At 45.1% G+C, this 47639-nt stretch carries 37 protein-coding genes and 1 tRNA gene (1 of these 38 only partly in view); 23 read left to right on the forward strand and 15 right to left on the reverse strand.

Annotated features, from left to right (window positions below; all coding sequences use genetic code 11):
- The 3 genes from QUB44_RS10900 to QUB44_RS10910 all read left to right on the forward strand — a co-directional run.
- A protein-coding gene (locus QUB44_RS10900; RefSeq protein WP_333366615.1) for a restriction endonuclease-related protein crosses the window boundary here: on the forward strand, nt 1-261 show its 3' end. It extends 894 nt beyond the left edge of the window; the window shows 261 of its 1155 coding nt (coding positions 895-1155); its start codon lies beyond the left edge, outside the window; it ends in the stop codon at nt 259-261.
- Entirely contained in the window at nt 262-3819 is a 3558-nt protein-coding gene (locus tag QUB44_RS10905; RefSeq protein WP_333366618.1) for a pPIWI_RE_Z domain-containing protein, read from the forward strand. It abuts the gene before it with no gap.
- 62 nt (nt 3820-3881) lie between these two features.
- On the forward strand, nt 3882-6875 hold the full coding sequence (locus QUB44_RS10910; protein ID WP_333366619.1) for an RNaseH domain-containing protein: 2994 nt from the start codon (nt 3882-3884) through the stop codon (nt 6873-6875).
- 107 nt (nt 6876-6982) lie between these two features.
- Here QUB44_RS10910 and QUB44_RS10915 read toward each other — a convergent pair whose 3' ends face one another.
- Complete coding sequence (locus QUB44_RS10915; protein WP_333366621.1) at nt 6983-7447, reverse strand: adenylate kinase; 465 nt, start codon at nt 7445-7447, stop codon at nt 6983-6985.
- A 346-nt stretch (nt 7448-7793) separates the two neighbouring features.
- Nucleotides 7794-8696, reverse strand: coding sequence for an undecaprenyl-diphosphate phosphatase (locus tag QUB44_RS10920; RefSeq protein WP_333366622.1), 903 nt, complete (start codon nt 8694-8696; stop codon nt 7794-7796).
- Nucleotides 8697-9018: 322 nt separating this feature from the next.
- Here QUB44_RS10920 and QUB44_RS10925 point away from each other — a divergent pair, with 322 nt between their 5' ends.
- The 7 genes from QUB44_RS10925 to QUB44_RS10955 all read left to right on the forward strand — a co-directional run bounded on the left by QUB44_RS10925 (nt 9019) and on the right by QUB44_RS10955 (nt 15950).
- Entirely contained in the window at nt 9019-9630 is a 612-nt protein-coding gene (locus QUB44_RS10925; RefSeq protein WP_333366623.1) for a thylakoid membrane photosystem I accumulation factor, read from the forward strand.
- Between the two features lie 219 nt (nt 9631-9849).
- Entirely contained in the window at nt 9850-10911 is a 1062-nt protein-coding gene (locus QUB44_RS10930) for a mannose-1-phosphate guanylyltransferase (protein WP_333366632.1), read from the forward strand.
- Nucleotides 10912-11146: 235 nt separating this feature from the next.
- Complete coding sequence (locus QUB44_RS10935) at nt 11147-12799, forward strand: AarF/ABC1/UbiB kinase family protein (protein ID WP_333366634.1); 1653 nt, start codon at nt 11147-11149, stop codon at nt 12797-12799.
- Between the two features lie 260 nt (nt 12800-13059).
- Entirely contained in the window at nt 13060-13266 is a 207-nt protein-coding gene (locus QUB44_RS10940; protein WP_333164016.1) for a hypothetical protein, read from the forward strand.
- Nucleotides 13267-13606: 340 nt separating this feature from the next.
- Nucleotides 13607-14548 carry a UV DNA damage repair endonuclease UvsE gene (uvsE, locus tag QUB44_RS10945; RefSeq protein ID WP_333164013.1) on the forward strand — a complete coding sequence of 314 codons (942 nt, stop codon included), beginning with the start codon at nt 13607-13609 and terminating at the stop codon, nt 14546-14548.
- 194 nt (nt 14549-14742) lie between these two features.
- Nucleotides 14743-15414 (forward strand): SOS response-associated peptidase, encoded by a 672-nt coding sequence (locus QUB44_RS10950; RefSeq protein ID WP_333366637.1) that lies wholly within the window; start codon nt 14743-14745, stop codon nt 15412-15414.
- Nucleotides 15415-15563: 149 nt separating this feature from the next.
- The gene (locus QUB44_RS10955) at nt 15564-15950 is read left to right on the forward strand and encodes a VOC family protein (protein WP_333114010.1); all 387 of its coding nucleotides are present in this window, start codon (nt 15564-15566) and stop codon (nt 15948-15950) included.
- Between the two features lie 120 nt (nt 15951-16070).
- Here the strand turns inward: QUB44_RS10955 and QUB44_RS10960 are convergent, their stop codons facing one another.
- Nucleotides 16071-16688, reverse strand: coding sequence for a CP12 domain-containing protein (locus QUB44_RS10960; RefSeq protein ID WP_333366638.1), 618 nt, complete (start codon nt 16686-16688; stop codon nt 16071-16073).
- 491 nt (nt 16689-17179) lie between these two features.
- Here QUB44_RS10960 and glpX point away from each other — a divergent pair, with 491 nt between their 5' ends.
- The 3 genes from glpX (at nt 17180) to QUB44_RS10975 (ending at nt 22877) form a co-directional block, all read left to right on the forward strand.
- A complete protein-coding gene (gene glpX / locus QUB44_RS10965) occupies nt 17180-18217 on the forward strand; it encodes a class II fructose-bisphosphatase (RefSeq protein ID WP_333163996.1) in 1038 nt (345 codons plus the stop codon).
- 145 nt (nt 18218-18362) lie between these two features.
- On the forward strand, nt 18363-19655 hold the full coding sequence (locus QUB44_RS10970) for a glutamyl-tRNA reductase (protein WP_333366639.1): 1293 nt from the start codon (nt 18363-18365) through the stop codon (nt 19653-19655).
- A gap of 216 nt (nt 19656-19871) precedes the next feature.
- On the forward strand, nt 19872-22877 hold the full coding sequence (locus QUB44_RS10975) for a UPF0182 family protein (RefSeq protein WP_333366641.1): 3006 nt from the start codon (nt 19872-19874) through the stop codon (nt 22875-22877).
- A 279-nt stretch (nt 22878-23156) separates the two neighbouring features.
- Here QUB44_RS10975 and QUB44_RS10980 read toward each other — a convergent pair whose 3' ends face one another.
- From QUB44_RS10980 to QUB44_RS10995, 4 genes are all read right to left on the reverse strand, one after another.
- On the reverse strand, nt 23157-23825 hold the full coding sequence (locus tag QUB44_RS10980) for a hypothetical protein (RefSeq protein WP_333366644.1): 669 nt from the start codon (nt 23823-23825) through the stop codon (nt 23157-23159).
- Between the two features lie 228 nt (nt 23826-24053).
- Nucleotides 24054-25004: a PIN domain-containing protein gene (locus QUB44_RS10985; protein WP_333366647.1), complete on the reverse strand. Its 951-nt coding sequence runs from the start codon at nt 25002-25004 to the stop codon at nt 24054-24056.
- Between the two features lie 240 nt (nt 25005-25244).
- Nucleotides 25245-26771 carry a site-2 protease family protein gene (locus QUB44_RS10990; protein WP_445299887.1) on the reverse strand — a complete coding sequence of 509 codons (1527 nt, stop codon included), beginning with the start codon at nt 26769-26771 and terminating at the stop codon, nt 25245-25247.
- 447 nt (nt 26772-27218) lie between these two features.
- Nucleotides 27219-27292, reverse strand: a tRNA-Arg gene (locus QUB44_RS10995).
- A gap of 956 nt (nt 27293-28248) precedes the next feature.
- Between QUB44_RS10995 and QUB44_RS11000 the strand changes: the two genes are divergently transcribed.
- From QUB44_RS11000 to QUB44_RS11010, 3 genes are all read left to right on the forward strand, one after another.
- Nucleotides 28249-28923 carry an Npun_F0813 family protein gene (locus tag QUB44_RS11000; protein WP_333055855.1) on the forward strand — a complete coding sequence of 225 codons (675 nt, stop codon included), beginning with the start codon at nt 28249-28251 and terminating at the stop codon, nt 28921-28923.
- A gap of 548 nt (nt 28924-29471) precedes the next feature.
- Nucleotides 29472-30533 (forward strand): hypothetical protein, encoded by a 1062-nt coding sequence (locus tag QUB44_RS11005; protein ID WP_333366654.1) that lies wholly within the window; start codon nt 29472-29474, stop codon nt 30531-30533.
- 154 nt (nt 30534-30687) lie between these two features.
- A complete protein-coding gene (locus QUB44_RS11010) occupies nt 30688-31701 on the forward strand; it encodes a hypothetical protein (RefSeq protein ID WP_333366657.1) in 1014 nt (337 codons plus the stop codon).
- A 14-nt stretch (nt 31702-31715) separates the two neighbouring features.
- On the opposite strand, the gene QUB44_RS11015 is transcribed toward QUB44_RS11010, so the two are convergent.
- Nucleotides 31716-31991: a LapA family protein gene (locus QUB44_RS11015; RefSeq protein WP_333366659.1), complete on the reverse strand. Its 276-nt coding sequence runs from the start codon at nt 31989-31991 to the stop codon at nt 31716-31718.
- Between the two features lie 368 nt (nt 31992-32359).
- The gene (locus tag QUB44_RS11020) at nt 32360-33793 is read right to left on the reverse strand and encodes a phosphoglucomutase/phosphomannomutase family protein (RefSeq protein ID WP_333366661.1); all 1434 of its coding nucleotides are present in this window, start codon (nt 33791-33793) and stop codon (nt 32360-32362) included.
- A 239-nt stretch (nt 33794-34032) separates the two neighbouring features.
- On the opposite strand from QUB44_RS11020, the gene QUB44_RS11025 reads away from it, so the two are divergent.
- On the forward strand, nt 34033-34218 hold the full coding sequence (locus QUB44_RS11025) for a hypothetical protein (protein ID WP_333163972.1): 186 nt from the start codon (nt 34033-34035) through the stop codon (nt 34216-34218).
- A 459-nt stretch (nt 34219-34677) separates the two neighbouring features.
- Nucleotides 34678-35772: a hypothetical protein gene (locus QUB44_RS11030; RefSeq protein WP_333366662.1), complete on the forward strand. Its 1095-nt coding sequence runs from the start codon at nt 34678-34680 to the stop codon at nt 35770-35772.
- Nucleotides 35773-35827: 55 nt separating this feature from the next.
- Here QUB44_RS11030 and QUB44_RS11035 read toward each other — a convergent pair whose 3' ends face one another.
- The 3 genes from QUB44_RS11035 to nagA all read right to left on the reverse strand — a co-directional run bounded on the left by QUB44_RS11035 (nt 35828) and on the right by nagA (nt 38630).
- Nucleotides 35828-36220, reverse strand: a complete 393-nt coding sequence (locus QUB44_RS11035; protein WP_333366664.1) for a DUF423 domain-containing protein — start codon at nt 36218-36220, stop codon at nt 35828-35830.
- A gap of 285 nt (nt 36221-36505) precedes the next feature.
- The gene (bchM, locus tag QUB44_RS11040) at nt 36506-37192 is read right to left on the reverse strand and encodes a magnesium protoporphyrin IX methyltransferase (RefSeq protein WP_333366666.1); all 687 of its coding nucleotides are present in this window, start codon (nt 37190-37192) and stop codon (nt 36506-36508) included.
- A gap of 208 nt (nt 37193-37400) precedes the next feature.
- The gene (gene nagA, locus QUB44_RS11045) at nt 37401-38630 is read right to left on the reverse strand and encodes an N-acetylglucosamine-6-phosphate deacetylase (protein WP_333366668.1); all 1230 of its coding nucleotides are present in this window, start codon (nt 38628-38630) and stop codon (nt 37401-37403) included.
- A gap of 227 nt (nt 38631-38857) precedes the next feature.
- On the opposite strand from nagA, the gene purE reads away from it, so the two are divergent.
- On the forward strand, nt 38858-39379 hold the full coding sequence (purE, locus tag QUB44_RS11050; protein WP_333163960.1) for a 5-(carboxyamino)imidazole ribonucleotide mutase: 522 nt from the start codon (nt 38858-38860) through the stop codon (nt 39377-39379).
- An 83-nt stretch (nt 39380-39462) separates the two neighbouring features.
- Nucleotides 39463-41061: an ammonium transporter gene (locus QUB44_RS11055; RefSeq protein ID WP_333366670.1), complete on the forward strand. Its 1599-nt coding sequence runs from the start codon at nt 39463-39465 to the stop codon at nt 41059-41061.
- Between the two features lie 594 nt (nt 41062-41655).
- On the opposite strand, the gene QUB44_RS11060 is transcribed toward QUB44_RS11055, so the two are convergent.
- Nucleotides 41656-42258 carry an IS607 family transposase gene (locus QUB44_RS11060; protein WP_333317143.1) on the reverse strand — a complete coding sequence of 201 codons (603 nt, stop codon included), beginning with the start codon at nt 42256-42258 and terminating at the stop codon, nt 41656-41658.
- 282 nt (nt 42259-42540) lie between these two features.
- Between QUB44_RS11060 and QUB44_RS11065 the strand changes: the two genes are divergently transcribed.
- The 3 genes from QUB44_RS11065 to QUB44_RS11075 all read left to right on the forward strand — a co-directional run bounded on the left by QUB44_RS11065 (nt 42541) and on the right by QUB44_RS11075 (nt 46814).
- Nucleotides 42541-43458, forward strand: a complete 918-nt coding sequence (locus tag QUB44_RS11065; RefSeq protein ID WP_333366672.1) for an SGNH/GDSL hydrolase family protein — start codon at nt 42541-42543, stop codon at nt 43456-43458.
- Between the two features lie 436 nt (nt 43459-43894).
- Nucleotides 43895-45334, forward strand: coding sequence for an ammonium transporter (locus QUB44_RS11070; protein WP_333366674.1), 1440 nt, complete (start codon nt 43895-43897; stop codon nt 45332-45334).
- 274 nt (nt 45335-45608) lie between these two features.
- Nucleotides 45609-46814 carry a 4-hydroxy-3-methylbut-2-enyl diphosphate reductase gene (locus tag QUB44_RS11075; RefSeq protein WP_333366676.1) on the forward strand — a complete coding sequence of 402 codons (1206 nt, stop codon included), beginning with the start codon at nt 45609-45611 and terminating at the stop codon, nt 46812-46814.
- A gap of 39 nt (nt 46815-46853) precedes the next feature.
- On the opposite strand, the gene QUB44_RS11080 is transcribed toward QUB44_RS11075, so the two are convergent.
- Together QUB44_RS11080 and QUB44_RS11085 are read right to left on the reverse strand one after the other, a co-directional pair.
- Nucleotides 46854-46997 carry a hypothetical protein gene (locus tag QUB44_RS11080; RefSeq protein ID WP_333366678.1) on the reverse strand — a complete coding sequence of 48 codons (144 nt, stop codon included), beginning with the start codon at nt 46995-46997 and terminating at the stop codon, nt 46854-46856.
- A 213-nt stretch (nt 46998-47210) separates the two neighbouring features.
- The coding region (locus QUB44_RS11085; RefSeq protein ID WP_333366679.1) for a transposase at nt 47211-47639 on the reverse strand (429 nt) is incomplete at its 5' end.

A 47639-nucleotide genomic window follows, 5' to 3' on the forward strand; every position in this document is an offset into this window, starting at 1 on the left:
GCGATCGATATTAAAGATGTGCGCGATCCTTATAAACTCGCGAAAAATGTCAAGCCTTTATATAGCGAGGGAAGTTTGCGTTATGATGAGAGTTTTTATGTAATTAGCGATCGCTGCATGGCAAACTATCCAGATTACTTAGAAATTCTCCGACAAGCAGCGAAACAGCTACCAAATGCGACTCATGTTGTAAGTGAAAAAAGTTTTAAAATCCGCGTAAATGACAAAATTGCCGAATTACAAAAAGGAGGAACAGTTTAAATGCCTAGCAACACTTTATTTGAACCACCTGCTGATTTTACAAATCGCATCGCTGCTTTAGAAGAACAGGGCGTCCAAGAACCAAAATTACTCTTACAAGTCGAACTTGGTTTTGCCTTAATGGAAAAGTTGCGCTTAGATGACGAACCGATTACCGCAGTCTGGGCAATTTTAAGCGGGATGTTTATCAAACATCCTAAGTTACAGAATTTAAGTGCAGAAGATAGAAGGGCGATCGCAAATGTCAGACAAATTGTCCCTTTTTCAGCTCGTTTTAACTGGCTGAATGCTTTGCGAGATTATCTGAGAAGGATTCCTGCAAATTGGCGCAATTATGACTTCAACATTCAAGATTTAGATAGTCAAATTATTGACGGCGCTAAAAATTTGCAACAACAAGCTAATCAATGTATTTACGAAAAATGTCTGACTGCTACATTAAGCTATCGCCGAAGAGAACGCGGACAAGTAGAAGATGATAACTACTATCAATTTGAATCCGAGACAAAAGAAGAAACAGTAAGGTTGCAGGTTAAGTTTACTCAAGCACAAATTACCACACCTTATCCTTTACCCTGGTTTGATGGAGTACAAGAGCGATCGCCTGTTGCTGTTAATCTTGCCGATTTAGAAGCAGAAGCTATCTTTTTAGATAATAGAGAAGAAGCGTTAGCACAACAGTATTCTTGGCCAAATACCGCTAAAGGAAATTGGGTAAAACGTTTAAAGAAACTTAACTATCACAAAGTTTTACCTGGAAATATTGTCGAACAAGAACCCGCACAGACTTTAAACATAGATGGGTTTACTCACGTTCCGGGGATGGTAGCAGCAGGAAAATCTACTTTATCCTTGCTGTTAGCTAGTGGTGTAATTAGGAACCATCCAAAACGCCGAATTACTATAATTGTAGGCGATACTCAATCAGCTATTAAAATAGCGAATCAAATTAATTGGTGGTTTTGTGACGATCCAGAAACAGACTATCCTGTAGCTGTGCCAATTTTGGGTCCCACTCAGCGAGATAAACATTTACAAGGCTTTTCTGATTCTGATGATTATCTGGCACATCTTGAAAGAGGACAACCCCACTGGGGCGAACGTTGGTTGAGTGTTGTCTGTCCTTTACAGGCAAGAATTTCTCAAAGCGATCGCAATAATATTTTAAACGGCAAACCGCTCAAACCGGGAACAGAACCCTGTGACAGTCTCAGAAAAGCACCCAAGGATAAGACAAAAACAGCCACGGGTAAAGCTTATTTTTGTCCTTTATTCGATCGCTGTCCGTCACAACAAGTATATCGGGATATGCCAAAAGCCAGAATCTGGATTACTACCCCTGGTGCAATGGCACAAGCAGGAATGCCCTATCACTACGAATTACGTCCGATTAAAATCGGTGAATTAGTTTACGAACAGTCGGATATTGTAGTGTTTGATGAGGTGGATACTATTATTGAGTGGTTTGATAAAGTTTATGCGGAACAAGTAACTCTGACGGATCGGAGTAAAAACGGTGTTTTTGATAAAATTAACGTTAAAACTGAACAATCAGAGAGAATCGATTTAGTGCGATCGCCTTTGAAAGCGAGATGGAGTGCCTCACAAAGAAATGCTCAAACGGCAATTAACGCTACACTGACGCTTTTAAGTGATGAATTAGGGCATGAAGTTCTGCAAAAATGGGTGCAACAGGGTTATTTTACGCCTCACGTTCTTTTTTATAAGCTAGCGCGTCGTTTGGCAGGGTTAGAAGAGGTTAATTCTTATCCGCGATCGGAACAGCAATTAAGAAGTGACGAGCGACAAATACCATATATAATGGATGATTTTGATGATTTTCTCAAAGACGATCCTGTACTGACCCGCAATAGGTCAAATCCTGCTACAACAAGGTTATTAGAAATTGTACGGCTGATTAATAGTACGGGAGAAAGTGCGACTGATGAAGATATTTATGATGATTGTCGCAACTGGATAGCTACTTTTTTGCCTGCCACACAAAGCAACTTAAATCGATTGCGAACCGAGTTAGCTACTCTCAGAAGTCAGCCCAATGCAGAAGATTTGTACCCACATCTGACAGAAGAGGAGTATATAGATACTATTGAGACTTTGGCGATTCGTTTGCAGTTTGCTCTCACTATTACTTTGTTAGATCGCCATACCAAGATAGTATTTTATGAATGGCAAAATCGACCTAATAATATTCGTGAAACCTCTCCCCATCGGCGAATGCCAAGCGCCATGATGAATATTCTGCCATTACCAGCAACAGGCAGACAATTTGGTACTTACTATTCTCGCAAAAATAGCAATACTCTGAGCTTATTTGCTTATACCAATATTGGGCGAGATTACGTACTTAACTATCACCGCTTGTTAACCGATTTTGACGGGCGACGAGGCCCAAATGTTTTAGCACTTTCAGGAACATCCTATTTACCCGACTCAACTACCTTTCATGTGGGCGATCCTCAAGGGATATTGATGCCCGAAGCAAGCGCACAAGAGGCAATTAAGCAAAGTGAGTTTAAGTTTATTCCGCAGTTTGACGCTCGAAATAAACCGATTCGGGTTTCTGGTAATTTGAGTAATAAAAAGCAAGCCAATGGTAAATTTACCCAAATTGCTAAATCTCTAGTTACAGATAGCGGTAGCAATCATTTGATAGAAGAATTGCAAAAACTGAAAGAATTAGGCGAAACTCATTCCGAACTCTGGCAAGATCGCGATCGCATTTTAGTATTGGTAAATTCTTACGAACAGGCTAAATTGGTAGTTGATGAGATGCGCAGCTATTGTCCCACTATTCGCAAGCAAATCTACCATCTAGTTAATGATGAATTAGAACCTACAAAAGACGGTAAATCGCAACCAGGAGAGCTAAAAAGAGCAGATATCGAAATATTTGGACACAATCAAGGTAAAATACTCGTTGCTCCTATAAGCTCTATTGGACGTGGTTTTAATATCTTGAATGGTAACGGTAAAGCAGCTTTTGGTGCAGTTTACTTTCTGACTCGTCCTTATCCCCATCCTAATGATACCCAGGCGATCGCTCAAGAGATGAATCGACGCGCTTATGAGTGGTTGGAGAAGGAAGACTTTATTGCTTGGCAACAGGGAGACGGCATTGCCCATCGTGCGGAATTATTGCGGAAAACAGCAAATACTTATTGGCGATCGATCGAACAACGTTCTTATTATAAAACTCTGCGGGATAATAAGGATTTATGTTCCTTTCCGCGCTACGATCTAGCTGCAACTACATTAGGCAGAATTATTCAAGCAGTAGGGCGTTTGATTCGCGGTGGTGTTCCTTTTCATGGTTATTTTGTCGATGCGGCTTGGGCGGATAACAGCGCTAAAAAGCTTGCTGCTATTAGAGGAGGAGAAGATGCTGATGCTATCGATAATGATACGGAAGAAAACAGCTTATTGGTAGCAACTATCCTCAGAGTTTGCGAGTATGCAGCCGAAAATAACTCTGTTGGAAATGCTTTATATAAGCCTTTAGCTAATGCTTTAGAAAATATTGAAGGCGTTGACTACTAAAATAGTTGTAGAGCCATCCCTGTTTTTCATCACCGTAAAAACTTTCATTTGGAGTACAGATTATGCCTGCAAAAATCAACCCTTCCTTTGCTTTACCTGCTCGTATGGATTTAGCGATCGATTCGCTATCCGATGCAAACATCGCCGTATTAATGTTTCCTTTCGCTAAGGAAGTAAAAGAATTTTGCCAAAATCTCGAAAAAGTCTTCCGCAATAAACAGACAATTTATGCACCGTACCGCCAATTAAATAATGCTATACTAGCTTGTAGTTCTACCTTAACGCATGGCTTTGAATATTTAGAAACTGTAAATTACATCCCTCAATATCGCGCTTTAGCTGTTGGTACAGGAGCCGAATCAAGTATACCAACACCAGAAAAAATACACGAACTGATTTATATCTGGGCGCAAACTTGGATCAAACAGTCTTTAGAAAAGAAAGGCCAACGAGACGAGATTCAATCTGTATGCGATCGTTTTCTAGAAGCTATAGATAAAATCCCTGAAGATTGGCAGTGGGAATTTATTGCACTTAAAACTTTAATTAAAGATCTTAATGCTCAAAATGGCTTGGGTTATCAAGCGATACCAAGTTTATTAGTAACTTTGTTACACGAACAAACCTGTACTATTTCTTCTGGAGATATGGAACAAACGCTCAAATGGCGTAAAGTACAAGGAGGTAGTTCAACAAGAACAGGGTTACATTTAGTTAGTCAACCTTTTAAAGCAACTTATTTTGAGGAAGATTACAGAAAAAGTGGTGAGAAAAATGCTAAAGAAAAAGAAGGTTATTTTGCTTATCGTTTAGATTTTTATTTGCATACTCAAGCAGGAAGATTTCACACAGAAGGCCATTTAAAACCTTGGGTATTCATACACCTTAGTTGTCAAAGATACGCTCACGAACCTTTAGTAGATGCTAATCATGGTCGGGATATTTCAATCTTAATGGGCATGAATCAAGCTCGTTTAGATAAATATCCGATCGACTCAACCTTAGTTAGATTAACTATTGAAAATCAAGCTCATAAAAATTGGCAAGAACAATTACCTGATTTATTAACTGAATTTAAAGCGCGAGCGCTTGTTAATCCTCAAGAGATTTTGAACAACCCTAGAGGGTTTGGTAATTTAGATGATTTTGATGATTGGAATCAAGATGAATATTATATCGTCCATGCTGAAGGCTATGAATACAAACAAGAAGGTCAAAATGGCAGAGGACACGGACATTCTATTAAAACAGGGTTTAGTTTAACAGAAAGTGCCGATATTACTAATCAAATATTGCAATTGCTAAATGGTGTATTAATTCCCGATCGCCCAATGGCATTCGATCGACCCGTACCTGCTGGTAAAAAACTGCCTTTAGCAATGAGCGATTACGAATTGCATCGCAAATCTTTAATTTCCTCTGCGCTCAAAAAATTAACTGGAGAAGCCAAACAGCAATACATAAAAGACCAGCAAAATGTTATTGCAGGTGCTATTAAACGAACAATGAATAGCAAACAGATATATTTATTTATAGTTTACTACGAAGAACACACTAAAACATTAGTTCGCCAGCAGTTACGTCAAGCTTTTTTATTGCAAGACGGCGATGAGTTTCCAGCACACATCAATGTTATAGATGTTTTTATTCATGACTCCAGTCTCTTAGAAAAATTACCCGTGTCGGGATTGCCTTCAGTTAACGCTAATTTTGATGAGGAAATTAACAAGCAACATCAGTTGAAGCGTCAAGCTTGGCAAAAGTTTATTAAACAAAATCTCGTTCCTTTAGTCAAGGAGCAAAATAATTGCGAACTTTTTGCCATCATTGAAATCGGAACGAGTAAAGTAAAAGGAAGACATCCTCAACAAAGTATTCGTGGAGCTGTCAGAGAAGCTTGTGTATTGGAGAATATTAATTCTCAAATGCTGCAAACAGTTAAAGCAAAAGACAAAGAAAATCCCGAAGATGATACAATGTATAGCAAAGTGAACGAGGGAAGAGTATTAAACGCAATATTAGATGTAACCCTGCGTCAAACAGGAACATTATACGGTTTACCTTCAGAAGTTTATCAACTTGCAGGAATACCAGAAAATTTTGCTCAAAAATTAGATGTAATTGCTTTCTGTCGCCTTCAAAAAAATAACTTTATCGGTAAAACTCCTTTTCAATATGCAGTAGCAGTTCGCCTTAGTGCTGGAGGCACAGTAGATGTTTTGCTTCCTCACCAACCGCAATGGGTTCCTTATTCAAAAGCAGGAATAGCTATAGGTCAATTATTTCATCAGGTACGAAAAGCAAGAAATGCAATAGAAAACGATCGCAAAATTATCGAGCTAGTTCAAATGAAAGGCGGACAGTTAGTGAAATTTGTTGCTGACGTTTTAAGCCAACATCTTGAAAATCCCACAATTGCTTTAATTGAAGCTGATGTCTGGCGGAATGAGCGTACTAAAGATGGCACTAACAATCAAGCTTGGTTTCAATTAAAGAATGAGTATTTATTTGAACAAAAATATATTCTCAACTTCGAGCGCGTACCGGGTCATAATTGTCAATATCCAAGAGACGACAAAAACTTTGAAAACTTACTTGGCGTTGTTCGCATTCGCAGTAACCATGAAACTCCACAGTATGTAACTAATAGAAAAAGTTGGGACGAAGATTCTACAACTTCAGATTTTACAGAACTAAGTGGATTTATAGATAAAACTGTTCCAGAATTTTTACACTATTTTTCAGTTGGTAAAATTCCATCGACTCAGAAGAACCAAAAAACTCCTCAAGCTAGAGAATTGTATAAAAGCGATCGTGATGGGGGTATATATGCTGCAAATATTCCCTACAAACATCAACAAATGCTCGAAATGCTGCCATTTTTTGTTCGTCGAGAGTTTAAAACAGAAGACAATCTTAAAGCACTTTGTCGAGTCCCGCATTTTCTAAGAATTTCGCCCGCATTTACAAGAGGAAATATTAGTCATCCATACCCAATGCACTTGGGAATAAAATTGATTGAAGATTTTCTCTGTATTTTATATCTGGAGTTATAGGAAAAGTTGATTATATCAGTTCACCATCTTTAATCTTGGTCTCATTTTCAATAGACTCAAAAATTTGCGAAATCTGTTCAGTATATCTGATGTGAGCAACACTTTTGCTACTTCGCGCCCGATCGATATATTCGCGATATCATTGGAGTCAAATATTTGTGACACAACCAAAGCACGCGGTAACTGATCATCGAACCCTTGAATATTGGACTATTTTCTGGCCAGCCTTCGGGCGGATTAAAGTAACCCGATATCATTCGTTTAGTCATCAACCAGAAATGCACGTATAGCGGTAGATCGACATAAACCAGAGTATCCGCCTCATCAAGTCGCAGCCAGACGGTTTCCATGCAACCAAATCCGTCAATAATCCATCTGTCAGTCTGCAAAATTTCCTGATGGGCGCGCTTGTATTCTTCCTGTGAAACCTCAACGCCGCCCGATCGATATTTAATCTTGTCCAAGACGTAAAGCGGCAACCCAGTGATGTCCGATAATCTCTTGCTGAGAGTTGATTTACCGCCTCCAGCGTTGCCCAATACTGCTACTTTTGTAAAGTTTTTCCACGTCAATGATACTTTTAGAGTTTAAGGCTAAGGCAAAAACAACTCAATACGCTGCTGCAGACGAAGCGATTAAAACCGCTTAGTTTGTCCGCCACAAATGTGTCCGTTTTTGGATGGGCAACCGAGGTGTGGAACAAAAAGATATGTATCGTCACAATACAGCGTTGAGAGCCGAATATCCCTTTGTCAAAGCCTTAAACTCTCATGCTTGTCAAGTTGCAGATCTTACGGCATATATAGGGCAAAAAAGTGTGAGTAAGGTGCTAGGGCGAGCGATTGCTTTCTTACCCATTACCGAACATACCTCACTGCCCTTGAGAAGGGCTATAATTAGGTTCAAGTTAGTCGTGTTTTAGATATTTCTCAGCCCCCCACCTGCGAGCGCCGTTAAAATGGCTACGCCAAAAGCTAGCCGATACAACACAAATATCCACGTCTTTTGAGTTTGCAGGAACTTCATTAGCCACGCGATCGACAAATAAGAAAACACAAATGCCGAAATCGTTCCCACTATCAAAGCTGCAACTCCAGCATCGCCGATTCCTTGTCCCAAATCACCCTTTAATTCCACTAATCCAGCCAGAGTAATTGCCGGAATTCCCATTAAAAAAGAAAACCGCGCGGCGGCAGGCCTTTCCAATCCCATGAACAATCCTGCTGTTAGAGTGGAACCCGATCGCGAACACCCCGGAATCAATGCAATTGCTTGAGCTAATCCCATCAAAATTCCGTCTAAGACAGTTAACTTTTCATAAGTGCGATTGCGCTTGCCAGTTTTTTCTGCTGTTGCTAACAGTAGCGACATGACGATCGAAGCAATGGCGATGCTGGCCAAACTCCTGAGCGGCGAGTTGTCAAAATCTGGAACCAATGCCTTGATTAGCAGCCCAAAAAAGACTATAGGTATTGTTCCCAAAACCAGTGCCACCGCCATTTGAAACTCTTGCGATTTGTAGTCGCGCCGCACCACGGATTCAACTGCACCAACAGTTATATTTGTCAAGTCTTTCCAGAAATACCAAAGCACTGCAATAATGCTGCCCAACTGAATAACAGCAGTATAAGCAACCCCCGGATCGCCCCATCCCAGGGCGATCGGCACTACCTTTAAATGAGCGCTGCTGCTGATGGGCAAAAACTCTGTTAATCCTTGTACAATCCCTAAAACAAGGGCCTGCACCAGATTAATTTGAGCAGACCCGGAAACATCAGCCGCGGGCGTTTGGGCGAGGAGTGCGTCAAGCAAAGCTATCATTAGTTGTAAATTCCCAGTTGTCAGTTTCTAGTAATCAGTTGAATTTAATATCTTGCACCCTTCTGGGAAGCTAGAAGCCTACCCCACCACAAATAAATTTTATTGTGGCGCGGACAGTTCCAGTCCGCCCCTGAAAAGCCGATCGCAAATAGTGATCTTCTGCCTGTAGAATCGCCTTGTCGATCACCACTATCAACAATTTATGATCATCGAGCCGAAACTACTTTAACCTACTCAAGAACATTTGCCTACATTTTGCTGATAAACTTAGGAAAGTTTTTGCATCTGATTTCGCTTTCCTTACAGCAACTGCCAACAACCTATGATATTTCCTGAGAACAAAAATTCACTTGTTACTGCTGCTTCAGGCATCCGCTGGCTGAGACGAATCTTGTCAGCCAGTCTTGTAACAGTGGCGATCGCACTTAGCTTAATACTGCTAAGCGGAACGGCCCCAGCCTTGGCAACTCTTACGGACGATCGCTTTGACGGTACAATATTTGCCCTCTACGCCGGCAACGGTTCCCTAGTTCCTCCTAAAGTCAAGATTGCAGATTCTTTCAAACGTCATAAACCCGTACTGTTAGTTTTTTACACTGATGACAGCAGCGACTCCAAGCAATACGCGATCGTCGTCTCTCAACTCCAGGAATTTTACGGGCGCGAAGCCGATTTTATGCCCATAACAATTGACTCTTTGCCTCCGCAACCGTCACCAGAAATCACCGAACCAAGCCATTATTACGAAGGTTTCGTACCTCAAACTGTCATCCTCGACCAATCGGGAAAAGTAGTTTTTAATGAGAAAGGACAAATACCCTTTGAACAGGTAGATGATGCTTTTCGGAAAGTATTTGACTTGCTACCCAGAGAAAAATCAATCCCGCTCAAACGCCGTGTCGTGAACGAACTTAACGTCGAATTGTCGAAGTAATAGGTAATGGCTAATTGCTAGTCGCTATAGCAATTTTCAATGATTCCTTAACGAGAGTTTTTTTGTTTTATATTGGGTAAGGTGCGCTAGGCGCACCCTACATTTCGGGTGAGACAGTCAACAGTCAAAAGTCAACCATTATTCTCCCTCAGTAATTCTTTACAAACACCATATCGGGTCTCAGGGCAAAATGGACGTGAACTATTTAAACTTTAAACAATGAGTAGAACATTAATTCCTGTGATTCTGGCCGGCGGTAAAGGTGAACGTTTTTGGCCATTAAGTCGCAAACAGCGGCCCAAGCAGTTTTTGAGTCTCGACGGTAGCGGCAAGAGTTTGCTGCAAGCGACTGCGGAAAGACTTTTGGAATTAGGTAACGGTTGGGACGATTTGTGGGTGGTAACGTCGGAAATGTTGGCTGCGGGGGTTCGCGAACAGTTGCCGCTGTTACCTCCTGAGAATTTGCTGGCGGAACCGGAGGGCCGGGATACTGCGCCAGCGGTGGCCTGGACTGCTATAGAAACTGCCAAGCGTTACGGTGAGGATGCGGTGGTGGGTTTTTTCCCGGCGGATCACTGGATTGGGGAACCACAGGAGTTTGTCAAGACTTTAGAGGCGGCGGCCGAGTTGGCGAGAAATCAGGATGCGATCGCCACTTTGGGAGTAAAACCGAGTTATGCTTCCACCGGCTACGGCTACATCGAACAAGGCGAGGAAATTGGCAGTTTTGGGGGTTTTCCCGCCTATCGGGTGGCAAGATTTACCGAAAAGCCCGATCGCACAACTGCTGAAGAATTTGTAGCCAGCGGCAAGTTTAGTTGGAACGGTGGAATTTTTGTATTTCGAGTCGGAACAGTCTTGACAGAATTGCGAAATCATGTACCGGAAATGATGGCAGCTTTGGAAGCCAAAGGCGCGCAGGCTTACTCGGAATTACCCAAAATTAGCATTGATTACGCTTTGATGGAGAAGACGCAAAAAGCCTGTGTTCTGCCCGTAGGCTTTAGCTGGGACGATTTGGGAGATTGGAATGCGATCGGTCGTTTGCTGCAAGGAGATAAGCCAAATGTCGAGTTAGCAAAACACGTCGGAATTGATACCAAAGGTGGCATCTTTTACGCAGCGGATGAGAATGAGGTGATTGTCACCATTGGTTTAGAAGATGTCGTAGTTGTCAGAGATGGCAATGTAACTTTGATTGTGAAAAAGGACAGGACGCAGGAGATTAAACAGGTAATTAAAGTGTTGGGAGAAGATGATAAATTGAAAGATTTATTGTAAAGAAAAATACGACAAAATACGTGTAACGAAAGTCCAGGGAAATTAGTGTGTAGTAAGGACTTTATTCGTTTCTTACCGAAATGTCTAAACTCCTTACTACGAACTTCTGGCCTCTCCCCCCTTCGCCCATCCCCACCCTTTTCCCCAAGTTATTCCCCAAGACACTGGTCAGCCCGGTCAACAGCGCTATCCTAGTAGTTATATAGCCCTTAAACCCGATCGACCCGGAGGCCCCTTGTTTAGCCTAGTTCAAAACAATTCTCGCAAAGGAGAAATTCTAGAGGTCGTCTTCCGCAACGGTTGGGACTACATGAAAAGCCTCCTAACCGGCCGCAAAACCGACGCACCCAGTCTCCCAACTCCAGCAGTTCTCCGCAACATCCTCGTCCAATTAGGCCCAGTTTTTGTCAAATTAGGACAATTGCTGAGCACCCGTCCTGACCTTTTACCCGCCAGCTATATCGAAACTCTCTCCACGCTACAAGCGGAAGTACCGCCCGTACCGTGGTCGCAAGTAGAAGCAATCGTCCGCCTGGAACTCACACAATCTCTCGAAAATACCTTCGCCAAATTTAACACCGAAGCCATCGCCGCTGGTTCCATTGCCCAAACCCACAAAGCTACTTTAAAAGACGGTCGCGAAGTCGCCCTCAAAGTTCAGCGCCCCGGTATTGATATTGTCATCGAACAAGACATCGCCGTACTCCGAGGTTTGGCAGAACTTGTCATGCTCACAGACTTCGGTCAACAATACGATATTGTCGCCCTAGCTGAAGAATTTGCGATCGCCCTGCGTGCAGAACTCGACTTCATTCAAGAAGCCAGCTACACAGACGAACTGCGCCGCAATTTATCTAAAAGTAAATGGTTTGACCCTACACAAGTTGTCCTACCAGAAATTAACTGGGAGTTAACTACAAAAAAACTCTTAGTAATGGAGTGGCTGAACGGAGTCCCGATTTTGTTAGGCGATTTGCAAGGAATTCGCCAAAAAGGAGATGTAAATGCCGAACGCGAAGAAATTACAACGCTGCTTTGCCGCGTTTTCTTCCAGCAGTTATATATCGACGGATTCTTTCACGCAGACCCGCATCCCGGCAATTTATTTTATCTCAAAGACGGCCGCATAGCTTTGCTAGACTGCGGCATGGTCGGCAGATTAGACCCGCGAACTCAGCAGAATTTGACCGAAATGTTGCTGGCAATTGTCGATTTAGACGCTCAGCGCTGCGCTCAATTAACTTTGGAAATGGCAGAATTTGCTCAGCCGACAAGTTTAGTTAATCTAGAGAACGATTTAGCTCGAATGCTCCGCAAGTATTACAATGTGAGCTTGTCGCAAATGAACTTGTCGGAAATTTTTTATGAGGTGCTGGAAATCACCCGCAAAAATAAAATTCGGCTGCCCAGCAATCTCGGTTTGTATGCAAAAACTCTCGCTAATTTGGAAGGACTGGCGCGCTCTTTTAATCCCCGGTTTAATATTGTAGAGCAGGTGAAGCCGCTGATGACCGATATGTTTCGGCGTCAGTTATTAGGAGATGATCCGATACAAGCTCTGCTGAGAACTGCTCTGGATCTCAAAAGCTTATCTTTGCAATCTCCGCGACAAGTGGAAGTGCTTTTAGACCGAGTTACTTCGGAAACTTTGAAGTGGAACTTGACACTAAAAGAACTCGATCCGCTACGCCGCACTCTGGGGGATTCTGCGAACCGACTTTCTTTTAGTATTGTCGTGGGTTCGCTGATTGTGGGGGCGGCAATTATTTCTTCAAACGCACAAACTTCTCAGTTATCTTTTCTGAGCACTGGTTTGTTTGGGGCGGCAAGTTTTTTGGGTTTTTGGTTGATTATTAGCATTCTCAGATCAGGGCGTTTGCGGAGTTGATTGGAAAGAGGAAATAGAGAAAATCAGGAGATATAGAAATCCTTTCGGGAAACGCGCAACTGGCTTTTTTTGTGAAGGAACCGCGAAGACTCTCTTGACGCGGATGTTGATAAGAGAAGAGAAAGATTTCACACTTTATGCCAGGAGTGCTATAGCATCCTCAACTATTAAGCAACATCTCTGACTTAAGATAGGCGATCGCCCGCAGCCGCTAAGTCTAAGCTAGAAATTGTTCCATAAACCTAATTGAGGAAAAAAAGATGAGCAGCGGTCACGCCAGCCATAAAGGTTCTTCCACAAAACCCAATACCAACACAAACGGTCAAATTACATCCCCTGACGACCAACCCGCTGACCCGCTAAATCAAGAAACATCCGGTTATCCGTTCCATAACGAAGCAATGGAAAATCCTGTTGCCACCGCGCGACCCGGCGAAGATGCTGAGTCTGGCGAAGAACAGCAATAGTTATATCGATTAAATAGGCCTCGATATGCTATCTGCGACGCGGTTGATTAGATCTTTGATAAAAATCCGGTTTGTACTAATTACATCTTGCACTTGCATAGTCCGCCAGGGATTTGAATCTCCGGCGGACTCTTCGGGCAGGTTCAGTAGTACCTCATATCAAATCCGTTGAGATCGGAATTATCATCTCTCTCTTCTCTTTCTCTGTGTCCTCTGTGCCCTCTGTGGTTTAATCATTCCGATACAGCCGGAATTGATATCACAGCTTCAGAACCAAGGACTAAAGTCCTTACTACAAAACTATCTAACCTCTAAAATTCAAGTTAGGAATTATTGAGAAATGAGCGAGATTAACCAACTATTTCAAAAAGACAAATTGCCGGAATTGGGGTTAGTCTGCATTACAACATCCAATGAAGTTCGCTTTCGCACTGTCACGCGGAAGCGACTTTTACAGCTTTCGGAAACTGAACAAGAAACTGTATTGCGCGAGCTTTATGCAGACAACTTAAAACGGCTTGACAAAGCGATCGACTTCTGTTGTGCTAATCAAATTAAGCTCTACCGCATGACTTCCGCACTGTTCCCTTTTGCAGATACAGATTTGGGGGAAGCAGTGCTACACTCCATGACTGAGGAATTGCGGATTATCGGCGATCGCGCTCTTTCTTTGGGCATCCGCTTGGTACTCCACCCGGATCAATTTGTCGTCCTCAGTTCCGACAAGCTTTCTGTAGTTGAAAACAGCATTAAAATTCTTGCCACTCATGCTTTAATTTTAGATATGTTGGGACAGCCCCGATCGCCCCAGGCACTGATGAACATTCACGGCGGCAAGAGCGATCGCACTTCGCAGCTCAAATCAGTCATCCGCGATTTACCCGAATCAATTCGATCGCGCTTAACCTTTGAAAATGACGAATACGCTTACAGTTCCTCGGAAATTTTAGAAGTTTGTCTCGATACCGGCGTACCAATGGTTTTTGATGCCCACCACCACGTCATTCACGAACATTTAGAAACTTACGACGATCCCAGCGTTGCCGAAATGCTCGCAGCAGCCCGCACAAGTTGGTCGGTTCCTGAATGGCAATTAGTGCACATATCGAATGGCAGAGAATTTTTTGCCGATCCGCGCCACAGCGATTTAATTACAGAAATGCCTAATTGCTATTATCAGGCTCCGTGGATTGAAGTAGAAGCTAAATTCAAAGAATTAGCGATTGAAAAGTTGCGCGCCGAATGGTTGTCTGCGAATGTTCCACAATTTAGCAATGTCTAGTAGGGTGGGGTTTTACAAACCATCTTTGCCTAACACGAATAATCTCCAAAACCCGCCCCGCCCAACGGTAAATCGCGATGTCTCGTAGGGGCGGGTTTTACCAACAATTATTGCCTAACACGCATAATCTAGAAAACCCGCCCCGCCCAACGGTAAATCCCAATCTACCTTTTTGTTAATACCAATTATAAATTATGTGTGGACGATACACTTTAACTACTTCAGGTCAAATCATAGCCGAATTCTTCAAACTTTCGGCAGTTCCCGACATCAAACCGCGATACAATATCGCCCCAACTCAATCAGTTGCCACAGTCACAGTTTCTCAAGAGCAAATGCAGCGACAGTTCCAATTTATGCGCTGGGGTTTGATTCCAAGTTGGGCAAAAGACATGAAAATAGGCAGCAAGATGATTAACGCGCGATCGGAAACTGTAGCCGAAAAACCTGCTTTTCGCAGCGCCATCAAGCACAGGCGATGTTTGATAGTCGCTGACGGTTTCTACGAATGGCAACAGCAGGGAAAGAACAAACAGCCTTACTATTTTCAAAAGGCAGATGGGGAACCTTTTGCTTTTGCCGGTTTGTGGGAAAATTGGGAATCTCCAGAAAAAGAAAACATTGTATCTTGCAGTATAATTACTACCGCTGCTAACGAAACAGTGCAGCCGATGCACGATCGAATGCCGGTGATTCTCCCCGACAGCGATTGGGAACAGTGGCTCGATCCTGCTGTTAAAAATGCTCAGGAAGTTTTGCCCTTGTTAAAGCCCTATGCTTCCGAAGCGATGAAAGCAAAGGTCGTAAGTGCGATCGTCAACAGTCCAAGTAGAGACACTCCCGAATGTATTAGCGATCGGCAATAAATGATGGGAGCGGACAACACCGAGATAGTGTCAGTTATGATGTAAAATGATGTTTGAGTTGTAGCTTTGGTTTTCTAAGGATCAGTTTAACTCAGTTGTTATTTGCTCAAACATTTTTTTATCTTAACATCAGTTAGAGGACAAAAAATATGATTGGATACGTTACAGTCGGCACCAACAATCTTGAACGTGCAGCCAAGTTTTATGATACTTTGCTTGCGGAAATTGGCGCTCAACGATTCATGGAATTCGACCGATTTATCGCATGGAGCGTTTCTCCAGAGATGCCAGGATTTGCTGTTGCAAAACCCTTTGATGGCAACGAAGCAACTGTTGGTAATGGCGTAATGATCGCACTTCAAGTTGACAGTCCAGAAAAAGTCAACTTAGTTTATAACAAAGCGATCGAACTTGGCGCTAAGGATGAAGGAGCAGTGGGGTCAAGAGGCACGTTACCGGGGTTTTATGTGGGATATTTTCGGGATCTAGATGGGAATAAGCTGAACGTGTTTTATATGATTGGGCCAAACACTTAAGATTTTTATTTTTCGTGAGGCGAGGCGAAAAAAAGCTATTTCCGATAATTAGTTATTAGTTATCAATCCCTAAATAAGAGTTGATAACTAATAACTAATGGCTAAGGACTCATAACTAAATTAACTGTCGTACATCCGGGCTTCAGCCGCCTCGGGATTTTCCTCGCAATACTCGTCAAAAGCCGTTTTTTCAAGCTTCATCGATCGCTGGTGAGAAGCCTCAGCCTGCATTTCCTCTACAATATCCCACGCTACCGCGCACTCTCTAGAGGTAGCCCCTTTCTCGGCACAGATAGTTCTGGCATCCGCGATCGCCTGTTCGATTTGTTCCTCAAATAAAATACTTTTCGGCTTCTCGACAAAATCGCTTTTTGTCAAGATATCCGTTACCGAAATAATGCCCAGCAGTTTGTCTTTAATCACCGGAGCTCGGCGGATTCGGGTATTGGCGAACAGCCTCGCCACGTATTCCACGCCCAGGTCGGGATTCACCGTGATGCACGGTTTGGTCATAATCTCGAAGACGCGGACTTTCTGCGGGTCTACTCCGTAGGCTGTTACTTTGTAAACAATATCCGTTTCCGTCACAATTCCGTAGGCGTCTTGTTCGTGGCGGCGTTCCACAATTAACGCGCGCAAACACAGTTCGTTCATCATCGCCACCGCTTCAGCTACAGTTGCCGAACCGCGAATGGTAACAACTTCTGTTGTCATAATATCTTGGGCTTTCATCATCATTTTTTATTCCTTCCCGCTGATAAAGTCTACTGCGTCCCGATTTGGGGCTGTCCATTTGATTTGCGATCGTCATTAGGACTTACCCTCAGAAACCCGGTTTCCACCAAAATGTTGGGTTTAGTAACGATAAATCCGGTCTAGCAACTAGGTTTCTGAGAAATCGTGCGATCGCAAACTAATCATAAAACCTTTAACGGCACTCGGAATGACAAGTTGCCTGAAACAGCCGATCGCTCCCCCGGAGCCTCTGGAGTCCGCGATTTAGCCCTCAGACGGGGCTAGCGTGCGATCTTCCAAGCAAGAGTGAAGTATTGCGATCGATCTTTGAGCTTGTTGGGATCAGATTTTCCAGCCCCAGTCTCAAAGAAGCAAAAGTTAACACAAACTAACCAACTGCTTGCGCTCGCACAGATCCCCGCCTCTGATAAACTTGATTGCTGGGAGTGCAAAAGAGCACAAGGCACGCATCAGCAGTTGAGAGGATCTAGTTCGTGGACAATGTAATCGGTTTAGAGATTATCGAAGTAGTTGAGCAGGCAGCCATCGCCTCCGCTCGCTTGATGGGCAAAGGCGAAAAAGATGAAGCCGACAGAGTGGCTGTAGAAGCCATGCGGGAGCGCATGAACAAAATTCATATGCGCGGCCGCATCGTCATCGGCGAAGGCGAACGCGATGACGCACCCATGCTTTACATCGGTGAACAAGTAGGTATTTGTACCCGCGAAGATGCCAAAGATGTCTGCAACATAGATGAATTGATCGAAATTGATATCGCTGTGGACCCCTGCGAAGGTACTAACCTGGTAGCTTACGGTCAAAACGGTTCGATGGCAGTTTTGGCAATCTCTGAAAAAGGTGGTTTGTTTGCGGCACCGGATTTTTACATGAACAAATTGGCTGCTCCTGCGGCTGCTAAGAATCATGTAGATATTCGCAAAACGCCGACTCAAAACCTCAAAATTATCTCTGATTGCCTCGGCCGCAGTATTGAAGATTTGGTAGTGGTCGTGATGGATCGCGATCGGCACAAAGGTTTAATTAAGGAAATTCGGGAAGCGGGTGCAAGAGTTCGGCTGATCAGCGACGGCGACGTTTCGGCAGCGATTTCTTGCGCGTTTTCTGGTTCCAACATCCACGCACTTATGGGTATTGGTGCAGCACCGGAAGGTGTGATTTCCGCAGCAGCAATGCGCTGTTTGGGCGGTCACTTCCAAGGGCAGTTAATTTACGATCCGGCTGTCGTAAAAACTGGTTTGATCGGTGAAAGCAAAGAGAGCAATATCGCCCGCCTGAAAGAGATGGGCATCACAGACCCAGACAAGATTTACAATGCTGAAGAGCTGGCATCGGGAGAAACAGTTCTGTTTGCAGCTTGCGGGATTACCCCCGGAACGCTGATGGATGGAGTTCGCTTCTTTGGCGGCGGCGCTCGCACTGAAAGTTTGGTAATTTCTTCTCAGTCGAAGACTGCTCGGTTTGTGGATACAATCCATATGTTTGACCAGCCTAAATCTCTGCAATTGAATTAGTGATTAGTTAGTGGTTAACAGTTAAATGTTAACAATTAACAGTTAACGGTTAACAGTCACCGGTGATTAGCAATTAGCGATAAACTAATAACTAATAACAGGTGACTGTTAACACCTAAGCAAGAAATAGTGACAAATCACAGATATGAATATTGCAGTCATAGGTCTCAGCCACAAAACAGCGCCGGTTGAAGTTCGCGAAAAACTGAGCATTCCAGAACAGAAAGTTGAAGCCGCGATCGCCCAATTGCGTGGCTATCCGCACATTCAAGAGGTTGCCATCCTCAGCACTTGCAACCGCTTAGAGATTTATATTGTTACCAGCGAGTCGGAGCCTGGTGTGCGAGAGGTTATTCAGTTCCTTTCGGAATGCAGTAAAGTTCCTTTGCAGTCTTTGCGCCCTCACCTGTTTATTTTGCTGCACGAAGATGCGGTGATGCACTTGATGCGAGTGGCTTCTGGCCTCGACAGTTTGGTGCTCGGAGAAGGACAAATTTTGGCTCAGGTGAAACAAACTCACAAACTCGCCCAGCAGTACAAAGGTGTAGGCAGAATTTTAGAGCGCTTGTTTAAGCAAGCTCTCACAGCAGGGAAGCGAGTTCGCACGGAAACTAGCATCGGTACCGGTGCAGTTTCTATCAGTTCGGCGGCGGCAGAATTGGCTCAAATGAAGGGTCAGCATTTAGCAAGCAGCAAAATTGCAATTATTGGTGCTGGCAAAATGTCGCGGCTTTTGGTGCAGCATTTGCTCTCAAAAGGAGCTAGCCATATTTCGATCGTTAACCGCTCTGTGCGGGGTGCCCTGGAGTTGGCCGGTCAGTTTAAAGATGCTCAATTGCACCTGTATCAACTCTCGGAAATGATGCAGGTAATTGCCGCTTCTGACTTGGTTTTTACCAGTACGGCAGCTACCGATCCGCTGTTAAATAAAGCTAAATTGGAAGCGGTTTTAGACCCGAATCGCCCTTTGATGTTGGTGGATATTTCTGTGCCGCGCAACATTGACTCGGATGCGAACGAACTCGCTAATGTGCGATCGTTTAATGTGGACGACTTGAAAGCAGTGGTAGCTCAAAATCACGAAAGCCGCCGCAAAATGGCAATGGAAGCTCAGGGCTTGCTGGAACAGGAAGTAGAGGCTTTTGATCTCTGGTGGCGCAGTCTGGAAACTGTTCCTACTATTAGCTGTTTGCGGGATAAGATAGAATTGATTCGGGAACAAGAGTTAGAAAAAGCTTTATCGCGTCTGGGTTCGGAATTTTCGGAGAAACATCAAGATGTGATTGAATCTTTAACAAGGGGGATTGTGAATAAGATTTTGCACGATCCGATGGTACAGTTACGCGCTCAGCAGGATATTGAGGCGCGGCGGCAAGCTATGCAAACTTTGCAAACACTGTTTAATTTGGATGTGGATGTCAATCAGCAGTACAGCTAGTTTGTCATTAGTCATTGGTCATTAGTCATTAGTCATTAGCCAGTTGACAGAAAAGCAGTTAGCCATTGACCCGAAAGCAGGAGTCATATTATTTCCGGTCAATTACCATGAATAAAAATGCCTCCAACCCTTGCGGCAAAAGTATCATTCGGGAGGGTAAATTGCTCGAACCTGATATCAGTTATCATTCAACCAATAACTAATGACTAATAACTAATGACTAATAGGCGAATTTATCAAATAATCCTACTGATTGCGGGGCTGTGGCTGGTTGTTGAGTTTGCCTCCCGCATTGCGGCAGAAATTCTCTGGTTTCAGGAGGTTGGATATCTTCAGGTTTTTCTGTTAAAGCTGACAACTCAAGGGTTGCTGGGGGCGATCGCAATTGCTGTTTCTTCTGCCTTTTTGCTAGGAAATTTGGCTTTAGCCCGCCGCCTGCAACATCCCGCAGAGGAAATGAAATCGCCGGTTGCGGAGGCGCTATTCGCTTCACTGAGGGCGAACAAAACGGAGAAGAATTACGAATTACCTGTTGCTAAATCCCAAATAACCTTTTCCTGGCTGCTGTTGGCAGTATTTGGATTGAGTTCGATCGCAACTTTTATAGTAATTCACTGCGGGCTGTTAGCTGCAAGCAGCATCACCTATTTGGGTATAGCTGACAATTTACCTGCGTCGCCTGTGCAGTTGGGAATTGAGTCAATCCAACAAATAGGGGTGCAGCTATTTTCTCACTGGTGGCAGTTGGGCTTGCTGCTGGGGACAATTTTAGCTGTGGCAATTAAGCCTGATTTTTTGCTGCAGGCGATCGCCCTTTTTCTCAGTTTGGCGATCGGGCTTATTGCCACCAGTCGCTGGACCAATGTTTTGCAATGTTTTCACCCTACTAATTTTAACACAACCGACCCTCTTTTTAATCAAAATATTAGCTTTTATGTATTTATTTTGCCAATTTTAGATTTACTAGGCTTCTGGCTGACAGTTGTATTTTGGTACAGTTTAGTATCTTGTGCTTTAACATATTTGCTGTCAGGAAATAGCCTGAGTCAAGGGAGATTTTTGGGGTTTTCTCGATCACAGCAGCGGCACTTGTACGGGTTGGGTGCAGCTTCAATGCTAGCCGCCGCATTCCGCTACTGGCTGGGGCGCTACGCATTGCTGTATTCGCGGGGAGACGTTACTTACGGGGCGAATTATGCTGACGTGACGGTGCGGCTGCCCTGGTATGGATTTTTGAGTATTTTGGCGGGGGCGATCGCACTTTTGATGCTGTGCCAGGTTTACCAATTCAAAATTAAAAATGAACTCATAAAAAAGATTATTTTAGCGTGGCTAACTTTAAGTTTTTTGGGAGTTTTCCTGCCACAAATTGTGCAGCAACTCCTAGTTAGACCCAACGAACTAGCACGAGAGAAGCCATATATCCAGCGCAGCATTGCCTTTACTCAAGAAGCCTTTGACCTCAACACAATCGAAATAAAAACTTTCGATCCCGCCGGAAAACTTACTTATGCCGACTTAGAAAAAAATCAACTTACTATCAGCAACATCCGCCTGTGGGACAAGCGACCGCTGCTGCAAACCACCCGACAGTTACAGCAAATCAGACCATATTATACATTTCCTGATGCCGATATCGATCGCTACACAATCAAAAATGAAAAAGCACAAAAGGGAGATTCGGAAAGCCAACAAGTGTTTCTGGCAGCGCGGGAATTAGATTACACAGCAGTTGCCCCCGATGCTCAAACTTGGGTGAACGAACATTTAGTTTACACTCACGGTTACGGCTTTACTCTTTCTCCCGTAAACAGAGTCGGTGTCGGCGGTTTACCCGATTATTTTGTCAAAGATATTGGAGTTGCAGCCCAGAAAGGAGAGACTGCTTTGGAAGTCACTAGCGATCGAATTCGGGCCAGTATTCCGATCGGCTTCCCGCGAATTTACTACGGCGAAATCACCGATACAGACGTGATGGCGCCCACACAAGTCGCTGAATTCGACTATCCCAGTGGCGAAGAAAATGTTTACAATACTTACAGCGGTAGGGGCGGAATTGCGATCGGTCCTATGTGGCGGCGCTTGCTGTTTGCTAATTATCTCAAAAATTGGCAAATGGCGCTTACCCGCAATTTTACGCCAGAAACTAAATTGCTGTACCGCCGAAATATTAATAAAAGAGTCCGGGCGATCGCTCCTTTTTTGCGCTACGATTCCGACCCGTATTTAGTAGTAGCAAACGCCAATCTTAGCAATGATGACATAGAAAAAGCCAGGGAGGACAATGGCAACAAGATTAAACCTTCACCCTCGGCTACTGATAAATCTCCCAACTATCTTTACTGGATTATCGATGCCTACACAGCGAGCCCTGGCTATCCGTATTCTGACCCGGGAAATCATGAGTTTAACTACATCCGCAACTCCGTCAAAGTAGTGATTGATGCCTACAACGGGTCTGTTGACTTCTACGTTGCCTATCCCTCCGATCCCATTATTAACAGTTGGATTGCTATCTTTCCCGGACTCTTCAAACCCCTTGACAAAATGCCTCCGGCTCTCCGCACACATATCAGATACCCAGTAGATTTGTTGAGCATTCAATCCGAACGCTTGCTAGCTTATCATATGGAAGACCCGCAAGTATTTTACAATCGGGAGGATTTGTGGCGAGTTCCCCGTGAAATTTATGGCAGCGAACAGCAGCCCGTAGCACCGTATTATTTGATTACGAAACTGCCAACGGAAACAGAAGAAGAATTTATTTTGCTGCTGCCATTTACACCAGTAAGCCGCAACAATTTAATTGCTTGGATTGCAGGGCGATCTGATGGTGGCAATTACGGAAAATTGCTGTTGTATCTGTTCCCCAAACAGCGATTAGTTTACGGTCCGGAACAAATAGAAGCTTTAATTAACCAAGATCCAGTTATTTCCGAACAAATATCTCTCTGGAATCGCCAGGGTTCAAAAGCCATTCAAGGAAACTTATTAGTAATTCCTATCGAACAATCTTTACTGTATGTGGAACCTCTTTACTTAGAAGCAGAGCGCAATAGTTTACCAACTTTAGTCAGAGTTATTGCTGTCTACGAAAACCGCATAGTCATGGCAGAAAATCTTGACTTGGCACTCAAGGCACTGTTTCAGCAACAATCTACCAACAAACCGGCCATTATTCGACCTGTAGAAGGAACAGCACCAGCTTTAAATAGTGAATGATATCAATTCCGGTTGCACTCCTGATGATTGTTTACTGTTGACTGTTGATTGTTGACCGAAAGCATCCAAGATGCAAGCCCCCGCATTCATCGGTGGAGAAAGAAAAAACCTGTATCCGATGAAACTTGCCCCCCGAATTTATCCGTGGGGTCAATGCTTCAATCGAAAATCGAAAATCGAAAATCGAAAATCGATTGACTCTGGGTCAAAAAACTGAATGGTTGAGTGTTAACTGTTGACTCAATTGTATTATTCCGATGCAACCAGAAACGATATAAATTACTGCAATTTCTGTTCGCTAGCAGCCTTAATATCCTGCCACCAAACATCGACATAGGGCCACATCAATCTCTCGTCTCCTCCAGAATCTAGTTTCACAGTCACCTCATAACGGTAAATATGCGTGAGTTCGCCAGTTTTACGATTCAAATAAAATTGTTTGGGATTGTCGGTGATAATTTCTACCCTTTGATTCAACAGCGGCAGCATCTGGGTAGAAGAACCCTGAAACGGATTTTTGCCTTTGATCACATAGCCACCAATCAAAGAGAAGTACATTAAAGCTAGGAAAAATACTGTACATAAACCCACAATTACCAGTGTTTTTTGTTGTGAAAAACTGGTATAAACGCTCACATATCCTACGATCATAGTTCCCAAAAACAACAAATTTGGCAGGTACAGCCCATCTTCCAAAAAAACGCTACCAAAAAATATGAGGGCTACCTGAAAACCAAATAATGCAGCCACCCAACTCCAGCCAGTTAGCAACGATGCAGATAGTAGCAAATTCATTGCTACAGTAAGGGCGATCGCCATTGCTATAGCCGCAAGTGGTGCTGCATAATCGTACTGTCTGAAGGGAAGAAGAACAAAAAAGACTAAAGCATAAGCAAAACCCCCAAAAGCCAGTGCTAATCCACTAATTATTTCATTCCCGTTCAGCATGGCGAGGCATTTTTTGCTCGGTAAAGTGAAGCGTTCATCTTCTGTTGTGATAGTAGCCGTTGAAAATTCCCAGCGGACTCAGGCCAGGAACTCTAAACGTAGCGTACGCCACAAGCAGCTTACCGCTATATTTAGGGTAGCGAACCGATTTGTTAACCAAGCGTGCTATCCCAGTTTCCGAAGGCAGAATTCAGCCGGATCTGAAGGTAGAATTTTCAGCAAACCAGATTATTTAGGGTCGATCGACTTAACAAATTGTTGCACAGGCTGCGGTAGAGCCGGCACAAAAGTCTTTCTAAAACCCCTAACATCGAACACTCGCCACAAAATACCCACCGCTACCGTCAAGAAAAATAACGCTCCCAAAAAATTGAACACAGTAGACAGAAAACCGCTGTCCCTTTTTTTCGGAGGTGTAATATGTTTCATGCGATATACAGCCGGCTCGTAATCTCTCGCCTCCTCGCGATTACGCCGCGGTGTTTTGGGGCGCGAACTCGCACTGCGCTTCTCAGTCAAACCCGTTTTATTAGTTTTAGTAAAACTGCTAGCCGACTTCAATTCAGAAGCGCCGCGCGTCCCCGTTAACTGGCTACCAGAAGTCCCCGTTGTCCCTACAGCAGCATCCTGAATTCTGCTGTTAGAGCGCTGAGTCGATTTGCGTTCGGCGAGGGTACGCATCAAACTTTGCAATTGCTGAGTTGCCGCCGGCGGGCGTTCCCCTTTCCTCGCCCAATTTAACAGCATCGCCCCGGTAATCCCGCAGAGATTCGTAGCGCCTACAGAAGCCAGCCGCTTCAGCAGAGGCTGGCTGTTGGACACAAAAATCACCAATGCCTCCGGGTGTTCGGTCGCCAAACCGTAAACGCACTGAGCCGTGGCCACCACCAGCATTGCTGGCTTGCTTTGATTTTTGATCGAAGGTTCGAGAGCTCGGTGTGTTTCCTGAGCGTCAGTTGCAATCCAGCCGCTGTCGGCAAAAAATCGCATAAATTCTCTAGCTACTTGCTCTTGAGCTTTTTCCACAGCTTGCCCTGTCAGACGATCTATTTCGTCGTACACTACTTCCGGGATATAGCAAGTTCCCACTTTGGAATATTCTTGCCACACTTGGGTTCTGCCAGTCATTAAAACATCTGCATCAAAAGTTACCAATACAGGAGGAAGTTGATTAGCCATGACTTTATCCTATAGGCTCAGATAAGTTATTTAAACTTAATCGATCAAGTTTAAACAAATTTTGGGTTATAAAAAAATCAACTTTTGGTAGTAGATAAATTGCCCTGGGCGGGGGTCTTAATTGGAAATTAGTAGTTAGAAACCCGATCGCCCTTCAGTTCCCAGTTTGATCGCTCAATTCCTAGATTCCACTAATTTACCGCAACCCAAGAGCCTATTACCAAAGATGCCCGACTACTGCTAGTTCCCGATTCCCAGACGGCCAGCCAAAGCCGGAGTCAAAGGCAACAGGGCAGCAATCATCAAGAACAAAGCTAGCAAACCCAAAGCCGCGCGAGCGTCGTCAGGCTCAGTCAGCTCGTTGAGGCTCGGCCGCTCCAAATTCCGCTGTAAAATCAGAATCACGATCGCCCAATACAGAGCCAAAGGATTAACTAAAGAAACGATGGCCAGCACCACAAAAGTCGCTAAAGTAGTGCGACTGGCTATTTTCCGACCGTAGATGGCTTGCACGATTCTACCCCCGTCCAACTGTCCCGCCGGCATCAAATTAATCGCCGTTATTACCAAGCCCAACCAACCGATAACTACCAGCGGGTGAACGTCAACAATCTGCTGCTGCAACGCCGAACCCAAAACCACTTTTGCCAAAGTTCCCACCAAAACCGAGCCCTTGAAAAATTCTGCGGGAATTTGAAACAAACTGCCGGGGTGAGACAGCAGCAAACCCGTTACCAGCATTAGCACAGAAACTATTCCCCCAGCCGCTGACCCGGCAAAAGCGATGTCAAACAAAACTTTACGGTTGGGCAGCAGCGACTCAAAACGGTCGATCGCTCCAAAACAACCTATCTGCAAAGTTGGTATAAAAAACGGCCAACTCAAGCCAACCTTGTACTGATTTGCCAGCACTCGGCGAGCAATTTCCCCAGAGCCTAAAACCGCCCAAATTCCGGCTGCAATTGGCAGAACTTCTAGATATCTAGCCGGCGAGTTAAAGAAATCGAAACCTAGCAGCAAACCGCCTGTCTCTAAGCTAGTAGCAATTGTTGCCAGCAGCAGCACAACTGCTAGGATTTTTTGAGACACGGTTGTTGGCTGCGGGTCGTTGCTGCTGGGCAAGATAATAACTACGGGCTTGTCGTCCTGATTTTCTACTAAAAATAGACGGTAGCGATCGTTTAATCTTTCTTCCAAACTTGCCGTCAAACGTGAGTGTACTTGTTCTGGGTCTCCCCGGAGATTGCCTTTGAGAATTACCCCATCTTGATAGGGAATTGTTTCTGTGGCAAAGAAAGTATCAATTCCAAATATGCCTTTAATTGCCTTGAGGTCTTCCACTGGAACGGGAATTATTTCTGATTCATTATTCGCAGGCGAGGAAGTGACGATTTTAATGGTTTCTGGGCCTGGTGGTCGCTGCGACTCAGGAGTGGAGAAAGCATCACTTTGGGAATTTACCTCAGCAACATCCTGCCGCGGCAGCACTGCATCCGATGCAGCCTTACGCAATTGTCGGCCTAGATAAATGTATAATCCCGTGGATGCCACCAGCAGCAACAATACCGCAACTAGATTGAGGTAAATTCCGGCGGCGAACAAACCAAAGAACAGCAGCCAGGGACTCATCAGCGCAACAGATTGCAACCAAGCCAAAATTCCCAGTTTGCCAAAAGGTCTGGCGCGATAAAATCCCCAACCCAGAATTCCCAGAGCAACCAATACGAGCGCAATTGTTGCCGTATTTTCCGATGCAACTATAGGCATTCCGGTTGCTTGCGCCAATAGGGGCTTTAATCGGTCGATCGCGCTGCGGTCGAGTAATAGCATTAAATTTTGGGGAATATGAAATAGAGTTGTTGGGAACATATCCAAACCTATCGGAAACTAGCCTGATTACTAAGGATAACCCCTGAGGGCTACTCGGCCCAAAACCTGCTGCTGGTGCTGTTTGAACATCACAGGATCTAGGCTATTGACACAATAGACTTTTTATGATACCACATCGGCTGTGGCAAACCTATATTCAGAAAGGTAGCAGTGTCGATCGGCCAGAAGCAGGAAGATTCGCCCGGTTTGGCAGGTGGGGCTTTTGCTTCGGATTTGTTTTGGATGCCCGAATCCGAAACAAATCCGAAGCAAATAAGATCTCAGCCTCTCTTTTCTTGGCGGGATAAAACTGCTGAAACCCTCGATCTCATTAAATTTGTGTAACGGGTACGGCAGGACTTGAACCTGCGGCTCGCTGCTTAGAAGGCAGCTACTCTATCCAACTGAGTTACGCACCCAACTCAAAAATCGCTAACAAGATTATTGTATCGGTGCACTGTGCGATCGAGCAAGTAAATTATGTGATGACTTACGCAGAAACCGCTTTGATGTACAAAAATATGGCGTGCAGCGCGATGATTCGGGAAAAAGACCAAGGTGATGAGAGTGCCTTTGCCTCCAAGACTGTATCTGACAAAAGCTGGAGGGACTCACCTGCAAACAGCACAATTGTAAATTTACAATCAAAACTAGGTAGGACGTGAAGTCGGGTAAAGTATTTAGAGGTCGAGTTGAAACCCCCATATTTGGTCTATCGGATATCTCCCCAAATTAAGACGGAGCTCAGACAGGAAAAGAGTCACAGGTACTTTTTCCAATATCTCTATTAGTTATGTTAACATCCCCTAGTGGCAAAGCCTAAAACGCTGACCGCATTACCGCAAAACCAGAGATCGTCCCCTGCCTGATTTGAGGCCTGATTTGAGGTATGAGTTGAGCCCGAATGAATAATTTGCTGATATTGAGTTATGTTGGCTAACATTCTACTCGACTTGATATTTCATAAAAATGTGGTAGAACTAGGATTGAAAGACTCAGGTGAAAATCCCTGATGGTACGGAGCCTCTATATAAGCTTCCTCTACGGCATCAAAGCAAAACAGTCAATCGCCCGCTCGGCACGAGCGCTAAAATCAAGCGTTGCCAGTACAGCAGTCGTAAATTGTGCGCGGGGGATTTTCCTTCGTGCATAGATTTATACGCCAAGGCTGAGAGACAATCTCAGCTTAGATATTTGTTAGCATTTGTTAGCAAAAAAGTATCGGAACGCTTGAGGAGAGAACCATCTCTGGGTGATCGGGAGCAATCCTGCTAATTTAAGTGGACTCGCTGAATCAAGAATCCCCTCGCCTCTAGGCATGGGGAGTGTCAAAAGCACAGCACCTCGGCCATGACAGGAGTCAAATCGCAGTGTCATGTTTATTCTGAAACGGCAGGATGTTGAAATAACCAATTTTCAACACCCAAAACGGGATCAACAAATTCCCATTCTCAATTATCAGGGGCAGACTTTTCGCCTGATCAGCGCCTTCAACGGCAAGCAAGCAGAAGACGCCAGAGCCTTGTGGCGGGACTTAACCGACAACCGAGGCAAAGCCTGTGTTCTGCTAGAAGAGCCGGATAGATATAGCGTCTGGGGAAAAGTCCGTTTAGATCAGCTTGCCGGTGAAGAACCGGCAGGGAATGAAGCAGCCAAAGCACCACTGTTCGCGCAGGCTTGTCTGCTGCTCCTCCAAGCTGTTTACTTCGATGTAGAAGACCTCTTAGGCGCAAGGCAAGCCACATCGTTTCAGAAAGATATCGCCAAGGTATTTCAGCAGGGAAACTTCCCCCAGGCAGACTCCCCTGATGCGATAAAAAACTGGCTAACCGTTAGTCCCTTGCAAAATCACAAGGTGCCTCCTTGGCAAGAGCAGCATCTCAAGACCTTATTGCAAGAACTCCACCGTCTGGGCAAATCATATTTTGGCAATACGGACTTCGCGGAGGGAGTGAGCGATGTGCTGCAAGATATGCCAGCACCGGATCGGACTCAGTTTCTAGATTGGCTGAAACAATCAGCCCTCAACAAGTTGTGGATCGCAGGATAGAAAATCTGTGACAATTGCTCAGACAATTGGGCCCAGATAATTGAGCTTAGATAATTGCACTGTAGGGGGTACGCGATATACAGGTTGGATGGCCAACTTGTATTGACCAACCAAATTGTTGATTCGGTTTGGATGCCACCTATGGTCTGGCAATTTAACTAAGTTTCGATCGCAGTCCCCACCCACAATCATTGATATGAGTGGGGGAGTGTGAAAGCAAAAAACAGATACCTCAACATTTGAGGGTGGAATTTCAGAGATAGATGGGGTAGTGTAAAAGCCTTAAGGGTGGAGACATATACCGTATTTCTATCATTATATTTCCGGGTACAAGATCGACTAACGACTAATTCCTTGAATTAGTAAATAGATATTATTCTTGCTTAGTCTTTCTAGAGTGTACGAGGGCAAAAGTCCCAACGACACGCTGAGGACGCCAGTTGTTCCGGGAGCGTCAGGCAAAGGTTCTTTTGCGAAAGAATCCTCATCTACAATCAAATATTGAGATGGGGTGCGTTCAACCGCTAGTTAGGTCTCGTGGAATCCCTATGAGTAGCACTTCAGAAAAGTCATCTACATCTTCATCTTTACTGTCAGCTCAGACCCTAGTGATTGCGGGCATTGTCTGGGCTGTCACGGCGCTGCTGTTCTTTTTGCTGTTCAGCGTCCCCCTCTCAGCAGAAGAGGGTTTACCTCTGTGGTACTCGATCGGCACTTTTGTTTTTGAATGCGGAGCATTCTTGGGAGCAGCTTTAGTCTGTTTTAGAAACTGGCAAAGCCCGCACATGGTCAGCGGGCGCAACGTCTGGCTGGGCATTGGTCTGGGGATGCTGTTCTATTTCCTAGGCAACCTGCTGTTCGGGATTTGGGAACTCTATTTCGAGTTAGACCCGGACGTGTCTCCTGCCGATGCGTTTTATCTGGCCAGCTATGTGGTACTGATCTGGGGCATGGTTCTAGCCGTGACTTCCAAGCGGCTGAATCTAGAAATTGGGCAGTGGGCTTTGTTAGCGGCAATTGCAGCCTTGGGGATTGCTGTAGCTATATGGGTTGCTGCACCGGACTCTTGGAGGGTCCAGCTAGGAATGGCTCCGGCAGCCACTCAAGAAGTAGTGACAGAATCTGCACCAGCAAGCGCTACCACAGGAAGAGCGCCTGCTTTGGACAATTCGTCCAAGATACAGCCAAAAGCAGCAGCGACTGATGCTGCATCCGCACCCGAAGAAGAAGAAGCAGAAGCAGAAATCAAAGCTCCGGGATGGGTGATGGCACTTGACGAGCAACTGGCGCCTCACAAAAATGCAATCAATTTGTTTTACATCGTCGGGGACGTTTTTCTGCTGATTATTGCTACTGCATTGCTGCTGGCGTTTTGGGGAGGACGTTTTTCCCAATCTTGGAGGATGATTGCGGCTGCAACTTTTTCGCTTTACATCGCAGATATGTACTTTAAATGGCGCGATACTCAGGCTGAGGGTACTTATCAAAGCGGCAGTTTGCTGGAAATCTTTTTTGTTTTCAGCGGCATCCTGTTTGGGATTGGAGCTATCTTGGAACATGACATCTCAAACCGTTCTCGCCAGAGCAGGCGCAGTCGTCGCGCAGCCTAGCGATTTGAGATTAGGGTTGCTTTGGCAAGCGATGGGGACGCGAAAGCTGTTTTGCCCTTGTCGGCATCTGTGAGCTTGAAATCGAAAATGAAAAATCACAGTTCGCTGACTGCTAGCCTGGGTCTTTTCACGTCTTTTTGCTGGAAAACTTGGCATGACGCCTACAAAACTCTCCGATTCAGACAAACGCGAACTCATCAGGCTGTACCGACAGTCAAACGAGAATACTGTCACTCTGGCAAAGCGCTACGGAGTGAGCAGTTCGACTGTGAGGCGCATCATTCAGGGGGCTTTGTCGGAGCCGGAATACGAATTTCTAGTGCAGCAAAAACAAAAGCGTTTGTCCGATCGCACAAGTGTTTCTGAACCGACAGAGAGGACTACTGAGTCGTCGGCCGATGGCGAAACCGATCCTGTAGGTGTCCCCCTGTCGGAGTCAGCCCCTGTCCAGCAGTCAGCCTCAAATTCGAGACCGACGATACGAAAGCGTTCTGGATCAGCCCCTGAACCAGTTGCAGAACTCGAAATTCGAGGGAATGTAGAGTCGGATTTGGATGTTTCTGATGTGCCAGATGCCCAAGCAGTCACTGCAGATCAAAGCCACCACGCTGTTGTGACTGGTGGTGAACAAAAGGCAATGCTGCCAGCAGCCCTTCTGCTGGCAGGTGAAGACTTTAGGGATTTCGAGGAAGATGACGAGGATGAGGATGAGGATGAGGATGAAGACGATTTAGATGACGACTTCGACGAAGATTTAGACGATGAAGACTCTGTATTTGAAGGCCGTCTCCTGGGTTCACTATCGTCGGGCGAGTCGATCCTCTTCGAGAGCTTCGCTAACGAGCTTCGGGGTACAGGACTGATTCAAGTTTTGCCTTTAAGCGAAGCATCTCTGCCCAAAATTTGTTATTTGGTAGTCGATCGGGCGGCCGAGTTAATCACCAGACCTCTAAAAGCTTTTGGCGAACTGGGTCAAATTCCGCCGGCGGAAATTCGCGAGAAAACCCTGGCCGTTTTTGACAATCACCGAGTGGCCCGCCGATTTGCTACTCGCAATCAAAGGGTTTTCAAGATTCCTGACAGCAGTATGCTGCAAAAAGCAGCGCCTTATTTGTTAGCTAAGGGAATTACTCGGCTGCTGATTGACGGCCAGGTATATTCCCTCTAAGGGATCAAATCTATTTAATATTGTACGGTGTCGGATTCTTCTGGATTTGCCTGAAATTTAGGACGTGAGTTTTGGGAATCTGAAAGGTTCCACAGCGGTTGCAGTAGCGCAGCTCCGATCAGTCCTGCACTCATGCTCATTGCCAATACTACTCCTACGGGCAGTTGTATCGATTGAAAAAAGATAAAGTTTAAGGATACTGGGGCGGCATTCTGCACTGAGATAATGCCGATCGCGCTTACTAAAATTGCTACTAAAAAACTAATGGCGAGCAGAGGAATTGTTTTCATAAACTGGTTGACAGGCTAATAATTTAACTTGTATACTTGTTTTATAATCTAAATCTGTGTAAAAATTTTCTTTTTGCCAACACCCAATTATTTAATAATATAGAATAACATTAGGGGAAAAGTCAAGTAGAGAGGGAAAAAATAGAGAATTTTTTTAATTAATTAAAAAATTAACAAACATAAATAAATTTACGCTTCCCAAACTTAAACAAATCCAAGTCGATTGCAAATATATAACTGGCCCAGCAGTATCGATGATTAATGTTCAGAGGCTTTGCGAGAGTTATCAAAAAATACGTAAGGTGCGCTTGGCGCACCTCACAATCTCAAGCGCTAGGGGAAAAACCCCCGTTGGAATAGGTAGAAAATTAAACAGGTTCTAACTGAGAAATTACCTTTTCCATGTGTTGGGCAACTTGGCTTTCTTTTTCCACGGAATTGGTTTCCATGTAAACGCGCATCAAGGGTTCGGTTCCCGAAGGCCGCAGCAGTACCCAGCCACCGTCTTCAAGATAAAGTTTAATCCCGTCTTTGCGGCCGATTTCCTTAACGCCGATACCTGCTACTTCTGTGGGGGGATTCTTGGTAAAAGATTCCAAAACGGCTGCTTTGTGGGCTTCTTCTAGGTGCAAGTCCAAACGTTTGTTGTACAGGGGGCCGTTGGCTTCTTTAATTGCTTCTTCGACTAGCTGAGAAAGCGGTTTGCCTTCATAGGCGATCGCCTCAGCAACTAGCATATCAGCCAAAATCCCGTCTTTTTCAGGAATGTGACCCAAAACGCTCAAACCGCCCGATTCTTCCCCACCGATGAGCACCGCAGTTTCCCGCATTTTTTCGCCGATGTATTTAAAACCGACTGCAGTTTCGTAGATTGTTAAACCGTACTTAGCGGCCAAATTGTCCAGCAAGTGGGTAGTTGCGACTGTACGGACGATCGCCCCAGTCAAGCCTTTATTCTTCACCAAGTGACGCGCCAGCAGCAACAGTACAGTATTGGGAGTCAAGACATTTCCCAACTCGTCAACAATACCAAAGCGATCGCTGTCGCCATCGGTAGCTAAACCCAAATCCGCCGAATCCTTCTTAACAGCTTCCACCAACTCAACTAACTGTTCCCCCTTGGGCTCGGGCATTCCGCCACCAAACAGCACGTCGCGGTAGGTATGAAAACTTTCGACATCGCAGCCGCAGTGTTCCAAAACGCCGTCGAGATAGCCGCGAGAAGTCGAGTACAGAGCGTCGTACTTCACCTTCAACTTAGCCGAGCGAATCCGCTCCACATCGATCAAAGTATAAAGAAACTTCAGATATTCGGGTTTCGGGTCAAAACTGGAGATTTTATCGTTGTGGCTGCCTTTGGCTGGGGCATCAGAAGCACCAGCAATATTGGCCACAATTGTATCGGTAATTTCCGGGGTTGCCGGGCCCGCGTAGTCGGGGATGTATTTGATGCCGCAGTAAGGTGCGGGATTGTGGGAAGCCGTGAACATCAGGGCTCCTGCGGAGTTGAGATGCTTGGCGCTGTAGGCGATGACTGGTGTGGGGCAATCTCGATCGACCACTTTCACCGTCCATCCCAAATCTGCCAATACTTCCGCTGAGGTGCGGGCGAACTCGTCTGCCAGAAAGCGGGTATCGTAGGAGACTAGAACTGGGCGGTCTTTGGTGTAAGCGGTTTCTAGGTAACTGGCGATCGCCCGGGTGACTTTTCGCACGTTGGCAAAAGTAAAGTCATGGGCAATCAGTCCTCGCCACCCATCGGTTCCGAACTTAATTTCTGTTGAATTGCTGCTAGCGCTCATTTTATCCACTTCCTCTCGTCCTACTAATCCTACCCGAAGGCATAGCCTTAAAGACATACCGGCCGTGCTGTTTGTGAGGATTGATCGCCCGTGGGGCCCGCATCAGCCTAATCCTCTCGTTGTAGGGACAGGCTTCCGCCTCCGGCAGAGGACTCGAACCCGCCGGATTTGGCAAAATGTGCGGGCTACCGGGCGAGTCACTCGCTAATTGTGGTTTTGAAGGGTAGGTGGTCGATCGAATGGACAACGATCAATTGCGGGCGATTCCCTACGGGATAGCTTCGCTTCACGGGGAAGCTAAAAAACTGATCCCAAAAAACGGCCCTGGCAATAGTCTTAACGAAATGCACATAAATCTCATCCTAATCTTAAATTTAATTTTTTATTTAGAAAAGCCGATTATTAAATTTGTTAGGGTTTCCTAACAATCGCCCGACTCACAATACATTTCTAATTCAGCTATAGAAATAAATTAACCAAAGTCATCGCTAGATCGTGCTGTAGCCTAGCTTCTTTAAGAAATTAGGGCGATCGACCAAAGCGCTTCAAAACAAAGATAAAGTATTTCAAGCAGCAGTTTTTTTTGAGGCAGATTTGACTTTAATTATCAGATTTTAAGACAAATTAAATTTACTTCTCGTCCTCTTTATAGGTCAAAAAAATAATTAGGATCGCGATCACAGGGTGATGGTGATCGCTCGCACAATAAATAACGTTATTAACGTGCAACTTATAAAAGATGCAGGCAGTCGAGCCAAATGGCTTATAGCTTTAAGCGTAATGGCTGATGACTATCAGCGTACAAATGCAGAAAATTGTAGTTAACAACGTTAAAAATTAGGGGAATCGATCGAGTGCGACTTAATAAAAAAACGAGGTTTATCATGACGGGTATTTCACAAATATCTTCAAAATCTTTACCAGCAGCCGACCAACTTCAACACGGCCCAAGTCAGGCGTCCCAAGGTATTACCGGACCCGACACTGACAAACTCCCAAAAGCTCAAGGTGTCAGCGTTTCTTCCTTCGCAGTTAGCTGGGCAAAAAAATATTACAGTACAGTTGCGACACGAGAGAACCAAGCGCCACGTCAAATTCTCCCAAGCCTCGATTTAACTAATTTTGAGGGGAATAGAGCCCCAATAGTTGAAAAATTGACAGATACCCTAAACTTAGCCAGCGAGATAGCTTGGAGTAGAGTAGAAGCTCTTTTCGGGAAACAAATAGAGCGGCACGCGATCGATCCAAGTTTAATTAATTCTTTAGAAATTCCCGGTGATTCTCGCACCTTATATCGGAAAGCAATAGACGCTTATGCGGATAGAGAACCTGTTTTCCGCTTGTCAGTGCTGGTGGGAAAAGATATTATCAAAGTGAGGCGAAAATACTCAGAGACAGATCCGTTAGTGCTGGGATTTGTGACAATGCAGTTTCAATACACTAGCAAAATCTTGTTAGGATGTCTTTGGGAGTCAGAGCGAGCGGAATTTGCGCCCTACTTAAAAGTTGTAGACGACTACCTGCACATTCCCTACGGAGAAATTAACGAGGCTGCGGCGAATCAGCCCCCGAATTCAATATCTCTATTAGCCGTTCAGCATTTGTTGCAGCAGACGACTCAGATTGCTAGTGCAGTGTACGATCGAGCTAGTGCCCAGCATCAAGGATACCGCAGCAGCAGCGGGTATTTGAACGATCGCGAGGTAAAAATTTCTGGTATTCGGGATGTCGAGATTTTTCAAAGCTATTTGTGCTGGTGCGTTTTGGAAGGTAGCATTCACCCGGTACAACAAGAATTGTTTCCAATTTGCGTGATGTTGTACCCGAAACTTCATGTAAGTTGGGAGTTAGTGCAGGATATGCTGCTGATTTTGTTTTGGGAAATATGCGAGCGGCTTCCTGCTGAAGATCTAACGGTATTTGTACCTTACTTGCGTACTTTGACAGAGCTGTTTTCCAGGGATGTGTTTGATAATTAGATAATTGCCAATTGCCAATTGCCAATTGCCAATTGCCTCAAAATTTACCAGTTGCCTATTTAAAATTAAAAGCAGCGACTGCCAAACACCCCCAACCGACAATAAAAGCAACTCCGCCCAGGGGCGTAATTGCACCCAGCCATTTGATGTCAGTCAAACTCAGGGCGTACAAACTGCCTGAAAAGATGATAGTGCCGGCAATAAAACCCCATCCAGCCACTGCAAAAAAGGTTTGAGACTCTTGGGCGCGGCTCAAGAGTAAAGCGACGAGTAATAGAGCCAGGGCATGGTACATTTGATATCGGGCGCCGGTCTCAAAAATGGTTAAAGCTCGATCGCTCAATTGATTTTTCAAAGCGTGGGAGGCGAAAGCACCGCCTGCAACGGATAAACCTCCGAATACGGCTGCGGCTGCTATAAAAATGCGAATTAAAATTAGCGTTGACATAATATTTATTGAATTGCAAAGAAGGAAGTTCGGCAACGAGCAATGTACGGGATGTAACGGATGTTAGGAAGAAGGAAGAAGGAAGAAGGAAGAAGGAAGAAGGAAGAGGGAAAACATCTAATTGTTGAGCGAGAAAGTGCGCGGTGCCTGCCGTATTGGTCATTGCCAGCGGGAGCGAAGCAATCGCAGAGTATGGAGGTTCACTGGCCTAACTCTGGGAAGGGAAGGTGCGCTAGGCGCACCCTAGGCTGATGAGAAATTAGCTTTTTTGCAAATATTTTTAATCTATTTCCGCACAGCTTCCAGCAAGCGAGAATAGTAAAAGCTAGTGCTAGTCATCGCTGTTCTGTTAATAACAAAACCATTGCTTTCTAAGATTTTGATAATATCAGCTTCGCGGTGCTGGTAAGCCCGGGTAGTTTTGCTCGGGCCGGGGAAAAGTTCACCAATTTTTTTGAGGGCGGTAAGTGCTAATGTTTTGGGTGCAAAACTAAGAATTAGTCGCGATTCGGCGATCGAACTTAGGTGAGCGATCATTTCTGCAGCCTTATTTTGAGGATAGTGGATTAGCACGTCCAAACAAATCACTGTGTGGAATTTGCCGGTTAAAGCTTCCAAATCTTGGGCTGCGAAGGAGATGTTGTAGAGCTTGCCGGGAACTGCTGTCGATCGATCGTAAGCTTCTGCTACCATTTTTTCTGAGATATCGCTAGCGCAAACAATTGCCCCAGCGTCAGCCAGAGGAATGCTCAGAGATCCCACACCGCAGCCGGCATCGCAGACACAAAGCCCGGATAAATTCCCGTCAGCTTGCAGCCATTCGATGACTGTATCCACCGTTTTCTGGTGCCCGGTGCGGATGTCTAGCTGAACTTTATTGACTTTGCCGTCGCCGTAAATTCGCTGCCAGCGATCGAATCCCGTTGAGTTAAAATACTGTCTAACTATAGTCTTGTCGTCTACCAAATTCATCGATCTGCCTGCTGCTGAGTTATTGCCAACGGTTAGACATTATATAGCAATCCGGTTCGGAAAATGTGCAAATCGCAACAACCTATTTTAGATTTGCGATTTGAGATTTTAGATTAAAACGGCACATCTAAAATCTAAAATCGATCGGGTAATACCAGTTAGCACATTCCCACTCCATCAATTCTTTAATTTAAAATGGTATAACAGGTTAAAATAACCGATGCCAAGTCAATTGCTTTGTCGCAGCATTTAAATTCCAGCGCAACAATTGACTTGCCGATTTGCCAATAATTCCCGAAATTCCGATCGCCCTTCTCGGAGATTCAGTTGCCAGGGCGATCGCACTTTCGGCATCGCAAATTCCCCACTCCACCAAATTCTGAACTCCCGCCAACAGCGGCAGAGTTGTACCTGCCAAAGTAGCAGATTCCAGGGGCGAGTGGTAATCTAATCTTACCCAAGCTGTACCTTTTCTGACTTCAATTTGTCGGGAATCCCAAGGATAAACACCGTCAGGCAAACCCAAAGGAGCCAAAGCATCGCTCACTAAAAAAACGCCTTTTTGATACCTACCAGCGCGTAGCAAAAAATCAATCATTGTCGGAGAAACGTGCTTGCCGTCGGCAATTAAACCGCATTTTACGCCCGGATAAACAATCGCCGCTCCCAATAAACCCGGTTCTCGGTGGTGCAAACTCGGCATCGCATTAAAAGCGTGAGTTACCATTGAAGCTCCCCGCTCAAATGCTTGCTGTGCCTGCTCAGCCGTCGCTTGGGAGTGTCCAAGACTGACGGAAATTCCCAAACTTTGCAAATAGGAAATGACTTCGCCAGTGCTGTCTAACTCCGGCGCTAAAGTAATTATTTTGACAATATCGGCACAATCTCCTAAAACTCGCTTGACATTTTCTATAGTTAGCGGTAGCAAAAACTCAACTGGGTGAGCGCCTCGCTTCAGGGGGTTGAGAAAAGGGCCTTCGAGATGAACGCCGAGAATTTCCGCTGTTTTGGGTTTAATTCTTGCGTGATCGGCGGTTTGTACAGTGCGGATATAATCAGCTATAGTCGAGAGCGATCGCCTAAACTTATCCAGCGAAGTTGTCACCAAAGTCGGCAAAAAAGCATCGACTCCCTGATTCCACAAAAATTGACAAATTTTTGGCAAAATTTCAATATGCTTGTTTTCTAAATCGGGAAAAGCAAAACCCATGGCGCCGTTAATCTGCAAGTCAACACCGCCTAGAGAAAGCCAATCGCCTGCTACATCAAGCACTTGCAAATCGGGAGGACAAATCCGTTTAAATACAGCGTCCATTGGCCAAACTTCTTGAATGATGCCCGTTTGGTCAACAGCAAGCATCTGCAAATCCTTGCAACCGGGGAGGCGAACATTGAGAATATCTGTGCGGGCGGCAGGTGGGGTTGTGGCTTCAGTCATCCGATTTTAGATTTTAGATTTTAGATTTAATATTCGCTACGGATAAATCCGGTGGCTGTCGATGAGGAGGGGGAGCTTTTTGCTTTTTGCTGGCTGCAGAGCTGCTCAGACGGGGGCTTGTGGCAAAATTGCTTTTAAGGGTCAGTTTGGGTACAAAATATCTAAATTTGAGTTAACGCAATCATTTAAAATTAGCATTTATCTGAAATCTCAAATCTGAAAATTTTATGAATCAAGCGACAGTTGGAATTATCATGGGTAGCGATTCGGATTTACCAACCATGAAAGATGCGATCGCAGTTTGCGAAGAATTCAGTGTTGCTTGCTCCGTGGCGATAGTCTCGGCGCACCGGACCCCTGAGCGCATGGTGGAATATGCCCAAACCGCTCACCAACGAGGCTTGAAAGTCATTATCGCAGGTGCCGGGGGAGCGGCGCACCTCCCAGGTATGGTAGCATCTTTAACCCCCTTGCCAGTAATTGGGGTGCCTGTACCGAGTCGGCACCTGCAAGGGATAGATTCGCTGTACTCGATCGTGCAAATGCCAGCCGGGATACCCGTAGCAACAGTGGGGATCGGCAACGCTAAGAATGCTGGCTTGCTGGCAGTTCAGATACTGGCAGCTCATCAGCCAGAATTGCTAGAGCGAGTTTTGCATTACCGCAAAACTTTGTCCGAATCTGTACTGAAAAAACAAAATCAACTAGAAGAGCTAGGCTATCATAACTATCTCAATCTCAACAAATAATCCATAAACTTTTGTAGTAAGATTGGAAAGTTTTCCGAATATTGCTGAGCTTACTAGCCGTAAAGAGGGTAAAAGTGATTAAAATGACTGTCGGAAAGAAAAAGTCGAAACAAGTCAGGCGGGAGGCTTTAAATTTGCCAGCAGCTAAATTTTTTACGAAAGTCAACAGGTTGAAGAAATTACAAAGGGCGATCGCCCGCCTCAGCCCAAGTTGGCAAGCCTGCATACCTTTAGCTGCAATCATCGTCTTGGTGTGGGGATATGCGGCGGTAGCCCAAACCCCTGCAACGCCAACCACCGAGGAACAATTAGCAAGCCTTAAGGTGGGCATGGATACCATGTGGGTCATGGTGGCGGGGATGCTAGTGTTCTTTATGAACGCCGGTTTCGGTATGTTGGAAACCGGTTTTTGCCGTCAGAAAAATGCGGTTAACGTGTTGTCCAAAAACTTGATTGTTTTTGCGCTTTCTACGATCGCATTTTGGGCGATCGGCTTTGCCTTAATGTTCAGCAAAGGCAACGCTTTTATCGGCAGCAGCGGATTTTTTCTGTGGGATGTAGCCGACAACAGCCCTGCCACAGGAGAGGCTTATCAAGGCATTTTCGAGTCGCTTAACTGGACGGGAGTCCCCCTCAACGCTAAATTCTTTTTCCAATTAGTTTTTGCGGGAACTGCTGCGACGATCGTTTCTGGAGCCGTTGCAGAGCGAATTAAATTCCTTGAATTCTTAATTTTTAGCTTGCTGTTAGTAGGCATTGCTTACCCGATTACCGGACACTGGATTTGGGGCGGCGGCTGGCTGGCAAACGCAGGCTTCTGGGATTTTGCCGGTTCGACGGTGGTTCACTCGGTAGGCGGTTGGGCTGCTTTGATGGGAGCGGCATTTTTGGGGCCGCGGCTTGGTAAGTACCGCGACGGCGATACTGTGGCGATGCCGGGACACAATATGAGCATTGCCACTCTGGGCTGTTTGATTTTGTGGTTGGGCTGGTTCGGTTTCAATCCCGGTTCGACAATGGCACTCGATGCAAATGCGATCGCCCATATTGCGATCACCACCAACACTGCCGGTGCCTTCGGGGGAGTTGCTGCAACCATTACGGCTTGGCTGTATCTTGGCAAACCCGACCTTTCAATGATTATCAACGGCATCCTCGCAGGTTTAGTCGGGATAACAGCAGGCTGCGCTTGGATCAACGTGCCCAACTCTGCCATTATCGGCACGATCGCCGGTATCCTGGTAGTTTTCGCCGTAACTTTCTTCGACAACTTGAAAATTGACGACCCTGTAGGCGCAACTTCAGTTCACTTAGTCTGTGGCATCTGGGGAACTCTGGCAGTGGGCTTGTTTGCTGACGGGCCTACAACTGGACTTTATACCGCAGGCCCCGAAGCCGGATTGCTTTTGGGCGGAGGTTTCGGTCAACTCTGGGCGCAGTTGGTCGGCATTATCTCTGTAGGCGGGATGACCGTGCTGCTGAGTACGATTTTTTGGCTGGCACTCAAAGCTTTGCTGGGTATCCGCGTTTCTGCTTTAGAGGAGGCTGAAGGTTTGGATATCGGCGAACATGGGATGGAAGCTTACACGGGGTTTGTGAAGGAAACGAGCTTGGACAACAGAAGTGAGACCAGCTACGGCGGTTATGGTGGGGGTTCTGGAGGCAAGAGTACCAAACTGTAGAGCGTGCGCTTGATCGACCAATTCAGCTTTCGTGTCCTAGATTAGCTATTTATCAGCTAATTCACGCCTTTATTCAGAAAAACCACACTCTGAAATAGCCACTAACTTATGGCTGTCTATCGTTGTGCTCGCGTTTCAATCTTCGATACGAACGCGGGCATATTTTTATTTTTAGTTGACCTTTAAGGGCTGACATATGGCGTTGCACAATTTGAGGATGATTATCCCTCTTCTGTCACTTTCGGCAAGAAATAATCGGGAAGGCTTATAGCAGAAGACTTTTACCAAAAATCTTGATTTCAGCCATTCTGTTAGAAAATAAACGCTCAAATGCTAGCTCTATCTACAGTTAAAAATTTGGCTCATTTTTATTTTTCCAGGGTGACAGAAGAGGGTTATGGTGGGGTGTCCCGCCTGCTGTGAAAATACAATGGACGGTCTACCCGAACAAATCAGAGAAAAAAATCAAAATCATCCCGCTATTATGCAACGCCTTAAATATAGTAGTTTCCGATTGCATGAGATGTGCGTCGGTCATTGGTAATGGGGAATTGAGAATCTGTAACTAACGAACTTTGCAAACTGGTGTATTGATTAGAGTTTACCGGCAATTGCTTTAAGTTCTTCAACGACGCGCTTGTTCTTGGGATTCCTGCTGCCATCAAGGCGGGCGGAGACAACAGTGATTATTTCTAGTATATCTTTAGCTAAATCCTCGTCACAGCTAGTATTTTCGGTTTGATTTATAATCACTACCTCTGTCCCAAAGTGTTCGCACAAATTAAAAATTAGTTCAGAACCAAATCTCAGCAGTCTGTCTTTATGAGTTAATACCAACCTTTCGACTTGATTGTCTGCGATCGCCCGAATTAGATGTTGTAAACCCCGCTTACTGTAATTAACCCCAGAACCTACATCCTCAATGATTTGGAATTGCCACCCCTGAGATGCACAAAACAATTCCAAAACTTGTTTTTGTCTGTCTAAATCATCTTTTTGGTTGTGACTGCTAACCCGAGCGTAAGCAATGGTTAAAGCGCCGTTGGGTTTTAAGCCGAGAAGATGAGCTAGGTCATAGCGTCTGTGACCATTAGCGGTGCGTTCGGGTATTAGCTTGCCTTCGGCTTCCCACCGGCGCAAGGTGGAAGCGCTCACACCTTTAAGTTTGGCTGCTTCAGTTATAGTTAATTTTTTCATTTTTGGATTTTAGCATCAGAAATGGGTAATTTCGGTAAGTTTTAGATATATTTTTGTCCTGGTCTGCGGGTTGGACAAGTCCGATTTATGTGCAAGAAAGTTTGGTAGGCAGATTTTTTATGGTAAAGTAGTGCGAAAAAGCAAAGTTCTGCATCGCCGTCCTTGCCCAACACAGCACAGTGCTTGATTCTTACAAGAATTGAGGCTTTAATTGAGCGGTAAAATTGGATGCAGCAATCAGTGCAAATTATTCGGTGTGAGGCCTGCAAATAGCTTGAGTTTATGGAGAAGTTTGGAGGAGGTAGCAGAAGTAGAACTCATAAATCCCTCTTAGGGATGGAAGTTAGCCGATCGAAAAGTGTTCCGGTTTGGGCTTTGCTATCTTTGGTGACGAACGGGGTACTGATAGTTACAGTCGCTCAACTACTGCTGCAGGGAAACAACTTGACAGAAAGCTTCCAGGCGAATGATGCGGTGACGGCAGAAGCGGCCCAGGAACAAATTGGCCAACCGGCGATCTCTGCAAAGGCAGTGCTAGACGTGCCCGTTCCCGGGCCGCGACTTAAATGGACTTACCAGCAGTGGGTGACGCAGTTGGGTCGCGAAGCTGAGGCGGCGGCGGCGAATCGACCCTCAAGACTAAGTGTTTTGGCTGGGGATTCTCTAAGTATGTGGTTTCCAACCAAGCTGTTACCAGTCGATCGAATTTGGCTGAATCAAGGGATTTCGGGGGAGACTTCCCTGGGTTTGCTGAAGCGGTTGCAGTTGTTTGATCGAACTGCCCCGGATACGGTGTTTGTGATGATTGGGATTAACGATTTGTTGCGGGGGGCCAGCGACGAAGGGATTTTGGACAACCAGCGGCAGATAATTCGCGATTTGCGGTGGGCTCACCCCAAAGCACAAGTTGTGGTGCAGTCGATTTTGCCGCACAGCGGGGAACAAGCTACTTGGGAAAATCGCGATCGGCTGTTGGCGATTCCTAACAGTCGGATTAGGTCAATAAATCGACGGCTGAAAGAAATTGCTAGTTCGGAAAATGTTTTGTATCTGGATTTGTACCCGCTGTTTGCGGATGCTGAGGGCAATTTGCCAACTGAACTCAGCACAGACGGCTTGCACCTTAACGATCAAGGTTATCTGGTTTGGCGATCGGCCCTACAACTATTCGATCAGATGCAGTTGAAAAATGAGTCATGAGTCATTAGTTATGAGTCATTAGTCATGAGTCATTAGTCATTAGTCATTAGTCCTTAGTTAGAAAAATAAAGGATGAAGTCATATTCTCCCCAACTCTCCCCCTCTCCGATTACTGTGTTGTCACTGGCTATGTCAAGTAGCGACTGATACATTAAGAAATATGATAGTTAGCTATTTAGTATAAGGTGATACAGAATAACTGTTTGTACAAATGGTGGAATCCAAAAGGCATAGACCATTGGATTGATAGTTGACGAATTTAGATGAGTCCGGCTATACGAAGTCGGGAGGTTGAGGATTGGGGAATTATCTATTGAAGATTTGTTCCGCTAAAACACGGACTTAAAACCAAATAACTATTGCATCTAAAATCCTCGCATCTAAAATCGGCTGGGTCTTCCCGGAAAATTGCTGAGTATGAGAAGGTACAACTAACGTGATCAAAAAAAGTTTAACGATCGGCATCATCGCGCTGTGGCTGTTAAGCGTACCGCTAACGGACAATGCCTTAGCTCAAGATGCTGCTGGTACTGCTGTTGCAGTGGTGCCGAATCCGATCGACAGTGGCGATACGGCCTGGATGTTGGTCTCCTCAGCACTGGTATTGCTGATGACACCTGGGCTGGCGTTTTTCTACGGGGGACTGGTGCGATCGCGCAACGTCCTCAACACCATGATGATGAGCTTCGTCATGATGGGACTGATCGGCGTCACCTGGACGCTGTGGGGCTACAGTTTGGCCTTTGATGTCACCGCCAGCAACCTAAATCCTCAAGGGTTTGGCCAAGGGATCGAAAGCTTCATCGGCGGCTTCGACTGGATGTTCTTGAACAAGGTGACGGCGGACACACCAGATCCGATCGGCTACGCACCGACAATACCTCACCAAGTCTTCATGGTTTACCAGATGATGTTCGCCATCATCACTCCAGCCTTGATTTCCGGGGCGATCGTCGAACGGGTAACATTTAAAACCTATTTCTGGTTCGTGCTGGTGTGGTCTACCTTCATCTACTCTCCTTTAGCCCACTGGGTTTGGGGTAGAGGCTGGCTGGGGGCGATCGGAGTTTTAGACTTTGCCGGCGGCACAGTCGTGCACATCAGTTGCGGTGTTTCTGCGGTTGTCGCAGCTTGGGTAATCGGGCCCCGCAAAGACCACTTGAAGAAACCCCACACCCCCCACAACGTACCCTACGTCTTGTTGGGAATTGGGCTGCTGTGGTTCGGCTGGTTTGGCTTCACCGGTGGTAGCGCTTTCGGATCTGGTTCTTTAGCAACAGTGGCTTTTGTCACCACAATGGTTTCTACAGCAGCCGGCGGTTTAACTTGGACAATTGTCGAATGGGTACTTAGAGGCAAACCGACAGCAGTGGGAATTGCTAGCGGTTTCCTCGCGGGATTGGTGGGCATCACACCTGCGGCTGGATTCGTGCTGCCAGTGGGAGCGCTTTTGATCGGATCGATCACTTCGGTTTGTTGCTTCTTTGCTATTAGCTGGCGCGCTAAGCTGGGATTTGACGACTCTTTGGATACCTTCCCGCTTCACGGCGTCGGCGGAACTGTGGGCGCGATTCTGACTGGTGTGTTTGCGACTAAAGCGGTTAACGCTGCCGGAAATGACGGGCTGTTTGCCGGGAATCCGGGGCAAATCGGCACCCAGTTGATAGGCGTTCTAGCTACTTACGTGTTTGCGGGTGTCGGCACTTTTGTAATCCTGAAAATTGTGGAACAGTTTATGGAACTGCGAGTGCCGTCATCTGCTGAAGACAAAGGTTTGGATATTGACCTGCACGGGGAAGAAGCTTACGGTGAGGATTTTGCCGGCGGTTTCAGTTCTTTTGAATCGAGTTCTCCTTTTGCGCCGAGGAAGATTTGAAAAGACCCTAAGACTAACGCACTCAAGCCTGTGAAACCCAGTTTCTTTGGAGATTTATCGACTCCCAACCCAGATTTTTCTAATAAACCGGATTTCTTTGCGGGATTTTGTGCAGAAGAAGGTTTGAATCTGTGATTTGCAGTCAGAGTCAATAATAGTAGTTGGGTTGCCCCGTTTTGCAATTGTTGCAGGCGGGGTTTTCAAATTTGAGATGAGAGTTCTCCAATGGTTCTAAAATCAAAGGTAATTAACCTAGATTTCAACTTGATACCGCATGGATACTAAAGCTTTTAAACGATCGCTCCAACAGTCGGAAAACTACCACCGCAAGGGTTTCGGACACGAAGCTGAGGTAGCTGGGGTGATGCAAACGGCTTATCAAAGCAGTCTGATCCAGCAAATTCGCGACAATAATTACAGGCTGGAACGCGGCGCAGTCACGATCCGGCTGGCTCAGGCTTTTGGCTTTTGCTGGGGGGTGGAACGGGCTGTAGCTATTGCTTACGAGACTCGCCAGCATTTCCCCTCGGAACGGATTTGGATTACTAATGAGATTATTCATAATCCCTCTGTCAATCAGCATTTGCGCGATATGGAAGTTGGTTTTATTGCTGTTGAGAAGGGGCAGAAAGATTTTTCGGTTGTCGATAGTGGCGATGTGGTAATTTTACCTGCTTTTGGAGCGAGTGTCCAAGAAATGCAGTTGCTTAATGATAAGGGCTGCAAGATTGTTGATACTACTTGTCCTTGGGTTTCTAAGGTTTGGAATACTGTTGAAAAGCACAAAAAAAAGGATTATACTTCGATTATTCACGGTCAGTACAAGCATGAGGAAACTGTTGCTACGAGTTCTTTTGCTGATAAGTATTTGATTGTGCTGAATTGGCAAGAAGCTGAATATGTCAGCAATTATATCTTGCATGGGGGCGATCGCGCTGAGTTTCTGGCTAAGTTTAGTAAGGCTTATTCTGCTGGTTTTGACCCGGATCGGGATTTAGAAATGGTGGGGATTGCTAACCAAACTACTATGCTCAAAACTGAGACAGAGAATATTGGCAAGTTGTTTGAAAAAACGATGATGCGGAAGTTCGGGCCGGAGAATTTGAGCGAGCATTTTCTGAGTTTTAATACTATCTGCGATGCGACTCAGGAACGGCAAGATGCTATGTTGAGTTTGGTTGAGGAAAAGTTGGATTTGATGCTGGTAATTGGGGGTTTTAATTCTTCTAATACTACGCATTTGCAGGAAATTGCGATCGACAAAACTGTTCCTTCTTATCACATTGATTGTGCAGAGCGTATTCTACCGGGAAATCGGATCGAACACAAGCCTTTGGGGGGAGATTTGATCGTAACCGAAGGTTGGCTACCGGATGGTAAAATTGTGGTGGGCGTGACTTCGGGTGCTTCTACGCCTGATAAGGTTGTTGAAGATGCGATCGATCGCATTTTCGCGATGAAAGCGACTGCGATTGTGTAATTATATTGTTTCGGCACTGCACTCGGAATCATAATTTTCTCAGTGCAGGGCGAGTGTCTCTTTGCCAGTGCGATCGAGCGTCTCGCTCGCAAAAAGATATAATTCCGATGTTAAACTAATTTCAACCCATGAATTCTCCCCAATTACCCGATCGCTCGCATTTCTGATTTCGATACTATTCACCCGCGTCATCGCCTCTGTGAATTCCTCCCTGCCTCCAAAATATTATTTTGTAAATAAATATTATTATAAATTGACCTTTTTTTGGTGGTAAAAAGCTTGACTTGGCTAGTTTTATAATGTATTATTTAACAATGGGAATAGTAGCAAAAATTAGATTTATGTCACTATTCCCATTATTTAAAATATACCACAAAACAATACTCCGGACAGTTTTTAAGCAGCCAAAGTACCATAAGACAAGACTGAAGGAAGATTAGGATGGTTTAAAATCAAATCCGGGTCTAAATCTAACTTGTCAATAAAGGTACAAAGTAGATGCTTATTGAATTCCAGACGTTTATAAGAGGCCATAGAAAACACAAACGACTTGGCAGATGAATGACAACTAGAGAGTTGATGTTTAGCTAAGTTTAAGGCAATTAGACTGGCATTAAAATGAAAATCAAGCCGTGGTAAATGACGAGCTTGACAATCAGACAGTCCTGTAAATTGCTTGGCATCACGAAAAATAAATTCAATCTGGAAGCGAGCCTGATAATATTCAAGAATTTGCTCAGGTGGTAGGTGAATATCAGTGCTAAACAATAAAGCATTTTTGATTTTGCCGTTGGCTTGAACCTCAGAGATACAAACCAAACAAAT

The sequence above is a fragment of the Microcoleus sp. AT3-D2 genome, from assembly GCF_036705715.1.
Lineage (GTDB): Bacteria > Cyanobacteriota > Cyanobacteriia > Cyanobacteriales > Microcoleaceae > Microcoleus.

Bases quoted from the DNA above. Each gene is read 5' to 3' on its own strand.
- uvsE (WP_333164013.1), top strand. From the start codon at position 13,607: ATGAGCGAGATTAACCAACTATTTCAAAAAGACAAATTGCCGGAATTG.
- QUB44_RS10980 (WP_333366644.1), bottom strand. From the start codon at position 23,825: ATGCTGAACGGGAATGAAATAATTAGTGGATTAGCACTGGCTTTTGGG.
- nagA (WP_333366668.1), bottom strand. From the start codon at position 38,630: ATGACTGAAGCCACAACCCCACCTGCCGCCCGCACAGATATTCTCAAT.
- QUB44_RS11000 (WP_333055855.1), top strand. From the start codon at position 28,249: ATGTTTATTCTGAAACGGCAGGATGTTGAAATAACCAATTTTCAACAC.
- QUB44_RS10920 (WP_333366622.1), bottom strand. From the start codon at position 8,696: ATGATAGCTTTGCTTGACGCACTCCTCGCCCAAACGCCCGCGGCTGAT.
- QUB44_RS10970 (WP_333366639.1), top strand. From the start codon at position 18,363: ATGAATATTGCAGTCATAGGTCTCAGCCACAAAACAGCGCCGGTTGAA.
- QUB44_RS10940 (WP_333164016.1), top strand. From the start codon at position 13,060: ATGAGCAGCGGTCACGCCAGCCATAAAGGTTCTTCCACAAAACCCAAT.
- QUB44_RS10960 (WP_333366638.1), bottom strand. From the start codon at position 16,688: ATGATGATGAAAGCCCAAGATATTATGACAACAGAAGTTGTTACCATT.
- QUB44_RS10905 (WP_333366618.1), top strand. From the start codon at position 262: ATGCCTAGCAACACTTTATTTGAACCACCTGCTGATTTTACAAATCGC.
- QUB44_RS10955 (WP_333114010.1), top strand. From the start codon at position 15,564: ATGATTGGATACGTTACAGTCGGCACCAACAATCTTGAACGTGCAGCC.
- QUB44_RS10925 (WP_333366623.1), top strand. From the start codon at position 9,019: ATGATATTTCCTGAGAACAAAAATTCACTTGTTACTGCTGCTTCAGGC.
- QUB44_RS11055 (WP_333366670.1), top strand. From the start codon at position 39,463: ATGACTGTCGGAAAGAAAAAGTCGAAACAAGTCAGGCGGGAGGCTTTA.
- QUB44_RS11015 (WP_333366659.1), bottom strand. From the start codon at position 31,991: ATGAAAACAATTCCTCTGCTCGCCATTAGTTTTTTAGTAGCAATTTTA.
- QUB44_RS11035 (WP_333366664.1), bottom strand. From the start codon at position 36,220: ATGTCAACGCTAATTTTAATTCGCATTTTTATAGCAGCCGCAGCCGTA.
- QUB44_RS11030 (WP_333366662.1), top strand. From the start codon at position 34,678: ATGACGGGTATTTCACAAATATCTTCAAAATCTTTACCAGCAGCCGAC.
- QUB44_RS10990 (WP_445299887.1), bottom strand. From the start codon at position 26,771: ATGCCTATAGTTGCATCGGAAAATACGGCAACAATTGCGCTCGTATTG.
- QUB44_RS11065 (WP_333366672.1), top strand. From the start codon at position 42,541: ATGGAGAAGTTTGGAGGAGGTAGCAGAAGTAGAACTCATAAATCCCTC.
- QUB44_RS10950 (WP_333366637.1), top strand. From the start codon at position 14,743: ATGTGTGGACGATACACTTTAACTACTTCAGGTCAAATCATAGCCGAA.
- QUB44_RS10930 (WP_333366632.1), top strand. From the start codon at position 9,850: ATGAGTAGAACATTAATTCCTGTGATTCTGGCCGGCGGTAAAGGTGAA.
- QUB44_RS11075 (WP_333366676.1), top strand. From the start codon at position 45,609: ATGGATACTAAAGCTTTTAAACGATCGCTCCAACAGTCGGAAAACTAC.
- QUB44_RS11005 (WP_333366654.1), top strand. From the start codon at position 29,472: ATGAGTAGCACTTCAGAAAAGTCATCTACATCTTCATCTTTACTGTCA.
- purE (WP_333163960.1), top strand. From the start codon at position 38,858: ATGAATCAAGCGACAGTTGGAATTATCATGGGTAGCGATTCGGATTTA.
- QUB44_RS11010 (WP_333366657.1), top strand. From the start codon at position 30,688: ATGACGCCTACAAAACTCTCCGATTCAGACAAACGCGAACTCATCAGG.
- bchM (WP_333366666.1), bottom strand. From the start codon at position 37,192: ATGAATTTGGTAGACGACAAGACTATAGTTAGACAGTATTTTAACTCA.
- QUB44_RS10975 (WP_333366641.1), top strand. From the start codon at position 19,872: ATGACTAATAGGCGAATTTATCAAATAATCCTACTGATTGCGGGGCTG.
- QUB44_RS10985 (WP_333366647.1), bottom strand. From the start codon at position 25,004: ATGGCTAATCAACTTCCTCCTGTATTGGTAACTTTTGATGCAGATGTT.
- QUB44_RS11060 (WP_333317143.1), bottom strand. From the start codon at position 42,258: ATGAAAAAATTAACTATAACTGAAGCAGCCAAACTTAAAGGTGTGAGC.
- QUB44_RS11025 (WP_333163972.1), top strand. From the start codon at position 34,033: ATGGACAACGATCAATTGCGGGCGATTCCCTACGGGATAGCTTCGCTT.
- QUB44_RS10910 (WP_333366619.1), top strand. From the start codon at position 3,882: ATGCCTGCAAAAATCAACCCTTCCTTTGCTTTACCTGCTCGTATGGAT.
- QUB44_RS11020 (WP_333366661.1), bottom strand. From the start codon at position 33,793: ATGAGCGCTAGCAGCAATTCAACAGAAATTAAGTTCGGAACCGATGGG.